Source organism: Anaerolineales bacterium (assembly GCA_003105035.1).
Taxonomy (GTDB): Bacteria; Chloroflexota; Anaerolineae; order Anaerolineales; family UBA4823; genus FEB-25.
The window spans coordinates 1-57,671 of sequence record PQAL01000029.1 but is presented as its reverse complement, the minus strand read 5'-3'; the positions used below and the strand labels follow the sequence as shown (position 1 = coordinate 57,671).

Here is a 57,671-nt window from a genome sequence, read left to right as displayed (position 1 = left end):
AGGTTGGTACATAAAGCGGGCACAATCCAAGAGCTGGTGGAAGACCTGCCCCTGCATGCCATCGATCAAAGTGGCACGACTGGCCTGCTCACCTCTTTATATCTGCCTCCCCTCGAAAAGGGAACTTCATTCGAAGCCTTCCAGGAGATCATCGCCCACTTGCGGGCTCCCGATGGCTGCCCATGGGATCGGGAACAAGATCATCAGACCTTGCGTACCAACCTGCTTGAGGAAACCTACGAAACACTGGCTGCATTGGATGCCAATGACCCCGGCCATATGCGCGAGGAGTTTGGTGACCTGTTACTGCAAATCACCCTGCATGCCCAGATTGCCAACGAGTATGGCGAATTTAATATCGCCCAGGTGATCAAAGGCATCTACGATAAGATCATCCGCCGCCACCCGCATGTCTTCGGAGACTGGCAAGTGCAGGGAGTGGAGCACGTGCTTCAGAAATGGGAGAAGCTAAAAGCTGCTGAGCGGGCTGAAGCTGAATTAGAGAATGGGATTAGCCAGAAAGGACTGTTGGATGGGGTTGAGATCGCTTTGCCAGCCCTGGCACAAGCTGAAGAAATCCAGCGCCGGGCTGCTCGGGTGGGGTTTGACTGGCCAGATGAGCGCGGTGTCGTGGATAAAATAAGCGAAGAGTGCCACGAGCTGCTGGCTGCAGATAACCTGGCATCACGCGCAGATGAGCTGGGAGACCTGCTATTCTCGGTGGTCAACCTGGCACGCCACTACGAGATCGATGCCGAATCTGCCCTGCGCGAAACCAACACACGTTTCCGCACGCGTTTTGCTTACATCGAAAAATCAGCCAAAAAAGAGGGCAAGTCGATCAGTGACCTGACCTTGGACGAAATGGAAGCCTACTGGCAGAAGGCAAAAAGGTTGTAAAATATCCCTATGCCTGGAACCCTGGTTGTTATCCCCACGTATAACGAAGTCGAGAACATCGCCGAGATCAGTAAAGCCCTGTTTGATTTGAAGATCGACGACCTGGAGATACTCGACGTCGATGACGATTCGCCAGATGGTACCGGGCAGTTGGCCGATAGGCTAGTAACAGAATATCCTGAGCGTTTTCATGTGATGCACCGCAAGGGCAAGCTCGGCCTGGGCACGGCGTATATCCAGGGCTTTCAATGGGCGTTGCAGCAAGGTTACCGTTACGTGCTCCATATGGACGCTGATTTTTCACATCCCCCTGAGTTCGTGCCCCAGATGCTAGCATCTATCCCCGATTATGACGTAGTGGTAGGTTCGCGCTACACCAAGGGCGGGCGTTTGGATGTGAGCTGGCCCTGGTATCGTCGCCTGCTGAGCTGGTGGGCAAACTCGGTGTGGGTGCGCCTCATATTACACACAAGGACCAAGGATTCCACAGCCGGCTTCAAGTGCTGGAAAGCAGAGGCCTTGCAGCGTATCGGGCTGGAACGCATCCGATCAACCGGTTATATCTTCCAGGTGGAGATGTGTTACCTGGCTGAGAAGCTGGGTATGCGCATCAAGGAAATCCCCATTTACTTCGAGGAACGCCGGCAGGGGGAGAGCAAAATGGACGCGAATGTTAAAATTGAAGCTGCATTAAGGGTGATCGAACTGCGCTCGCATTACCGCCATCTCAAGCCTGAGAACGGATATGTTCACCAATAAGGTTGCCCTGGTCAGCGGATCGGGGCGGGGGATTGGAGCTGTGATCGCCCTACACTTCGCTTCCCTGGGAGCGGATGTGGTGGTGAATTACTTTCGCAACCGCCAACCAGCTGAAGTAACTGCTGCGAAAATCCGTGAGCTTGGCCGCAAGGCTTTGCTGGTGAAGGCCAACTTGGGTGAGCTGGACCAGATTGATAGACTTTTCGAGGCGGTGGAACAGGAATTTGGTGGATTGGATTATTTTGTCCACAACGCCGCTTCCGGTTATAACCGCCCCGCGCTGCAGCAAAAACCCAGGGGTTGGGATTGGACGATGAACATTAATGCCCGGTCCCTGCTCTTCGCTGCGCAGCATGCCACTCCACTCATGGAAAAACGTGGTGGAGGCGCCATCGTCGCCATCTCCAGCCCCGGTGCCACCCGGGTGCTGCCAGACTACGTGGTGGTTGGGGCGAGCAAGGCCGCCATTGAGGCCATCACCCGTTACCTGGCGGTCGAGTTATCTCCCAAGAACATCGTGGTCAACGCCATCTCCCCGGGGATGGTGCTCACCGACGCTTTACAGCACTTCGAGATGGTACGTAGTGATGTGCACCTGGCTGAGAAAACCAGCGCCATCACCCCGGCAGGTCGCCTGGTCACCCCCCAGGATATCGCCAACCTGGTGGTGTTCCTCTGCTCGCCGGAGGCTGGCATGATCCGCGGACAGGTTATCGCCATTGATGGCGGCGCTTCGATCAACGCCCCAGGCATCGGCCTTCATACCGATATCTAAGCTTATTTCAAAGAGTGACTGTCAAATTGACTAGTGCCGGTTACTTCTGACGATACACGCTCTTGCGATCAAAGCCAGGATGGATTTTGAGACTCGCCCCTGTTACCTACCGTATCGACCCATCAGCTGGCCCTGAGCCAGGATGTGCCCCTTCATGGAATCTTCCAGTTGAGCCTTGCTGGCGCCAGGTTTTAAATCTAAACTAGTATCCAGAGCATACAGCTTAAATAAATACCTGTGGTTTGAGCCCCGCGGTGGGCATGGACCGCCGTAGCCAATCTCTCTAAAATCATTCTGCCCTTCGGTTCCGCCACCGTTCTTCCCCTGGTCCAGCCCGGTCAAACTGGAAGGCAGGTTAAATAGCACCCAGTGTACCCATGTGCCAGAAGGCGCGTCGGGGTCATCCATGATCAGCGCCAGGCTGACGGTGTTGGTGGGCACCCCCGTCCATGCCAGTGGCGGGGATACGTTTTGGTCATCACAGGTATACAAGCCAGGTATCTTTTCACCCTCTGAAAATGCCGTGCTCGTGATGGTGATCGCCATATCATTTCCTCCTTGTGCTTGAGGGGCTGAAGCACTTCCCTTGCAGCTTACCGCAACCAGCAAGAGACCCAGGGTGATTAACAATGCACGAATTCTCTGAACCCTCATCCTTCATACCTTCACACGGAATTACTATATTCCAAATCTCCCTGAAATTCAAGGGCATAAGCATGGCTAATTTGACAGTTTTATGAAGATTACCAATCCAATCAACGATTGCCGGTTTTCAGACTCACAGAGCAAAAACTATTTTTACCCCCAGAAATCCCTTGTTACTTCGTTTACTTTGTGTCTCTTGCGCTTTATTGCTATTTATCCTCAGACACCCACCAGGATACACCGGGCAGGAGCTCCATCCACACCCCCCAGCTTGAGTGGCAGGCAGTGCAGGGTATATCTCCCTTGCGATACTATCGACAGGTCAAGTCCCTCGATCACTACCACCCCGGCATCCAGCAGGATTTTATGCACGGGCGTTCCCATTTTGTATGGCGCTATCGACAGGTAATCGATTCCTACCAGCCTGACGTTGCGATCCACCAGCAGCTCAGCCGCGTCTACGCTGAGACCCACATAATCCGTTTTAAATTCTGAATTCCCGTTCGTCCACAGTTCCGAATTACGGGTTTTGAAGAGCAATCTTCTGGTGCGAGGTGGTATCTCTGCGTCCATCAAAATCGAAGCGGTGATCATATCCACATCAGGCAGGTGCAAGACGTACGCTCTGCCGACCAAAAGTTCAAGCGACAGGTCTTCTACGGTTATTCCGTTGTTCAAAAAGTGGTCCGGTGCGTCCACATGGGTACCGGTATGGCAACTCATGGTTACTTCTGAGACATTGGCATTATCCCCCGAAGCAATGCTGCTGGTACGTTTGATGCTGACCGGGGCATCTCCCGGCCAGACAATCGATTGAGGAGATATCGTGAGGGTAATATCATACGTCCGCATTGCCTGCCTCCTTCATATGTAAAAAAGTATAGAATAGAGTTAAAAATAATGCAACTTTTTTAGCACTCAATTTCCATCAACAAAAAACCCCGCGTTGAGCGGGGCTTTATCCATACAACATTAGGATCGTTAGGGGAGGTTGAGCTTGGCAAGCGTTGCCCGTTGCAATGCAGCCAGGTTGATGCTCACCCCCAAGCCAGGTGCATCTGGCACATCGATGGTGCTGTCAGAGTTTAATTTGTAGCGCTCATAGGTAATATCTTCGTCGTAATACCGGTCGGTAGCGGAGATATCGCCAGGCAAGGTGAAGCCGGGTAAGCTGGCCAGGGCCAGGTTGGATGCCCTGCCGACTCCGGTCTCAAGCATTCCGCCACACCAGACAGGGATGTGCTGGCTGTGGCACAGATTATGAATTTCCACAGCCTGGCTGAGACCCCCCACCCTGCCTGCCTTGATGTTCACCACCCGGCAGGCTTTCATCTCAAGCGCTTGCCTGGCAAGGCGGGGCGAAGTGATGCTCTCATCCAGGCAGATCGGGGTTTTGAACTTCGCCTGCAGCCAATGATGGTCCCATAAATCATCCTCTGACAATGGCTGCTCGATAAGCAGCAAATCGAGCTCATCCAGCGGAAGGAGGGCATCCGCACTCTCCAGCGTATAGGCTGAGTTGGCATCCACCTGCAGGCGTAGGTCAGGGAAGGCGCTGCGTAAGGCCCTGGCATCCCCTACATCCCTCCCCGGTTTGATTTTTATCTTTATCCGCTGGTAGCCCTGCTCAAGATAGCCTTGTGCCACCTGGATCAGCCGCTCGGGAGATTCTTGCAATCCGACCGAGACACCCACTTCCACTTTCTGGCGTACCCCGCCCAGCATCCTGACCAGGGGTATATCCTGGGCTTTACCCATCAGGTCCCACAAGGACATCTCCAGCCCAGCCTTGGCCATCAGGTGCCCACGCACGAAAGCCATCAGCTGCTGCAGGGACTCTGGCTCAGTGATATCTTTATCAAGCACAGCTGGGATGATAAAGTCCTTCAGGATATGCCAGGCTGTGCCAACTGTCTCATAGGAGTAGCCCGGGTCCAGGTCTGCTGCACACTCACCATATCCGATCAAACCGTCAGCAAAAGCTTCTACCAGCACACAGTCACGGGTATGGATGCGTCCAAAAGAAGTCTCGAAGGCACTTTTTAATGGCATTCGCAGGTGGTACAGGTTGATGCGGGTGATTTTCATAAGGTGCTTTCTCCATGGATCAAAACGTAATAACTACGTACCGGAAGGTTGGTGGACTGGACAAAATCTGTCACCAGGTATCCAACTCTGAATAGATCTTCAAACAGGTTACGGGTGTGCAGGCGCCATTTCATAGCCAGGTGAATGTCGGCAGACTTAACTGCCTGGAAATCAGCCGGGATTTCCACCAGTAGAATAGATTGTTCCTTCCCAGGCGGCAGTCCTGTAAAGCTTGAGGGATGGGGTACCCCACGCTCATCCATTTCTGCCGGATTTACCATTTGGGAGCCTCCTGCCAGGTAATGCGTCAGGGTGAGGTCGTTCCGCCTCCGCCGGCTGAGCCTGCGGTTGACGCGGTGTGAGTTCACCCACCAATCCACATCGAAGCGATCTGTGGGCAGTCCCTGATTGAGCGTGTCATGCATCTCGCCATAGAAATCGCGATGGTAGGTGTTGCACACCGCTCCCAGGCGGGTGATGTTCAGCCAGGCGTTCCGGCTGAGCAGTGGGTCGTAAGTCCAGGTAATGCGATCGATGCCCTGATGCCGGACCATCTGCCATTGGGCGCGCTTGAGCGCAAAACCAATTCCCTGGCCCTGCCATTCTCCGCGTACTCCCAGCATGCTCGAGTAATGCTTCAAGCGAGGGCCATCCGGTGTGCTGTAGAAACCCGCAAAACCGAATACGAAACCCACCAGGATCTCCTCTGCATATGCACCCAGCACCAGACCGCCATTGTGAACAGCTGAGTTCAACAAGTGAGCCGGAACGATATCCATATCCGGTTCCTGCCACACCTGGCGTTGGAGCTCCTCAACCCGGTGCATTTCATCCATATATTCAATGACCTTGATCGTCAAAGGTGTTTTCATGGTCCTCTTAGCGTCTACGCTTGCGGAACAGCCTGCTCCATAACGAGACCCGCCAGTTGGTAAATTTCAAATGGTCCAATGTGTGATCGAAGCGTGCCGGAAGGATATTGAACGTGCGGGATAAGCTATCCAGGTTACATGTACGGTTGGTGGCCAGGTAATCCAGCCAGTATACTGACACCGGCAGCCCGGGAAACATCGATTCAAACACTACGGTCATGGCCCGCAAGTAAGGCGGAAACATGCGTACCACCCTGCGTCGAACATCGATCGTCTGCATGATCGTTTGAAGGATATGGTTGAAGGTCAGGTATTCTGGCCCGCCGATGGAATAGGTCTGGTTGATGGTAAGCTCGTTATCCAACGCCCACACCAGGCAAGTCACCAGGTCTTCCACCCAGATCGGTTGCAGCAGTGTGTTCCCTTCTTCAGGGACAAAGAAAAAGTACGGTAAGGCATTCAGCAAGCGCGCCAGGCTGCTGGTAAAGTGATCGTTCAATCCGTATACCAATGCAGAACGCAGGATGGTGTGATTTACACCACTGCGTCGGATGCTTTCCTCAGCAATGGCTTTGGCTTTCAAGACGGGATAGGCTGAAGCGCGGTCAGCACCCAGGTGGCTGATATAGAAGAAACGTTTGACCCCTGATTCAACGGCTACCTGGCTGATGGCTTGTGTGCCCTGGATGTCCACGTTCATCAGGCTGGCATGCGCACCATGCCACTCGACCCCGGCCAGATGGTAAACAATATCCACGTCCATCATGGCCGAGCGGACACTGCGAATATCGGTCAGGTTGCTGACTGCCACTTCCACAGGCACGCCACGGGGCAGGTCAGGAGACTGCTTCGATGGGCGGATGAGCAAGCGCACCGGATAGCCGGCTTCCGTGAGCTGCCGGACAAGCGCCTTGCCGATGAAGCCTGTTCCTCCTGTGACCAAAATCATGCCGTGATTATAGCATGCAGAGTTTGAGGTGGTTTCCCTTCCCAGGTAATGGCGAAACTTTGTGAGCTGGAAGTGTTTATTAATCCAGCAAGTTTTTTATCTTGGTTTCTAACCAGCTACAGAATCCAGTTAGGTGCGAGTTGTCCAGAGATGGGCGATTCAAATCGGTGTAAAATGAGTTGTTCCTGGTACTATTGGGAAGGTTAATGACCAAAAATCTGCCGATATGGCGTAAGTGGATGTATGGGTCAGGAGACCTGGGCTTTAGTCTGACAAGCACCATCGTAGCAGCCTACTTCGCCATATTTCTCACCGATGTGGTCGGAGTACGGGCTGGTGTGGCTGGGATTGCCATCGCCGTGGGTAAGATCTGGGATTGGGTCAATGATCCCTTATTCGGTTACATCTCTGATCACACGCGCACACGCTGGGGGAGGCGGCGACCATTCCTGCTTTTTGGGGCAATCCCCTTCGCACTCGTATTCACATTGATGTGGTGGAAGCCGCCTCTTCAAAGTGATGCTGCCCTGGTGGTCTATTACGCCTTCGTGTATGTGCTGTACGAGGCGACGGCCACCATGATCTATATGCCCTATTTTGCCTTAACCCCTGAGCTTACCTCCGATTATGACGAGCGTACCTCGCTGACTTCCGTAAGGGCATTTTTCTCTATCTTTGGCAGCTTGCTGGCTTTTACGATCCCGCTGGCCATTATCGGTGGTTTCTCCCCTGAAAATGCCCAAAACGTCTTGGTCATGGGCATCACTTTCGCCGTCATATCAACCATTCCACTGTTCGTTGTCTTTTTCGGCACGCGTGAGCGCCCAGAATTCATGCACCAGCAACAACCAGGTTTATTGGAGTCCCTGAAAGCCTCCTTGAAGAATCGACCATTTATCTTCAGCGCAATTATCTTCCTGTTCACCTGGCTTTCGATTGATATCCTGCAGACCATCCTGCTTTATTTCATAAAGCATGGTGTAGATCAAGAAGCCAATAGTGACCTGATCATGGGCACCATTTTCGTCGTCGGCATATTCGCCCTGCCATTATGGACCTGGACATCCCGCAAGCTGAATAAACGCCTGGCATACATCATCGGCATGGTATTTTTTGCGGGCGTTCTGCTGGTGCTAATCAACCTGACGCCACTCACACCCCTGTCCATCATCCTGGGCTTATGTGTGCTGGCGGGCATCGGCGTTTCTGCAGCGCATGTCATTCCATGGTCTATGATCCCCGATGCGATCGAATTTGGGGAGCTGGATACGGGGAAGCGTTATGAAGGCATGTTCTACAGCCTGATTTCACTTTCTCAGAAGGTAGCTTCTTCGGTAGCCATCCCACTGGCCTTGTTGATGTTGGATATCACGGGGTATATACCGAATAGTTCCCAGCAACCGACCAGTGCAGTTAATGGCATCCGCTTCCTGGTCGGCCCCATCCCGGCTGTACTGTTAAGTATCGGTATCCTGTTTGCGGCCTTATATCCACTTGGTCGCGAGCGTTATACGCAAATCGCACTCGAGCTCGAAGAACGCCGTCTCACCCACCCGGCTGAAGAAGCGGAGCCATGATAGAGATCCAGCAAGTCTCAACTGCTGCAGAACGCCGGCGGTTCACCACCTTTCCGTGGCAGATTTACCGGCACGATCCGCTGTGGGTGCCACCTTTATTCAGCGAACGGCTTAAAACGATCGACCCTGCGACCGGCGTCTTCTTCAAAAGGGGGATCGCTGAGTTTTTCATCGCCCTGAAAGATGGTAAGCTTGCAGGCACGATCTGCTGCGCTGACGATCGTGAGACCAATGCGGCTCGTGGACTGGCCGATTGCATGATTGGATTTTTCGAGTGCCTTGAGGATGAAATGGTCGCTAGGGCATTATTCGACCACGCCCGGTGTTGGGCTACCGAGCACGGACTGAATACGCTGTATGGCCCGTTCAACCTCGATTATGAAGATGGCTACGGTGTGCTAATTGAGGGGCGTGATCGCCCTCCAGTCGTCCTGTGCGGTCATACCCCCGCCTACTACCAGGGTTATTTCGAAAATTATGAGTTCGCACCCGCCCGCGGTGACAACCTGGCATATGAGATCACACCTGCATCAGGGGCAGTAGAGCTCACCAGGGTATCCAGGCTAGCAGACCGCCTGCGCAGGCGCGGGTCAATCAACATACGTTCTGCCGACCTTTCCCATTGGGATGAGGAAGTCGATCGGATTCACAGCCTGTTGAATAAAGCCCTGGCTCACCTGCCCGATTTTATTCCCTGGCCGCGCGAAGCGCTACATGCCTCGCTGGCTGGATTCCGCCAGATCGTCGACCCGGAGCTGGTCTTGTTTGCAGAAGTTAATGGTGAAGCTGTTGGTTGGTTCCCCGGGATCCCAAATGTCTATGAAACCTTGATCTATGCCAATGGCCTGCGTTATCCATGGGACTACCTCCGTGTGCTGCCCTACCTGCGCAGACAGCCTAAATGCCTGGCCATCAAAAGCGTGCTGGTATTACCGGAATATTGGGATACGGGTGTGGCTGTATTACTCTTCGATGAAATGGCAAAACGGGCTCTCCCCAAAGGGTACGCCTGGTTCGACCTTTCTTTGACTTCGGATGATAATCCATATACCCCTACGTTGGCTGCCCGGGCAGGCGCCAGGCTATATAAGCGCTATCGCGTCTACCGGCTAAAGGTTTAAATCAGAGGAACTAAAATGACCAGTAAAATCCGCTGGTCATTTGATTATATTCAGGTAATTATTCAACGCTTTCCAGCTTGGCCAGCTTGGTCTGGCGGCCACGCTCGTGCGAATCGAGGATGCGCTTGCGGATACGGTAATTCTGCGGTGTGACCTCCAGTAGCTCATCATCCGCCAGGTATTCGATGGCCTCATCCAGGCTCATCTGGCGGGGTGGTGTGAGGCGGATCTCCATCTCACCCCGTGCAGCCCGTACATTGGTCATGTGCTTCTTCTTGCATATATTAATCGTCAGGTCTCCAGGGCGCTGGTGCTCACCCACCACCATACCTTCATAAACTGGCACACCCGGCCCAAAGAAGAGGATGCCGCGTTCCTCGGCATTCTTTAATCCATAAGTAGTGGTCTCTCCTGGCTCCCAGGCAATGATCGAGCCAGCTTCACGCCCTGCCATGGGGCCAACCATGGTCAGGTAATCATAAAAAATGGTGTGCAGGGTGCCAGCGCCGCGTGTGGCGGTCAGAAATTGATATCTGAAACCCAATAGCCCCCGCGTGGGCACCAGGTATTTCAAGCGCACCGTGTTTTCCAGGGTGTCCTGCATATCCAGCATCTGCCCGCGCCGACCACCCAACATCTCGACCACCACACCCACCGTCTCCTGGCTGGTCTCGATGTAGACCTCCTCGAAAGGCTCCAGGATCTCACCATCTTCGCCTTCACGCAGGATGACCTCCGGACGTGAAACCTGGAATTCATAGCCTTCACGCCGCATGGTTTCGATCAGGATGGCCAGGTGCAGCTCTCCTCGCCCTGAGACCAGGAACGAATCGGCAGTCTCCATCTCGGCCACGCGTAAAGCTACGTTGGAACGTAGCTCATCGAAAAGGCGCTCACGCAGCCGGCGGGAGGTGTTCCAGCGCCCTTCACGGCCCGAAAATGGCGAGGTGTTAACCCCGAAAGTCATCCGCACAGTCGGTTCCTCCACCTTGATGGGGGGTAATGAGACGGGACTCTCCGGATCGGCCAGGGTTTCTCCAATGGCAATGCCTTCTAACCCTGCCAGGGCAACAATCTCACCCGCCAGGGCTTGCTCTACCTCGACACGCTTCAATCCCTGGTGGACATACAGATAGCGCGCTCGCTCGGGCAGCACCTGACCATCCACGGTGATGCGCGCCAAAGGCTGACCCAGGGTTATTTTCCCGGCAAACAGGCGTCCAACCGCAGTCACGCCGCGGTATTCATCGTAGCCCAGGGTTGTCACCAGCATCTGCAGGGGTGCATCCACATCCACCATTGGCGCGGGGATATGGCGCAAGATTGCCTGGAACAGAGGCTGTAGATCGGGGCCAAGCGTAGGTGTCAACCCTGCTTGGGCGGTAATGGCATTGGCATAGATGATCGGGAATTCTGCCTGTTCATCGGAGGCACCCAGCTCAATGAACAGGTCGAATGTCTGGTTGAGCACACGTTCCGGTTCCGCATCCTTGCGGTCAACTTTATTGATCACCACAATCGCCCGGTGACCCATCTCAAGGGCCTTCTTGAGCACGAAGCGTGTTTGGGGCATGGGTCCTTCGGCGGCATCCACCAAAAGCAGCACACCGTCAACCATGTTCATCACGCGTTCGACCTCGCCGCCAAAATCAGCATGTCCGGGTGTATCAACGATGTTAATCTTCACCTGCCCGTTGATTTCCGCATCCCAGATCTCGATGGCGGTGTTCTTGGCCAGGATGGTGATGCCGCGCTCGCGCTCGAGGTCATTCGAGTCCATTACACGTTCAGCAACCAGCTGGTTCTCGCGAAAAACACGCGCCTGCTTGAGCAGGCCATCCACAAGTGTTGTCTTCCCATGGTCTACATGGGCGATAATAGCAATATTACGCAGCTCTTTTCTTTCAGTTTTCACAATCTTTTCCCTACATGAGCATATAAAAACCCCGACCAGGTTGGTCAGGGCTGGCATTGTCGGATGGCAATCTTATCAGATGGAAGCTTATTTGAACAGAGGTGGCTTAGCCCGTCACGCTCATTGCCAGGTTGTGGATCCATTTACGCGAGAAAAACCGGTACAGCCCCAGGCACCACTTGGTGAGCTCCTCAGTCATGACCAGCAGATATACCCAATACACCGGCAGGTGGAACACAAATGCTCCAAGGAAGGCTAACGGAACCCCAACCACCCAGATGATCAGCCCATCCAGGATCAGGGCAAAGCGAGGGTCTCCCCCACTGCGCAGGATGCCTATAAACAGGATCACATTGGAAGATTTAAGCCAGAGCAACGAGCCCACGATGATGAGTACACGGCTGGCATATTCGATCACTTGAGGGGGTACCTTGTAGAGATATAGGATCAGGTTTGAGCTGAGCAAGATGAGCGAGCCAATTGCCACCCCTCCCAGCACACCCAGCGCTTCAGAACGGGCGCCGTAGCGGAAGGCCTGTTCATCTTCGCCCGCCCCGATACGGTTGCCAACCAGGACAGCACAAGCATGCCCAATGCCATTGAATACCACAAAAGCCAGCTGTTCGAACGAGCCAACGATATTCATGGCTGCGATCGAATCTGTGCTGATGCGAGCATAAACGACACTATAGGCAGTGATCCCCAACGACCATAGCATCTCGTTAACCACCACAGGCAGGACTGGCTTTAATACCTTTTTCGCAAAACTCGCATCGAAACTGAATAATTCCTTGATTTTTGCGGCTGCCGCGCTCTGTTTGCGGTAGGTAATGAATAGCATGAGCGATAACTCCACCATGCGTGACACCAGCACAGCAACCCCCGCCCCATGCACGCCAAGCATGGGAAAACCAAGCTTTCCAAAGATGAGCAGAAAACTCAGCACGGTATTCAACGACAATGAAGCAATCGTCACGATCAGGGGGGTCTGCACATCACCGGTGCTGCGCAACACCGCCGCGTAGCAGAATGAAATCGCATAGGGGATGAAAGTAAGACCAATGATACGTAAATATTCACTTCCAAGCGCCACCACCGCGGGGTCTCTTGAGTAGATACTCAAGGCCGCAACAGGGAAGGCTTCAGCAATGACCAGGAACAGCGCACCCGCGGCCAGACCCAGGCTGAGAGCCAGCCCGAGGACTTTGCGGATGTTGGGAATATCACGCATACCCCACAGCTGGGCAGTGAACATGGCAGAGCCGCTGTATATGCCGAACAACATCAAGTTTAACAGGAAGAATATCTGGTTGGCCAGGCCAACCGCCGCAACCGGTACAGCTCCCAGCTGGCCGATCATTAATACACCGACCATGTTCAGTGAAGACATGATGAATTGCGTCAGCGCGATCGGGAGCGCAATCTTGAACAGGCGCTGATAGAAATCCCGATCGCTGAAGAAACCGGCAAACGCCTGGCTTCGACGCAGTGATATCCCTGATGACAAAGCTTCTCTCCTGTGAATACTGGAAAGTATTATTTAACCCTGCAATTCTAACAGGCTTGACCAGATTTAGTATTCATACGTTAATCCAACGATGAGGTCATTCATGCCAGACCTTGTAGTACTTAATAGCATGTTCCAGTCCCCTGTTGATCAAGAGTTTCCTGTTTATATGATGGCGGTTTATCCCTCAGCTGAGTTGATCACCATCGTTGAACCTGAATTCTTTGACCTGATGGGCAACCGAAAAGCAGATATCCAACGATTAACCAATCTACTCATTAAGTGTCTTCGCTACATCTACAAGAGAATGAAGGAAAATTCTGATGATATACTAATATGATGACTACGCCATCCTCGTTGCCCACACCGGAAGTTGGAGTCATTAAGGAAGTCCTGTTTAATCAGCTTACAAAGGTAATGGGGTTTAAGCAGTCGAACATCCTTACCCGTACATTAGCTCTCATTCTCAATAAACCCATCACGCGCATGTCACAGATCCTGGTCGATCTAGATCTTAACATCTCCAGGAATGGCTGGCATTCAGCCGCAAGAGTATTCCTGGAAAACTTCGTCCTGGATAGTAAATTGAGTGGAGAAGGTCATATCCCACTGAGTGGACCGTTAATGGTCGTGTGTAACCATCCAGCCGCCTACGATGTTGCCATCCTGGCAGCTGCCTTACAAAGGGATGACCTTAAGATATTAGCCTCTGATATCCCTCTCATTCAGCTATTCCCAAATATTGCTGCCCATGTCATTCCAGTACCTTACAATATCCCTTCCCGGCTTCAAACGGTTAAAACGACGATCCGGCAGTTGAATGATGGAGGCGCGGTCCTGCTCTTCCCACGTGGTGATGTGGAACCAGATCCAGCTGTCTCGCCTGGAGCGGAACAGAGCTTGCCGGGTTGGTCACCCAGCATTGAGCTGTTTTTACGCCGCGTGCCTCAGACCAATTCGGTGGTGGCTATGGCCAGTGGGGTACTTTCAGCGAGATGGTATAAAAATCCACTGATTAACCTTTGGAAAAAATACGAACAACGCCAAAAAGTAGCCGAGATATTCCAGATCTCATCTCAGCTGTGGTCCGGGAAGGTGCCTGATGTGACCCCCATGGTCACATTTTCAACCCCACTTACGGTAGCTGAACTGGGCGGAGTTGACTCGCCCGAAGGGACGCTATTTAACGGCCTGATTGATCAGGCTCGCCAATTATTGGCAAAACATCCCCACGTCTAGTTAAGGGTTCATCTCATATTCATCACGCAAGGCAAACACCTGGTCTAGCCACACTTTCTTGAAACGATCAGGGTTTACCTGTGGTCGGCGGATGAGTTGCTGGCAGAATTCCATCTGTGCTGTGCTCGTGGTGGGTTGGCAATAAAGCTTTAGCGCAAAGCCTGATAGATCGCGCACCATGCAATCGAAGATCTGGTCCAGCAAGTCGTCATCTACGTGATAAAAGTCAGCATTTTCCAGGATCAACTGCGCGTAAACGATCTGGGTAAATGCCTCACCCAGGGTGAGCAGGAAATCGGTGTCCTTGGCCTGCTCCGGCGTGGGTGTAGCCTGGGCAAGCATCGATTTGAATATTTCAAGCTGCTCCTTGAAGATGATGACATTCGGCAGGGCATGCTTTTCAAATGCAGTGGCGTAATCATGGAATTGGATTTTGCTCAATCCTTTAGCCGGTCCTTGGTGAAAGAGAAAGTCATCATTGCGTGGCTCCGACTGGCGCTCGATGGGCGGATACTCTTTATGGAAAAAGAAATAGTTTGCCATGAACTTGACGATCAGGGCAATGTTGACATGCACGGTACCTTCCAGCTTGGGCAAGGCGCGGATATCCCTGACTGCCATTTCAAAGTACATGTCCTTCTCAAAACCCTTGGCTGCGATCACATCCCACAACAGGTTGATCACCTGCTCGCCCTGGGTAGTGACTTTCATCTTCTCCACAGGATTGTAAAGCAAGTAGCGCCGGTCGTCCTGATTGGCTATACGCATATAATCCGCTGCCCTTAATGAGAATAATTTCATCGCTACCAGTCGGGCATACGCCTCGGTGAACATCATCTGCACGTGTGGAAAATCCGTCACCGCCATCCCATAGAGATGCCGGTTGGCGGCATGGTGAATCGCTTCATAAAAGGCGTGCGTGCAGATACCGATCGAGCCCCATCCCAGGTTGAACTTGCCGATGTTTACCGTATTCAAGGCTGCATCCCAGGCCGCCTGGCCCCTGGATAAGATGTCCGACTCGGTGATTGGATAATCCTGCAGGGCAAAGTTTGCTACATAAGATTGGCTGTTGGTCACATTTTTGATAAGCTCATACCCTTTTTGGCGATAATCCGCTACAAAAAATACATATTCCCTCGCCGGATTGATCTTTCCAAAGTTCGATACCATCGGAGCGATATTGCCGTTTCCGATGTAATATTTCTCCCCATTCGCCCGGTAAGTTCCATCCGGCTCAGGGGTCAGGCTCATCTCTGTTGAATAGATATCCGCTCCATGCTGGCGCTCTGAGAGACCGAAGGCGAATACTTCCCCATCTTCAAGCAAACGGGCTGCTTTGCGTTTCAGCGCTTCGTTTTCACTCTGCCAGATGGGTCCCAAACCCAGGATGGAAACCTGCCAGGTGTACCAGTACCCCAATCCGTAGAAAGCCAGGATTTCGTTGAACTCGCAGTTCCGCCAGGTATCCCAGCGGCAATCTGGTTCCCCATAACCGGCAGGGGTCAGCAGGCTAGCGAATAATCTCTCCTGTTTCTGAAATTCCAGGAAATCAGCGTACCAAACGCACTCCCGGTCGTCTTTCTTAAGCTGGCGCTTACCCTTGTTCTCAAAAAAGCCAATCGTTTTCTGCATGATTTCCCTGGAACGTTCGTCAGGATAATAACGGCTATGCTTTTTAGGATTGAGCAGTAAGTTATTCACGGATATCCTCCTCAGGCAATCAATTGGGCATATAAATATAGTATATCAAGCTATCCAGGAGTCAATAGATAGCAGCCTTGATTTTAAACTACATAAATTGTATGAATCAATTATTCAGAATTGTGCAATAATAAACAGTGCGTGCACCCGATTCCCAAAGGAGGATGCGTATGAAAGATTATCGCGATAAATCATTCTGGCTGGCGGATTACGGTGAGTATCACCCCAATCCACCCCTGGTGGGAGAGCTCAAGGTCGATATCGCCATCATTGGGGCAGGGTTCACCGGGCTATCAACTGCGTTTAACCTACGAAAACAGGACCAGGGCCTGGAAGTGGCTGTTCTGGAGAGTGAAGTGGTAGGCTTTGGTGCCAGTGGCCGAAACGGAGGCTTTTCGATGACCCTGTTTGGGCTCGAGCCGGCAGTAACGAAAGCGTTGTTCGGCCATCAGAAGACCGTTGAAGCCCATCGGTATATGGAACGCGCCGTTGACTATGTGGATGAGCTTGTCAATACGTATGCCATTCAATCAGATTATTGGTATCCTGGCTTCCTGCGCGCTGCCACCGCGCCGGGCTATGTCAAACGTATTCAACATGACCTGGAAATCCTGACCTCCTTGGGGATCAGCGGGATTGAGTGGATCGAGGCTGAGGGTATCAAAAACGAGGTCAATTCACCCCGTTTCCTTGGAGGCTGGTGGGAGCCACGTTCTGCTTTGTTGAACCCTGCCAAGCAGGTCAGGGAATTAAAAAGAGTGGCACAGCAATTTGGCGCGCAGGTCTATGAAGAAACCCCGGTGTTGGAGATCCAGCGCGGGACTGACTTCACCCTGATCACCCTTTCTGGAAAGGTGGTCGCCAAGAAAGTTATCTTTGCCACCAATGCATATTCGCACCTGATCCCCGAGCTGAAGCGTAAACAAGTGCCCGCCTTTACCCACATGGTGGTTACAGAGCCACTTACCCCGGCCCAAATAGAGCCCATGGGCTGGAAAAACCGCCAGGGGATTGAAGACGCCCGCAACCTGGTACATTACTTCCGCCTGACAAGTGACAACCGCATCGCCATGGGAGGCAGCAACGTCAGTTTGGCATATGGTGAAAACATGGAGCATGACCTGAATCCCCAAACCTTTGCCACCCTTGAGCATGATATCACCTGGTTATTCCCTCACCTGAAGGGGATTGGTATCACCCACCGTTGGGGTGGGCCTGTGTCGGTCCCCATGCAGATGGCGCCTGCGATTGGCTTCCTGGGTGATAAACGGGTGATATACAGCCTGGGCTGTGTGGGGCATGGGGTATCGATGACCCATCTCAATGGATGCACACTGGCTGACCTGGCCCTTGAACGCAAGAGCGACCTGACGGATGTGTGGTTCGTCAACCGGGCGATGATCCCCTGGCCTCCCGAGCCGTTTCGCATGGCTGCGAGCCAGGTGATCCTGGGCTACCTGCACCTGGAAGACCATCTATACGAGCGTCAGCTCGACCAGAAAATCTGAGCAAGCACAAAACACATTCTTAGGCGACGGTTAGGTTTTGCAGCCCGATCGGAGCTGTTGCTTCTACCAGGGCATTATCATCCCAGTCCTTATGAAGCAGCTTGCCTCCTATTTATTTAACTGACACCCTGCTAGCTCTGGAAAATATTTACGTGGCTAGATAGAGAATTTCAGCTATCTGCATGGATGCTATGCTGTTGATTTTTTTACTACTGCATGGCTTTGACTAGTCCGGATATGCTTACGGCGTGGTCACCTTCAGATTATCAAATAACACTTCCACACCACCTTCATCATACGCACACACATATAGACCGATGTCGCCTGACCGAAAATCTGGGTCAGAGGCGTACGCCAGGTGTGTACCATTTACTTCCTCGAGCATCTCACTATAATCACAGGTGAATTTGAGGTGGTTGACTCCATCGACGGTGTCGATCACCTGGTCATTAAAATCCCACTCATGCTTACCCAGATCAGCCCACTCTCCGTCCAGCATCTTGCCGAATCCATAATAACCATCACTGGTGATTCCCGCATAGTAAAAATTATCGTTATCCTTTAGCCGGCAGATTACTCCGTATTCATTGGTCTCAGGACCACGCACTTTTTGAACATCCACCTCAATGGCGATATCACTGAAAGAACGGCCTAAGGTATCCCAAATACAATAATCTAATTGCTCAACGTAAATGCTGTAGCTGCCGTTGGAATAGCTGTTCGAGCCATAATCGTCCGAGTATTCACCCCAGCCACTATCCGGGTTTGAAAAATCATCTTCGAATATTATCTCCGGCACACGGGTTGGCTTGATGGGCAAGATAGGGCCCGATTGAGACTTGTTGCGCATGTTCGCTCCAGGGGTTAGCGCGTTCCATACAGCCGTCGCCTGTACCGTTTGAATGGCACTCAAGCCTGGACCTATCTGCGTGCGGGTAGCATCCAGAACACTTTGAACCACACTGCAGGCGGAGAGCCAGAGCAGGGATAGCAACATTATTGGGAAGACCAAATATCTTATCTTCATAGTACCTTTTTCATGAGGAACAGCCTATCTTTGAAAAATCAATAAATAGCTGCCTGCGTATGTACTTTTATTGGGGACCAAGTACTCACAAAGCTGCGAATATGTCTCACAAAAAAATGGATAGGAGATCAAAACTTCCTTTTCAGTATACAGCGATACGATGCGAAAAGCAATTCTCTCCAAGGAAGAATTGACAGGAATTTTTTTAAAAATGCTAGATCATCATAGCTTAGCCAACAAATCGGATAGTTCGCTTTTTTATCTTCGTGATGATAAACTATGACCATGCAACAAGGCTCAGCCTCTACGAATCCAGTCACGGCCGTCGCTCATCCCAATATTGCCCTGATCAAATATTGGGGCGATGCAGACCAAGACCTGCACATCCCCGCCAATGGCTCGATCTCGATAACGTTGGCGGAGCTTCACACGCAGACCTCTGTGAAGTTTGACTCACAGCTGATTGCTGACGAATTTATCCTAAATGGAAAAGTACAGGTGGGCACGGCCCTGGGACGAGTCATACAATTATTGGACCGGGTGCGTCACATGGCAGGCATAGCGACCTTTGCCAGAGTGAGCAGCGAGAATAACTTCCCAAGCAGTGCCGGGATTGCCTCCTCGGCTTCGGGTTTCGCTGCCCTGAGCCTGGCTGCGTCGCAAGCAGCCGGCTTGAGCCTGGATGAGCGAGAGCTCACCCGCCTGGCGCGTACCGGTTCCGGGTCAGCCTGCCGATCGATCCCAGGGGGATTTGTAGAGTGGAAGGCAGGCTCCAACGACCTGGATTCGTATGCTATTTCCATCGCCCCTCCAGAGCATTGGGACCTAGTGGACTGCATCGCAATTGTAAGCAAGGCTGAAAAATCACACAGCTCTCTGGTAGGACATGCGCTGGCTGCCACCAGCCCGCTGCAGGCAGCCCGCCTGGCGGATGCCCCACGCAGGTTGGAGCACTGCCGGCATGCTATCTTCAACCGCGATTTCGGAGCATTAGCAGAAGTCGTCGAGTTAGACAGTAACCTGATGCACTCCGTAATGTGCACCTCCCAGCCTCCTCTGCTGTACTGGCTACCCGCCACATTAGCGGTCGTTCAAGCAGTACAAGCGTGGCGAAAGGCTGGCTTGCCAACCAGTTACACCATCGATGCTGGTCCAAATGTGCATGTAATTTGTGCTGAGCCTCACTCAGATCACATCAGCCGAAAGTTGCGCGAGCTTCCCGGAGTCAGTGAGGTAATCACTGCCCGTGTTGGTGGGCCAGCGAGAATGATATCCCTGAAGTAAACGTCCAATTGAATAATTTTGCGCCGATCTCAGCCTTAGAATTCTGTTAGAAAGTTTCAATATCGCAAGCCTCTGATAGTTTATCTTTCCAGGAGAGGTATAATTCGTTGATTAATTTGAACTACTAAGGTCGGACAGTACATAATACTACGTAAGGGAAAAAATGACGATCCAATTAATAATCGAATTTGCCATTGGTCTGGTGGTGTTAATCTTCGTCCATGAATTCGGACATTTTATCGTTTGTAAAGCGATCGGTATCCAGGTCGAAGAGTTTGGTTTCGGGTACCCACCCAGGGCCCTGACCTTATTCGAGCATGGGGGTACCAAGTACACGATTAACTGGCTGCCATTTGGTGGTTTCGTCAGACCGAAGGGTGAATCTGACCCCAACGTTGAGGGTGGCATGATGGCCGCTCACCCATTCAAGCGCATCTTAATGCTGTTGGCAGGTCCGATAATGAATTTGCTGACCGCCTTTATCCTGTTCTACCTGGTATTCGCCATCATCGGATCGATGCCCGATCGCAGCCGCGTTGAGCTTGTTGAAGTCGTAGCAGGCCTACCCGCCGCTCAAGCAGGGCTGCAAGCCGGTGATGTGATCGTGAGCATCGATGGGGTGGTAGTTCATTCGCAAGAGGAAGCCCAGACGCAGATTTACAGCCACCTGGGAGAACCCTTGAATGTAGTTTTTATCCATGATGGCATCACGAAAGGGGTGACCGTCACGCCACTGGCTCACCCTGGCAGCTCGGGTGCGATCGGAGTCTTATTGAGCAACCCGATGAAACCCTTCGAAGCTCTGGGAGCGATCCCTGAAAGTGCCACATCCCTGTATGATTATGGCACCCTGCTATTCAGTACTATCGGGCAAGCGATCAGCGGGCAAACCAACGCCTCCGAAGTCCGTCCTGTGGGACTGAAGGGGATGTATGACATGTATTCATACATCGTCAGGAGCCCTACCACACCAGGTATCCCCAAGATAGCCAATGTATTCCAATTTTTTGCGATCATCAGCTTTTCATTGGGTATTATGAACCTGCTCCCCATCCCTCCCCTGGATGGAGGCAAAATTCTTTTCGCTCTTCCAGAGCTCATCTTCCATAAACGAATCCCCATCAAATATGAAGTATGGGTCTCTTCTGTAGCCTTTATCCTCCTGATCATTTTGATGCTGTATATTAATGCTCAGGATTTCATTAATCCAATCCTGACCCCCACACCTTAATGATATGCCCACCAATCAACCGATTCCCTTTAATCTATTGATCGAAGCGTTGCTCGATGAGAGCAAGCCTTTTCCACCACGCTACCTGAACAGATTTTCCGATCTCGACCCTGCTGATGCCTCCACACTGGTTGCTACCTGGTCAAAGATCTCACCCAGGCGGCGCTTCGCATTACTTGAGGATCTTGAAGAGCTTCATCTGGCTGATGACCTCCTGTGCTTCGAAGAAGTAGGACGCATAGCATTAAAGGATAGCGAACCGGATGTGCGTAGGCGTGCTGTGCAGATCCTGCGCGAATATGAACTGGTAGACTTGATGCCGACCTTCATCCACATGTCAGAACACGACCAGGATGCGGAAGTGCGTGCTGCATCTGCAGCTGCGCTGGCAACTTATATATACCTCGGCGAAGTGGAAGACATCTCGCCGAAAAAACTGTTGCAGGTCGAGGAATGCCTGTTAAAACTGACCTCCGGCTCGGATACTACGCTGGTACGCCGCAGAGCGTTGGAAGCACTCGGTTTCTCATCCCGCAAGGAAGTGCCTGAATTAATAAACAAAGCATATGCCTCCCCAGACCTGGATTGGCTGGTTACAGCCCTGTTTGCCATGGGACGATCGGCGAATTCACGCTGGAACCAAAAAGTATTGAAAATGCTAGACCACCAGCACCCACCTGTGCGGGCAGAAGCTGCCAGTGCAGCCGGGGAGCTAGAAATTAACGCCGCAATACCCAGGTTGTTGGAATTGCTCGAAGATAGTGATATAGACGTACGCATGGCTTCAATCTGGGCCTTATCCCAGCTGGGTGGAGAAGGCGTACGCAGGCGGCTGGAGGAAATGCTGGAAAGTACCGATGACGATGAAGAAGCCAACCAGATCGATAATGCCCTGGAAAACCTGGAATTCACCGAAGAGATGAAAGATCTGGCGTTATTGGAAATTCCAGAAGACGCAGAAGAACCGGAGCTTGCCTCAGAGGATGACCTGGACGTTGACACAGATGATTTCCTATCTGAGGAAGAAGATTGAGTAATCTCTTCAGCCTGTTCTTTAATAACCTGTTCCCTATTCTGCTGGCAGCCTGTATCGGTTTTGCCCTGGCAAAATGGCTAAAGATACCTCCACGACCTCTCTCGCAGGTCGTTTTTTATGTGTTCAGCCCCATATTGGTGTTTAACCTGATCATGAATAGCCAGCTGAGCAATAAGGATATCCTTTGGATTCTAGCCTTTGCTCTCACCCTGCTCGTCATCGTCGGGTTGCTCACCTGGCTGGTGGGCGGTGTACTGCGTTTCAACCGCAGCACCCTGGCTGCAGTGATGATCACCACCATGTTCATGAACGCTGGCAATTATGGCTTGCCTCTCACCAGCTTTGCCTTCGGCGAAGAAGCATTGGCTTTCGCCAGTGTTTTTTTTGTGATCAATGCTTTGTTTACCAACACGGTTGGTATCGTGATCGCCTCGTCAGGTTCGATGAGCGTTTGGTCTGCCATCAAGGGGCTGGTAAAATTCCCAGCCACATATGCCCTGATTTTCGGGATTATCTTCCTACAGTTTGGCTGGCAGCTACCTACCGGGCTAGATCGCACCGTGGATTTGCTCAGTAATGCTGCCATTCCCTGCATGCTGGTGCTGTTGGGGATGCAGCTGGTCAACATCCGCCTGGATGGGCATATCAAACCGCTGGTTGTCACCAGCAGTATCCGCCTGCTGATCGCTCCGTTGATTGCCTTTGGCCTCACCCGCCTGTTCGGGATGACCCTTGTTGCCCAGCAAGCTGTGGTGCTGGAAGCCGCCATGCCAGTAGCCGTACTCACCACTATCCTGGCTACCGAGTTTGAGACAGAGCCAACCTTTGTAACCACCGCAGTGCTGGTCACCACACTGCTCAGCCCACTTACTTTAACCCCCCTCCTGGCCCTACTTGGGGCTTAAGGACAATTGTTAACGCAGAAGGATGGAAAAATGACTGAAGAGACCAGCTCACGTTTACATGCCACCATCGCAGGGCGCGTACAGGGAGTAAGCTTCCGGTACTTCGTGATGGAACAGGCTGATAAGCTCAATTTACGGGGCTGGGTGCGTAATCGATGGAACGGCACGGTAGAAGTGACCGCAGAAGGGGCACACCAGGATCTTGAGCTGTTGCTGGCCGCCCTTCGTGAAGGGCCACCCATGGCTGTGATTGACAATGTTTGCTATGACTGGCTCGCTGCAACGGGAGAATTTATTAGTTTTGATGTAGTAAGCACGATCTAAGCCACGCCTACCCTAAGAAAATCCCAGCCCTCTTTCCTTTAAAGACACAAACTTACCACTACCAACGATGATGTGGTCGAGCAGCTTAATATCCAACAGCTCGCCAGCTTGCAGTATGGCGCGCGTGATGGCTACATCATCCGGGCTGGGTGTAGGGTCACCTGAGGGGTGATTATGGATAACGATCACGTTGCTGGCGTTACGCCGGATGGCGGCTTTGAAGATCTCTGCAATACGCACCTGAGAAGAGTTCACGCTACCGCGATAAACCGTCTCGATGTGCTGCACACGGTTGCGGGTATCGAGCAGCATCACCCGAAGCTCCTCTTGCTCCAAAGCGCTCATCTCATATTGCACCATTTCGGCTGCATCTGCAGGGGTATGCACTCCCGGGCGCTCATCGGGTGCTTCGAGCACCAACCGCCTGCCGAGCTCGATGGCAGCTTTAATTTGGGCTGCCTTGGCCAATTTGACTCCTTTTTGTCCGCTCAGCTCTGCGAAGGATGCCCGGTGGATGCCAGAAATACCGCCAAAAGTCTGCAGCAATCGCTGACCCACCTGGACGGCTGTCTCCCCAGCCATGCCGACCCGGAGCAGGATTGCCAGCAGCTCTGCGGTGGTAAGTGATTGAGGACCCAGCTTTGCCAGGCGCTCACGCGGGCGCTCCTCTTCACTCATATCTTTGATCGTATATGCATTAGCTTCCTGACGGCTCATATTCCATCACTCCTCTGGCTGAATCCAGCCATTTGAAAGAGACCGATGATTCCATAACGAGATGCTATAATCAACCCTGGGAGAATCCGATGATCGTTGATCCACAGACCATCAACAATCTTATCACGGCTGGAACGGCCTGGGGGTTGGCATTCCTGGTGGCATTATGGCTTAGCCTGATCTTTTGGACCTACCGGGATATCCGTGCCAGGTCACGCGACCAGCTGTTGCGCATCCTGGCTATTGTTGTGGTCGCCCTGTTATTCCTGCCAGGGATCGTTATTTATCTCATCCTGCGCCCTTCCCACACGCTGGAGGAAGAATACCAACAAACCCTGGAGGAGGAAGCGCTCCTGCAATCCATCGAAGATGTTGCAGTCTGCCCTGGGTGTGGCCGAAAGATTCAGGATGCCTGGATGGTCTGTCCAAGCTGCAACATGCGTTTACGGAAGACTTGCCATCATTGTCGCAAGTTGATGGAGCTGTCGTGGAACCTGTGCCCTTATTGCGGCACACCTGCCCCAGGAAAACGGCGTGAAAACAAGACCATGGATGACGTCACTCGACCAGCCCCACTGGAAGAACAATCCCAACCAGGTGGGGCGTTTACGGTGGTGGAACCCTTCTTGGAAGAAGCTGATAATGAAAACGGCGCATCGTGAGATGCGCCGTTGCTTTTTCCTACCGCCTTAGGGCTTCCCAGCCGGCGTATTTAGCGGTCTCCCCTAATTCTTCCTCAATCCGCAGCAGCTGGTTGTACTTGGCTACCCGGTCGGAACGGGCAGGTGCACCAGTCTTGATCTGGCCCATGTTGAGGGCCACTGCCAGGTCAGCGATGGTGGTATCTTCCGTCTCACCCGAGCGATGGGAGGTGACAGCTCGCCAGCCAGCTCGGTGGCAGGTCTCAACCGCTTCGATCGTTTCTGTTAGGGTGCCGATCTGGTTCAGCTTGACCAGCAGGGCATTGGCAGCTTTCTCCTTGATCGCCCGACGGACCCGTTCTGGATTGGTCACCAGCAGGTCGTCACCTACGACCTGAATCCGGCTACCCAGCTCTTTTGTCATCAGTACCCAGCTTTCCCAATCATCCTGGGCCAGTCCATCTTCAATCGAAACGATGGGATATTGGTCTACCCAGGATTTCCAGAAGGCTACCATTTGCTCACCGGTGAGCTTCTTTCCTTCTTTCCGCAAGTTGTACGTGCGGGTTTCCTCATCAAATAGCTCAGAAGCGGCGGGGTCAAGGGCAATTCCGATCTGTTCACCGGGTTTATATCCAGCCTTCTCGATAGCGGTCAGGATAATTTCCACTGCTTCATTATTTGCTTTCAATGCTGGGGCATATCCACCTTCATCACCCACCAGGGCCGTGTAACCGTGTTCTTTCAGCACGGATTTTAAATTGTGATAAATTTCCGCACTCCAGCGCAGTCCTTCAGCAAAGGTTGGGGCTCCCAGGGGCATGACCATGAACTCCTGTGCATCGGTAGATTGCCAGCCGGTGTGCGCGCCACCATTGAGTATGTTCATCATCGGGACGGGAAGCACATGGGCATACACCCCGCCAATGTAGCGGTAAAGGGGCATCCCCAGGGATGCTGCAGCCGCCTTGGCAACTGCCAGGCTGGTCCCCAGCATGGCATTAGCCCCCAGCTTTGATTTATTCGGCGTACCATCCAGGTCGAGCAGGATGGTATCGACCATCTTCTGGTCGGCAGCGTCCCAACCACTCAGCTCTTCGGAGATTGCCCCGTTGACATTCTCCACAGCCTTGGTCACGCCTTTGCCCATGTAGCGCCCCTTATCACCATCACGCAGCTCCAGGGCTTCATGCACCCCAGTGGATGCACCCGAAGGGACGGCTGCCCGGCCCATCGAACCATCCAATAGCACCACTTCTACTTCCACGGTTGGGTTACCTCGTGAATCAAGGATCTCACGGCCCAACACAGATTCAATTAATGTTTCCATTTGTTGCCTCTATTCTTTTCGGAAATTTACATCACAATAATGTGATGATCTTTGCTTTGTGAAAACAGCCACTATTTTACCGCATTTAGACAGGTTTTCCAGCCGTTTTTTCCCGAGAGTAAAGATTCAAGAAAGAAACAGAATTCAAAGGCTGGTGATTAATTGATACCTGCCCTATCTTTGGCGGCTTTGATGAATGCCACGAAGAGTGGATGGGGTCGGTTCGGGCGAGATAGAAACTCAGGGTGGAACTGCGTGCCCACCATGAAAGGATGATCATCCAGTTCAGCGATTTCCACCAGCCTGCCATCGGGTGAAATCCCCGAAAAGCGCATCCCGTTCTCTACCAAAATATCGCGATAGGTATTATTGAGCTCGAAGCGGTGCCGATGGCGTTCCTGCACCAGAGTTTGCTGGTAGGCATCACCGGCGATCGAGCCCTGTTGAAGCTGGCAGGGATACAAGCCCAGCCGCATCGTCCCACCCATATCGATCACCCCACGTTGGTCGGGCATCAGGTCGATCACCGGGTAGGGGGTAGACCGGTCGAACTCGGTGGAGTTTGGTGTCTCGTTTTTAAAGATCATTCGCGCAAAATCGACCACCATCAGCTGCATCCCCAGGCACAGGCCAAGATAGGGTACCTTTTTCTCCCGAGCGTAACGGGCGGCCTGTAATTTTCCTTCGATGCCGCGTGAACCAAAGCCTCCGGGCACCAGGATGGCATGCGCTTGCTCGATCTCTTCCCAACCACGCCCTTTTTCGAGGTCCGAAGAGTGCACCCACAGGATTTCCACTTCAACGTCTAGAGCAAGCCCGGCATGGTGCAGCGCTTCCCTAACGCTCATATAGGCATCATGTAATTCGACGTATTTCCCAACCAGGGCAACCTTCACCTTCGGCTTGGGGAGGGCTACCTTTTTTACCAGGGCTTCCCAGCCGGTCCAATCAGGCTGGAGGCGGGCTGCCAATCCAGCCCGTTTAAGCAAATATTCAGCTACCCCGGCCTTTTCAAGTTTCAAAGGTACTTCATATAGAATTGGCGTCGTCACCATCGGGACGACTGCCTTCTTCTCTACATCGCAGAATAAAGCTATCTTATCGCACAGGTCTTCGCCCACCGGGTAATCGGAGCGCGCCACGATCATATCGGGTGCGATGCCGATCGAGCGCAGCTCGGCCACCGAGTGCTGGGTGGGTTTAGTCTTCAGCTCATCTGTCGCGCCAATATGGGGCAGCCATGTCACATGAATATAAATGGTGTCCTCCCGGCCGATATCCGAGCGCATCTGACGCAGCGCTTCCAGGAAAGGTAGCGACTCAATATCACCCACCGTGCCGCCGATTTCAACCAAAACGATCTCTGCCCCGGTGGTCTTGGAAACCAGCATGATGCGGCGCTTGATTTCATTGGTAATGTGGGGGATGACCTGGATTGTCCCGCCCAGGTAATCACCGCGCCTTTCCTTGGTGATCACCTCAGCATATACCTGACCGCTTGTGAAGTTGCATACCTTGTTCAGGCTGGTATCGATGAACCGCTCGTAATGGCCCAGGTCCAGGTCGGTTTCGGCCCCATCATCCAAGACGTACACTTCACCGTGCTGATAGGGACTCATCGTGCCGGGATCAACATTAATGTATGGGTCTAATTTTTGGGCTGTGACGTTGAAGCCGCGTTCTTTCAGCAACCTGCCGATCGCTGCCGCAGTGACACCCTTGCCCACTGAGCTGACCACACCACCTGTGAAAAAGATGTACTTAGTCGACATGCTTTCCTCCGTACAGTTCAACGCTTAATCAAAATAATCCGCATGATGATAACTTCCAAATAAAAAAGGCAGTGGGGAGGGCCGTTGGACGGCAGCCTCCCCACCGTAATCTGCAGGATGTTCCGGTTTGGCCGGGTAAATCATGCCATCACCTTCTCAATGTCATCGGCTGCCCTTCGCATTTCAAGGAAGACCAGGCCAAGCTTTGCCTGAGGACCTGCCAGGGCAGTCAGGACAGCATCTGCACCAATCGATGTAAGGATGACGAAACCATTTAAACCCCTGATATATACTTGTTCCAGACTGCCACGGCCCAGCTCAGTGGAAATTCGCTCACCCAGGCTGAGCATGGCAGCAGACATGGCAGAAACACGGTCTTCCTCCACCTCATTGGGTAGTGCAGAGGCGATGATTAGCCCATCCACAGACACGACCGCGGAGGCTTCAATATCTGGCGAAACAGACTGCATCTGGCGTAATCTTGTCACCATTTGTTCCGTGCGAGTTAGTGTCATGGGTTGCCTTACCTCACAGATGAAGATAAAACCACAATCAAAAAGTTTACCATAGTTTTATCAAAGCATCGAGTAAGTTATTACTGCAGACCTTGGATCCTTACTGTTATCTGCCGGGGAATTTGATGAGCGCCGGGTTTTATGTTATAGTAAGCGGTTGCCGAGTGGTATCGGTTAATCTTATGGTATGGGATATTGTTGGTAAATAAATTGCATATCTTGAAACAAAATGGGAGCATGAGCACTTTATGATCCAGCCAACCAGTCTCGAAGTTGCCAGCAGGTGGCGAACATCGTCAATTTATGCAATCCTGGAGGCGTATGACTGAATCAGATGATAGCCTTCAAATCCAACCCACCCAACGCCAAGGGCCTTTTTTAATCGCGGGGCTGGGTAACCCGGGCAGGCAATACGAGAACAACCGCCATAACGTAGGTTTCATGCTGGTAAGCCGCCTGGCAGCAAAGCTTGACACAAGCTTTGGGCAGGTACAGTCACGTGCCCTGGTGGCGAAAACTTCCTATTTCGGTGAGAGGGTAATCCTGATTAAACCTCAAACTTTTATGAATGAATCCGGCAAAGCAGTCAGCTCCCTGGTACATTTCTACAAGGTTCCCATAGAAAACCTGCTGGTGGCCTATGATGACGTTGATTTGCCTTTGGGGACGCTTCGCATCCGCCCGTTCGGTGGCTCGGCTGGCCAAAAGGGGATGCAGTCAATTATCGAGCGTCTGGGGACCGACGAATTCCCTCGCTTGCGAATCGGCACGGGCAGGCCGCCGGGTAGGATGGAAGCCGCAGATTACGTGCTGCAAGACTTCCCATCCAGTGACGCCGAGCTCTTGAAACAAACCCTAGATAGGGCGGTTGAGGCTGTACTGACCTACACTCGGTTCGGTCTGGAGCGGTCAATGAACTTGTTCAATGGTTGAGCCGGCATTTGTGAATTTACTCTAAAATAATATGGAACTTGATGGAATAATCGATTCGATTGTATCGGCATCTGGCGAGTTGTTCAAGCTGATTGAGCTGGGGCAGGCTATCCCTCCCCTTGGAATCAGGCGGTCTGCCCGCTTACCATGGCTGGCAGCCTTACGCCAGGCTGCTGAACGACCGATCCTGCTCATTACCGATCGCAATGACCATGCCCTCACGCTTGCGGATGAGCTGGCGTTATGGGCACCCAAGCTACCCCTTCTTTTCTTCCCAGAACCAACCCCCCTGTTTTATGAAAATGCGACCTGGGGTTTGACCACCCGGCGCGATCGCCTTATGGTGCTTTCAAGCCTGGCCGGATACCATATTCCAGGTGGGGTAAAACCCCCGCCACCGATCATCATCACCCCGGTGAGAGCTTTGATGGTGCGCACACTTCCCAGGCGGGAATTTCTCAAGATTTTGCGCACCATCAAGGTCGGGCAGGTCGTCCAGCCAGACGAGCTGTTACGCGCCTGGGTTGCCATGGGATATGAACATACCAATATCGTGGTGAGCCCCGGTCAGTTCTCCCGCCGGGGTGGCATCCTCGATATCTGGACACCTTCAGCGGAGCAGCCGGTGAGGATTGAGCTGTTTGGGGATGAGATCGACACGCTACGCTGCTTTGATCCGGCTACCCAGCGCACGATTAACACCATCGAGCGCCTACCGATCTCACCGGCACGTGAATTCATTACCCCAGACACGGAAACCCTGCAGAAATTAGCTATTGAGCCAGGCAGCCTGTCAGAATTTTATATCCCCGTGCTTCACCCCGAGCCTGCCAGCTTGCTGGATTACCTCCCTTCGCAAAGCCTGGTCTTGGTCGATGATGAGCAGGCTGTGCGGGATAGCGTCCAGGAGGTCGAAGAGCAGGCAGTAGGATTGCGTCGCGATTACATCAAGGATAGCGAGCTGCCGGAAGATTTCCCCATCCCGTATCTCACCTGGAGTGAGCTCGAAGACACCCTGGCAGGTAAACAAGCCATCGATCTTGGCTTGCCTGTGAATAATGAAGCCCTGCCAGGTAGACCGACCAATATCGCGGATAGCTTCCTGCCCGGAGTACGCTTCGCAGGCCAGCTCAAGCCGTTGATGGAGCACCTGGACCAATGTTGTGCCCAGAGTGAGCCCATCATCATCGTCTCACGCCAATCCGCCCGCTTGCAGGAGCTGTGGAAGGAACATAACCCGTTCACACCTTCCAGCGAATGCCTGTCCTTCTATGATGCCAGCCTGTCGGAAGGCCTGACCTTTGCCGCTCCTGGAGAAAAGCCCATCCACCTGTTCACTGATGGTGAGATCTTCGGCTGGCGCCGGCCTGAGTTACGACAACGACCGCGCCCGATGGCTGAAGCCCCTGAAGCTGCTTATGCCGACTTTGAACCTGGTGACTGGGTGGTGCATGTCGATTACGGCATCGGCCGGTTTATCGGCCTGGTTGAACGTAGTGTGGATGGAATCGAGCGCGAGTACCTGGCGGTTGAATATGCCGAAGGCGACCAGCTGTTTGTGCCAGTCTACCAGGCTGACCGCCTGACCCGTTATATTGGGCATGATTCCCACGCCCCAACACCTACGCGCCTAGGTAGCCCTGAGTGGCGTACCACCAAATCACATGTAAAGGAAGCGGTTGAGGAGGTAGCCCAGGATCTCCTTGATCTATACGCTCACCGGAACGTCGTTGAAGGTCATGCCTTTGGCAAGGATGCTCCCTGGCAGAAGGAGCTGGAAGCGAGCTTTCCATATATCGAGACAACCGATCAGCTCAGGGTTATCTCGGAAGTCAAGCAAGACATGGAAGCGGTAAAACCCATGGATCGCCTGATCTGCGGGGATGTTGGTTATGGCAAGACCGAGGTTGCTTTACGGGCTGCCTTCAAGGCGGTCATGGATGGGAGGCAAGTAGCCATTTTGGTCCCGACCACCGTGCTGGCCCAACAGCATTATCACACCTTCACCCAGCGCCTGGCACCTTTCCCAGTGGAAGTGGAAATGCTTTCACGCTTCCGCACCCCACAACAACAAAAAGACATCCTCGAGAAGTTGTCTATTGGAAAGGTGGATATCATCATCGGTACCCACCGCCTGCTGCAGGGTGATGTCGTATTCAAAGATATGGGCTTGTTAATAATCGATGAAGAACAACGCTTCGGAGTTACCCACAAGGAAACCCTGAAAAAGATGCGCACGGAAGTAGATGTGCTGACCCTGACAGCCACGCCTATCCCGCGCACACTATACATGACATTGACCGGAGTACGCGATATTTCCACTATTAACACGCCTCCCGAAGAGCGCTTGCCAATCATCACACATGTGGGTCCTTACTCGCCCACCCTCGTCCGCCAGGCGATCCTGCGTGAGCTAGAGCGAGGTGGCCAGGTTTTCTTCGTACATAATCGGGTACAAACGATCGGTGCCATGCGTTTTCACCTCGAAAAGCTGGTGCCGGAGGCTCGCGTGGTGGTGGCTCATGGCCAGATGGCAGAAGACCAGCTCTCGCAGCGTATGGAGCAGTTCTCCAATGGTAATGTGGATATCTTGCTCAGCACCTCGATTATCGAGTCGGGGTTGGATATCCCCAATGCCAACACCCTGATCGTGGACCGGGCGGATACCTTCGGCCTGGCCCAGCTCTATCAGCTGCGAGGGCGTGTGGGACGCGGTGCCCAGCGCGCTTATGCCTACTTCTTCCGTCACAAGCACCTGGCTCCCACCATCGAAGGCCGGCAACGCCTGGAGACAATCGCAGAAAACACCCAGCTTGGCGCCGGCTATTCCATCGCCATGCGCGACCTAGAAATCCGCGGTGCAGGAGACATTCTTGGCACACGCCAGCACGGATATATCGCCTCGGTGGGCTTTCACCTGTACACCCGATTACTCGCCGATGCCGTGCAACGCTTACGCGTTGGTAAACCTGTTCCAGTGTTAGCCCAGGCTTTACAGGCTGATCAAGCGGCACCGGGGCTACCCATTTCAGTCGACCTGCCTCTCGCAGTGAGCCTACCTGCCAGTTATATTCCCGACCGGCAAACACGCACTCGATTGTATAGGCGGCTGGCCGACCTGCGTACTCAGGATGAGATCGACGCCCTTGAAGGTGAATTCATCGATCGTTTTGGCCCCCTGCCAGCTGAAACTCGCAACCTGTTTTACCAGCTTAAGGTGAAGATGCTGGCAGACAAGGTCGGTCTTGCCTCCATCAGCGCCGAAGGTGGGCAGATTATCCTCCGCTATCCCCCCCTGCCTGAAGGTGAAACTTCCCGCCCGATTCCCGAGCTGGGCGGTGATATCCGCACCGGCAAGAATGCCATTTGGATACCCATCGCAGCGCTGGAAAGTTGGCAGGATCAGCTAATTGTGGTTTTGCACCAACTTGAAACAGATTGACGCCACCAGGGTGCTATTTTCCCGCTGTTGAGATAAAATATACATGGGACCACACCAATTCTCATCGCTTTGCCATAATCACAATCCTTCGTAAGGAGGATCAGTAAGCCTGAGAAGCTGAGGAGGCAGGTATGAACTACAAGGATTTCCAAAATCGTGTCGATTATGGCACCCAGATGTTTGATGCTGGGAACCTGCAGGCTGCCTTGGAAGCGTTCACTTCTCTGGTAAACAGCGATATTTCTGATCTCGATAAATCGTCAATGTGCCTCAACATCGCTGTGATTTACGATAAGCTGGGTAATCTCTCCCTATGCCTGGAATGGTATTACAAAGCGGTCCAGCTGGAAAAGCCCCATTGCCGATTCGAGGCCCAGGAATATCTGGCGACCTATCTCAAGCAGATCAATAAACCGCGTGAGAGCTTGAAACTACTGGAAAGCGTGCTTGCTTCCACTCACCTCACCGAAGCTGAAAAAGTCCGCGTGCGCGAGAATATCGAAAGCTTGAAGGTTGAGATTAATAAACCAGTGTACCGTCGGCCTGGGGGACCAGAAGAAGGCTCTGGTTGAGTTCCCAAACCCACAAGCTGCCAGGTGAGCTCCAGCTCCCCGCGCTGAGTTGACCATCCCCCATGCCATCTGTCCTGGAATCGCTCAATACAGCCTTGCATCGTGCGTTCTCTGAGAACGAGCAGGTATATTGTTTAGGTGAAGATGTTCTGGACCCGTATGGAGGTGCCTTCAAAGTCACCAAAGGACTGTCCAGCGCCTTCCCCAGCCGGGTGCTCACCACGCCCATTTCTGAAGCAGGCTTCGTCGGCTTGGCAGCCGGGATGGCCCTGCGAGGCTTACGCCCAGTGGTGGAAATCATGTTCGGCGATTTTGTCACCCTGATGGCAGACCAGCTGGTCAACCACATCAGCAAATTCCGTTGGATGTATAACGAGCAGGTGAGTGTGCCCCTTGTGATTCGCACCCCCATGGGTGGCAGGAGGGGTTACGGCCCCACACATAGCCAGAGCCTCGAAAAGCTATACCTGGGAATCCCAGGTCTGCAGGTGATCGCACCGGTGAGCTTTTGCCAGCCGGATGGTACTGGTAGCCCGGGCGACTTACTCTATCGTTGCGTTCTACAGGCAACGGACCCTACACTATTCCTGGAAAACAAGCTGGGGTATTTACTCCCCGTCCAGGCGCAAAGCGACCTGGCAGAATTCAACCTAACTGTGCAGTTTTGTGGTCGCGAAGCAAGATTCCCCTTCTACATGCTCGCCCTGCGGGCTGCCCCCGCTCCTACGCTGACCATTGCAGCCTATGGTTATATGGCAGAGCTTGCCAGGCAGGCAATCCAGCGCCTGGCTTATGAACATGAGCTGTTTGCTGAGCTCGTCGTACCGACTCAGCTCGCCCCCTTTGATGTTGGGCCGATTGCCCAGTCAGCCAGCCGTACCGGTGCTCTTCTGGTGCTTGAAGAGGGCACCCACAGCCTGGGCTGGGGCGCAGAGATTGTCGCCCGGGTGGCTGAAGCTCAGGCAGGAAAGATGCTGACCGTGAGACGGCTTGCAGCCCAGGAATTCCCCATCCCGGTTTCGCCCGCACTTGAGCAGGCTATCCTGCCAGGAGTCGACGATATCCTCCGGTCTGCCGTTGAGATGAGGTGTTGACCCGTGTGTTATGAACCTAATTTCCCCTTTCACAGCCAATATTCCACCCGTTAATGTTAAAATTCATCAAGAATCCATATGAACATGCCTGAGCCAACTCGCATCCTCATCCCATTGATAAATCCCAACGAGCCCGGGGCTTTGCTGGCTGAGCTGCTCGTTGTCGAAGGTCAGTACCTGGTGCGGGGTACCAAATTGTGCACCCTGGAGACTACCAAGTCCACCCTGGAGCTGAGTGCTGAAGCTGACGGCTACCTGGTAGGCTTGACGCATCAGGTTGGACAGACTGTCCAGGCGGGTGAGATTTTCGGCTACCTGGCAGGTTCACCAGATTGGAGGCCTCCGGCGATCCCCACCGCCGAGGAAACCGGTGGTACAGTACCGGCTAACCTGCGCATCAGCCAACCGGCACTTCAGCTGGCCCACAAGCACAACCTTGACCTATCCCAATTCCCAACCGATCTGTTCGTCACCGAGAAGATGGTGCTGGAGAAGATTAACCTGGCGGCTGCTTCAACAGTTGATTTCCAGGGGAAGCATTTCCAGCCAAACGCAATCATTGTGTACGGCGGGGGTGGTCACGGTAAAGCCCTGATCGACTTGATCAGGTATCTGGACCGCTATACCGTCATCGGCATCGTCGACGATGGCATCCCTGTCGGTACTGAAATCATGGAGGTCAGCGTGCTTGGCGGGGCAGGTATCTTGAAAGAGTTGGAAAAAGCGGGGGTACACCTGGCAGCCAACGCAGTGGGCGGCATTGGGAATATCGCCCCTCGCCTGGGCGTATTCGAGAATCTTACAAATGCCGGCTTCAGCTGCCCAACGCTGGTTCACCCGATTGCATTTGTTGAGCCCAGTGCCGTGCTATCCGATGGCGTGCAGGTGATGCCGCATGCTTATGTGGGCAGTGAGGTGCATGTTGGTTTCGGAGCCATCATCAACACCGGAGCCATCGTCTCACATGACTGCATTTTGGGAGATTTCTCCAATCTTTCACCAGGTGCGATCCTGGCCGGTGAGGTGACCATTGGGGAAGCTACCCTGGTTGGGATGGGTGTCACGATCAATCTACGCGTGAAGGTGGGTGACCGGGTCCGCATCGGCAATGGAGCCACCATAAAACGCGATGTACCCACTGGCAGCATTGTCCGGGCAGGCACTATCTGGCCGGATTAAAACCCATATTGTCATTAATACCTGGATTGCCTTAATTCTATGACTCCATTTGATAACCTTCCTGCAACACCACCCATCAGTATGTCTTCCCCCGATCTGACCGAAGAGGAACGCCAGGCAGTCGCCCGGGTGATGGCCACACCTAGCCTATCGATGGGAGACCAGATCAACCTTTTCGAGGAAAGCGTCCGGAGCTACACGGGCAGCAAGCATGCCGTGGGGGTCTCTTCCGGTACGGCAGGTTTGCATTTATGCGTCAGGGCGGCCGGGATTAGCCCTGGCGACCTGGTGATCACCACACCTTTTTCCTTTGTTGCTTCATCTAACGTTCTACTATATGAAGGAGCTGTGCCCGTATTTGTGGATGTTGAGCCTCGATCAGGCAATATCGATCCATACCTGGTCTTCGCAGCCACCCAAGACATCATGCAAGGCGGTCGGAGTGCCCAGGCCTGGCTGCCTCCGAAAGGCGCCAATGCTGATGCTAAATTGAAAGCTATCCTACCCGTGGATGTCTTCGGCCAGCCGGTTGACTTTGAGCTGATCTTGAACACAGCCTGGAAGTACAAGCTGAAGGTGATTGAAGATTCCTGTGAAGCACTGGGGGCATCATATAAAGGACACACTGCCGGTACCCTGGGTGATTATGGTGTGTTCGGCTTCTATCCCAATAAGCAAATCACCACCGGCGAAGGTGGGATGATCATTACCGATGACGAAGACGCAGCTTTATTCATGCGCGCCTTGCGTAACCAGGGCCGAGCCCCAGGCGATACCTGGCTGCAACATACCCACCTGGGGTATAACTACCGCCTGGATGAGATGAGTGCCGCCCTTGGGCTGGCGCAGATGAAGCGCCTGGATGAGCTGATTGCGAAGCGAGAGAAAGTTGCTGGCTGGTATAACGAGCGCTTGTCCGAGATCCCCGGGGTTGAACCACCACAAATCGCCAGGTATACCACCCGGGTGAGCTGGTTCGTGTACGTCGTACGCTTCGCGCCTGGCATCGAGCGAGACGAGATCGCCAGGAAGCTGGGAGAAAAGGGCATTCCCGCCCGGCCCTATTTCCTGCCCATTCACCTGCAGCCCTTCATGGTGGACCGCTTCGGCTACCAGGAAGGCGCCTTCCCCGTTACAGAAGACCTTGGACGGCGAGGCCTGGCTTTACCGTTCTCCGGCGTAATGGAGGAGGCCCAGATTGAAAGAGTCTGCCAGGTGCTGAGAGAAGTTATCGTTTAGTGTGGTTCTTCAAGTCGAATGACCATCAAAAGAAGCTCATCGAAAATCACCATCTTAACCGGTTCGGGGATCAGCGCGGAGAGCGGACTTCCTACCTACCGCGATATGAACGGCCTGTGGAGAAATTATGCCTGGGAGGAAGTAGCCAGCCCGGAAGGCTGGCTTAAGAATCCTGCCCTGGTACTCGAGTTTTACAATGAAAGGCGCGCAGCAGCCTGGAAAGCCAAACCCAACGCTGCGCATTTGGCGATCGGCAAGTTGGAGAATTATTATGATGTGGTGGTGATCACCCAAAATGTGGACGAGCTGCATGAACGGGGTGGATCGAAGTATGTCATCCATGTGCATGGCAACCTGGCATATGCCAGAAGCACCAGGTATCCTGATCTACGCTACCGTATCGATGGAAATCCGATCACCCTCGGACAGCTCGGCGAAGATAATTGCCAGCTCCGCCCTGATGTTGTATGGTTCGGTGAAGAAGTATTGAGCTTAGACGAGAGCCGATTGCATGTTGCTACAGCAGACATCGTGTTGGTCGTGGGGACCTCACTGGCAGTGTTTCCTTTTGCCTCGCTGGTCTTCCTGGCACGCAAAGATGCCGAAAAATGCCTGGTTTCCCTGGAAATGCAGGCGATTCCGTCTGGATTTAATTACTATCAGGGCAGTGCAGTAACGATCGTTCCTGCGCTTGTGGACCAATGGATCTCCGCCGTGGAATCAGCCTGAAATTTCACGCCCTTCTGAGCCGATGATATGAGGCAGTCGGGCGATCCTCATAGATTCATACCTTGCACCTATCAATATTTAAAGGGTATACTTGGTCGTCATTTGTAAATTAGGAGTGGTTTATGAATATATCAATGTGGCGTAGAGCTTTGCAGGTCATCCCGCATGTGTCCAATGAGGAATGGAACAAGCTGGATGTGATTTCAAAATGGTTGATCTCCACCCGGGCTGCAGTGTTGATCATGACTTTTTTGAGTGGGGCTTTTGCTGGTATCTTCGCCTTTCGCGATGGAAAGTTTGATTTATTAAAGTGGGTCCTTCTGACCCTTGGGTTGATCTTCTCGCATGCCACAAATAACCTGTTAAACGACTATACCGACTTCAACCGGGGCGTGGACAAGGATAACTACTACCGGGCACAGTATGGTCCACAGCCATTGGTGCATGGCCTGATGTCCAAACGCCAGCACCTGACCTACGCGGGTGTCACCGGTGCGATTGCCCTGGTCATGGGCATCCTGCTCGTGATCCTCACCCACAGCTGGTGGACGGTCTTGCTCCTGGGTTTGGGCGTTTTCTTCGTGTTATTTTATACCTGGCCATTGAAATATATCGCCCTGGGTGAGCTCTCCGTTTTATTGGTATGGGGTCCGCTGATGATCGGTGGAGGCTACTACGTTATCACAGGTGCGTGGAGCTGGATCGTGGTATTGGCCAGCCTGCCATACGCTTTAGGCGTGACCGGGGTGATCTTCGGCAAGCACATCGACAAGTACCAGATGGATAAGGATCGCAAGATTCACACCCTCCCGGTGGTGATCGGTGAGAAACCAGCCCGCGTCACTTTGGTGGGCATGCTCATCTTGCAATATATTCTCGTCTTCGTCCTGGTATTGAACGGGTATTACACCCTGGTGATGGCAGCAGTGCTCTTGGCGATCCCCACGATGCGGAAGATCTGGCCGATGTTCAAAGCCCCCAAGCCCGATGAAAAACCTGCCGATTACCCGGATGTATGGCCAAATTACTTTGTGGCAGCCGCCTTCATCCACAACCGCAGTTTCGGAGTATGGTTCATGCTGGCGTTGATCGTCGACTCGCTGCTGACGGTTTACTTCCCGACCATCTTGAGGATTTCCCTATTCTAAGCCTCAACCAGCCGGAAATTCCAGCTCCTCTTTACCAGCCAATCGATCCTGGATACGCTGCACGACGACGTCCAGGTGCTGTGGCTTGTGCACAAAATCCAGGTCATCCGAGCTGATGGTGATAACCGGGCAAACGTCATAGATCTTCATCCAATCATCGTAAAATGATTCCAGCAGAGACAGGTATTCGCTGGTGATGCCAGTCTCAATGCTGCGCGCCCGGTTGTGGATGCGCTTCATCAGCACGTCAACCGGCGCTTTAAGGTAAATTAGAAGATCAGGGGGTGGTAGTTGGGATGTCACCAACTCAAACACACGCTGATAAGATTGGTAATCGCGTTCGTCGACGTTCCCCATCGTATGCAGCGCCCGGGCAAAGATGTAAAAGTCTTCAAAAATCGTGCGGTCGAAGATCACCGATTGGGGAATTTTCGACAGCTCGAGATACTGCGTAGCGCGGTGGCCAAGGAAAAAGATCTGCAGGTGGAACGACCACTCGTGCATATCACGGTAAAAATCAGCCAGGTAGGGGTTGTCCGCCACTGATTCAAAGGCACATTGCCAGCCCATGCGTACACTTAACCGCTCAGCGAGTGATGTTTTTCCGACTCCAATGTTACCGGCTACGATGATGATGCGTTTTGTCATGGACTGTCCTCCGAGGAATAATCTACGAACATGCTGGCGATGGAAGGCAAACCTCTGGAACAACTGACGTATAATTTACGTCATAGAGACTGCTGTGATTGATTTATTAAATCAAACATAATTATATGTTTGAACGCCTTGGAGGGAAAGAGCATGAAACGCCCACTTTTTACCATATCCACCCTGATCCTGATTGCCCTGTTTGCTGCGGCATGCAATATGCCCAGCACGGGTGAAGTTCCCCCTACTTCACCACCTCTCCCCACGCAAACAGGGCTACCATTGGTCACAATCACCCAACCGGTCACAGTCCCAACGACGATACCTACCCAGGTGGTGCCTTCAGCAACTGTCAGTGTACCCACGGCCACATCCACTCCTTTACCAACCGTTACACCCACCGCTGCACCGACGAATGTACCGGGAGCTTGTCTCGATAAGGTTAAGTTCATTGACGATATCACTATCCCGGATAACACTGAAATGTTGCCTGGTCAGGACTTTGTCAAGACATGGCGCTTGCAGAATGCCGGGACGTGCACCTGGAACAACCAATACTCACTCGTGTTTATCAGTGGTGACCAGATGAACGGCGTCAGCCCCTTGCCGCTGACTGGCACCACAGCACCCAATGCTACACTGGATGTATCGGCATCCATGAAATCCCCAGGCACTGTCGGCACTTATCAGGGCAATTGGGAGCTGCAAAATCCCTCCGGGGTGAAATTTGGCACAGGAAATAATGCCTCCGAACCCTTTTATGTACTCATTAAGGTGGTGGAAGGTGAATCTGCGCTCAACCTTGGCAACCCCACCTGGACGGACAACATGGATAACGTTACTTCGAGCTGGTATCTGCTGAGTACTGCCAATTCGAAGTTTACTCAGGGTGACGGAAAGCTGGTCATGACCCAGACTAATCCAGGCCAAGGTGATGAATGGGGATTATCCAACAAGGCCTCCATGAAAGATTATTACCTGCAGGCCACGTTCATTAACGGCGGTACATGCTCTGGTCTTGATAAATATGGCCTGCTGGCACGCGCCCCCGACCCGAGCCAGGGTTACGTGCTTGAATTTTCATGCGATGGCCGTTACCGCCTGTATACTTGGGAAGATAATACCTATGTCGCCCTTCAGGAATGGAAAGCTGCTTCCCCGATCAAGGCAGGTGCCAACCAGACCAATATCATGGGTATCTGGATGAAAGGGAATACCTTACGCATCTATGCAAATAGCTATAAGCTGGCTGAGTTCACTGACAGCACGTTTAGCCAGGGTCAGTTCGGTCTGGTGATCGGTGCAGCCGACACGCAAAACTTGACAATAAATGTTGATCAGGTCTCTTATTGGGACCTAACCAATCAATAATGAGTCGATTGATTAAGAAAGGAACCCTGCGTTAGCATTCATGCAGGGTTCTTTTTTTTAATCCAGCTCGAACAATCCTGAAATGATTCCTTAACGATATCTAAATAAGCTCCCGATATACTGGTCAAAAGGATATTAATCGGGTTCGAACATGTCACGAAACACCATCATGCTTGTCAGCGCGGATGATTCATTGGCGAAATCCATCCTGACCAGCCTGGTCCAATCAGGATACAAAGCCATTCACTCAACCAGGGGGGTGGGGGCAGTCGACCTGATCCAAAACGAGAGTCCTGCACTTGTCGTGCTCGATATAAGTGTGCCGGACTTTAACAGCCTGGCGATCATCCGTTCTCTACGCCAGAACGATGTCTCAAGTCACATCCCGGTTATTTTGGTAGGAACAAATATGCGGGAAGAGGATGTTTTAATCGGTCTGGAAGTTGGTGCTGACCTGTGTTTGAGGGAGACTTTCCACCCACAGGTGTTCATCGCTCGAGTACACTCGCTTCTTCGTAGGTACGAGCTGATGACCGCTCAATAAGAAAATATAGCTAAATATCAATTAAAGATTTTAGCGTGATGGTGAATTCTGCACCTTGCCCAGGTGAGCTTATTACGCTGATATTTCCACCATGCGCCTCAACGATAGACTTCACGATCGCTAATCCCAACCCCGACTCACCGTTATGCGGGCGAGATTTATCTCCCCGGTAGAAGCGGTCGAATATATGCGATAAGTCTTCAGCTGCAATCCCCCTGCCAGTATCCTTCACGCGCAGGAAAACAGAGTCTCCTGTGCATGATGCTCCCAGAATCACGCACCCGCCTTCAGGAGTATAGCGAAATGCGTTTAAGATCAGGTTGTCAAGCACTTGTGACATGCGCTCAACATCCACCTTGATCAAAGGAAGATTATCTTCGGCCTCGATTTTCAGTTCGACTTTATATTGTTCGCTCGCCACGGCGTGGCGAGCTGCCACTCTCTCAAGCAAGGCCTGAGGGTAGATGGTTTGCTCGGTCAGGGGTAGCTCACCTGTATCAGCCAGGCTGAGCAAGCGCAAGTCATCCACCAGGCGATCCAGGTGCTTCGTCTCCTGTAACAGGATGTCATAAACTTCGGGAGTGCCAGGCAGTTTATTATCGCTGAGTGCTTCGGCATATCCGGTAATGACGCTCAGCGGGGATCGCAAGTCGTGGGCAATATCCGCAGTCATTTGCCGCCGAGCCTGGGTAGCCTGATCCAGGTCCAGGCTCATCTGATTGAAAGATTCAGCTAATTTCCCAATTTCGTCCTTCGAGCGCACCGTGACCTGTTTTCCGAACCTGCCTTTGGCGATTTCAATAGTAGCCTCAGTGAGCTCACGCAATGAACGCGTCATAGTAAACGCCAGCAATCCTCCCAAACAAACAGCCAGTAGTACAGCTACCGATGCACTTAGGAGTGTCGCCGTATTGACGTTGCGTAGAAAATTTCCTTCAGGGGTGTTAGGCGTAAAACTACGCTGGATGGGCGTCAGAATCAGCCATCCAATGGTTTGATTATCCCACTGCAGGTTGATGGCGTGACTCACCGTACTCTTACTCAACGTCTGACCGATTTCATCCGGTTGATTACTGAAGATGACCACCCTGTCCGGCCCGACCAGGGTGAAGGGACTGCCACCACGCGGGTCACCGTGTCCTCCCGTTGGCTGCAATGGCAGCGGCATTTGCGCATATAAAATATCGTTACTCACCCCTGCCCATGACCCATTCGCCTGGTAGTAGGCCTCCAGGTTGTCTGCAAGTGTCTGCTGCTCCTGGTTCACAATGAAATTGTTGAATGCCGTCCGTGTCTGCGTCTGGATGATGACCGTCACCAGGATTGAGCCCGTCAGGCCGACCAGTAGAAAGGCCAGGGTTAGTTTTACCGCCAATGAGCGCATCACAGGCTTTTATCCTATATTTGGGTTGGCGAAGCGGTATCCCGCTCCGTACACGGTCTCTATGTAGGTGGGATTGGCTGAGTCAAGCTCGATCTTTGCCCTCAGGTTACGGATGTGCACATCAATCGTACGTTCATAGCCCTCATAGGCACTCCCCTGCAGTCGATCCAACAGCTCAAGGCGTGAGAAGACCCTGCCGGGAGTAGCCATCAATGTAGCCAACAGCGAGAATTCAGAAGGTGTCAGCTCCACGATTTGGCCATCCACGGTGGTTGTCCTTCCTGCCCAATCCAGCTCGATAGTTCCAATCCTCAAAATCTCTGCTGAGCTGGTCTGTTTCTCTGCCCGGCGCAGCACCGCTCTCACCCGGGCGGTCAGCTCGCGCGGACTGAAGGGCTTGGTCACATAGTCGTCTGCCCCCAGCTCAAGCCCAAGCACCTTGTCATTCTCGTCGATCTTGGCGGTCAGAATCACCACCGGGGTATCGGCTTCCCGGTTGTAACAGCGCATGAACTCGTACCCGCCCATTTCAGGCATCATCAGGTCCAGGATGATCAAATTGGGTTTTTCGTGCCGGGCAACGAATAACGCTTCTTGACCATCACTGGCTGTAACCACATCGAAGCCTTCCTGGGTAAGATAGGATTTTAGCAATGTTCGTAATTCGAGTTTATCGTCGACTACCAGGATTTTTTTGGTCATAAGCTGATTTTATCATCTCTATTAGGAAATCTAGTTACCGAGCATCCCCGTTATCCATTAAGGGAGTATCCGGGGGGCTCATTCCCGGATACTTTACCCTTATGAGGAGGAGAAGAAATGAAACGTCGGGGTGTTATGGAGTTGTTGAAGGTGGAGTGCCAGAGTCAGGCATGAAGCCTCCTTCGCCACAGCGGCCGTGTGGACCACCATGACCGCCCCAGCCACCCATCCCACCAGTGAACATATTGCTGCTTTTACTGAGGATTTGATCAGCCTGGGCCTGAGTAATGACACCCGCTGAGACCGCTGCAGTGACTGCTGAGGTGTAAGCTGCCTGCATACTCGACTGGAAGGTGCTGTCGTTGTGTAAGGCATATTCACCTTTCATCAGATCCGCCTGCTCCTGGCTCAGCGTACCGTCCGTCACCAACTGGTCAAGATTGGCATTGTAAGCTGTAGTCTGTGCGGTTTTTAAGGCCTCCACACTGATCCCCAGGGCATCAGCCAGGTAAGTATTGAAGTCGATACCATTTTGTCCTAACCAGCCATCCCAGCGGTTGCCGAATGGGAATGCATTTCCATTGGAAGTCAGCTGGTCAGCTTGCGCCTGGGTGATCAATCCCTGCGATACAGCGTCTTTCAACGCATTGGTATATGCAGTCTGGTTGGCGGTATTCAGCTCGTCCAGGGTGATCCCGAGTGCATCTGCCAGGTTCTGGCTGTTATAGCCTTCATTCATGCCTTTACCAGGCCCACCAGGGCCAGGCTGTGTGGTTGTGCTGGTTATACCGGTAGATGTAGTTCCTGTTGAGGTTGTGGGTGTAGCCGCTTCGACCGATTGGTAGGCGATAACGCCGAAAGCTGTGGCGATGGCCAGCGCACCTAAAACAAGGATGGATATGATTCGTTTGTTTTGCATTCTTAGATTTTTATCTCCTTTACTTTTTTTTAGTATTTGATCCACTGTGGATCTGCCTGAAGGATAACAATCTGATATTTAGGAATTATTAAGAAGTTATTTTGTTAGGATTAAAGTTCCTGGTAAGCAGGTTCAGAGGGGCAAAAGTGTTTCTGCCATCGCCGAGCTATACATCAGGTGAAATTCATAACAATTTCTAAATAATCTCCTAACCTTGTCTTTATAGCTTTTTCCTACAATTTACAGGGATAAATCTGATTGTTCTCTAAGGAGGCATATGTTCAAGAAACCTGTATTTTGGATTTTAGTCGTTGTCATCCTGGCTGCTGCAGCGGGAGGGTACTATTACTATCAACACACCGCTACCACGGTCGAAGCTTCCAGCGCTACTCCACTTCAGACGGCTACAGTTAAAAGAGGCAATCTGGTGCTTTCCGCCAGTGGTACGGGTGCAGTGATCAGCGAGAGTGAAACCCAGCTCGGTTTCGAAAACGGTGGTTTGCTTGCTCATCTGAACGTCGCTGTGGGTGATGAGGTCAAGAATGGGGATGTGCTTGCAGTCTCCTCACCCAGTGACTCAGCTGCAACCATTCAGTCCAAGCTTACATCAGCCAGGCTGGCCGTCTTACAAGCCCAACAAAATCTGGATGATCTGACTTCAGCTACCAACACCGCCGTAAGCCTGGATCAATTGCAATCTGACCTGGCAACCAGGCAGGTGAGTGTCTACGACAACCAATCCAACCTTACCGACCTGGTCAATGAGCGGGCATCTATGAACGGCAAGCGCTGTGATTCTGATACGATTGAAAGCAAACTGGAAGCCTACCAGATTGCCCTGGATCGCTGGAACCGCTCAGACCACCTAACGAACAGCACAGAATATCAGCAGATGGTTGCTGCGCTATATAACTATAACTGGTGCAACGCCAATTATTCGCAGGAAGAGCTGGAAGCGAAAGACGCCGAGATTGCCTCCATGAAAGCTACCATCAAGCTGCTGGTATCACAGATTGCAGAAGACCAGTCACAGATTGAAGCCCTGAGCTCAGGCACATCCAATACATTGGACCAACAGATTGCCCAAGCTAAGCTAGATGATGCCCAAGCCAGCTTGGCTGTGGTTGAATCTGAATCGGTCAGCAACACCATCACCGCTCCATTCGATGGCACGATCATCGCGATCTCAAACAAGGTGGGGGATGATGTGGGAACTCAGAAATTCATCACCATCGCCGACCTCAGCCAACCCTACCTGGAAGTGTTGTTGGATGAATCAGACCTGAATAATGTAGGCATCGGCTATGAAGTTTCGGTTACCTTTGACGCCTTACCCAACCAGACCTTCACTGGCAAGATCGTCGCGATCAACCCTAGCCTGTCCAATGCCTTCAACGTCACGGCCATCCAGACCACCGCAAAATTGGACACCTCCTCCTTCTCCAAACCTCAAAACCTCCCGATCGGATTAAGTGCTACGGTCGAAGTGATCAGCGAGCAGGCAAATAACACCCTGCTCGTACCTGTCGAAGCCCTGCACGAGATTTCCACGGACAGTTATGGTGTCTTCGTAATGGAAAATGGCACCCCAACCTTTAAGACCGTGGAAGTCGGGTTGCAAGACTACACCTATGCGGAGATCAAATCAGGCTTGAACGAAGGCGATGTGGTTACCACCGGAATTGTGGAGACGTCTAAATGACCGGATCATCCATTATTGAGCTTAACCAGATAATAAAGATTTACCAGATGGGTGATGTCAAGGTCACCGCACTGGATGGTGTTAGCTTGAATGTTCAGGAAGGTGAATTCCTAGCCATCATGGGGCCATCGGGCTCAGGTAAATCCACCCTGATGAACATCCTGGGTTGTCTCGATCGGCCGACCAGTGGAACGTACCTTTTGGCAGGTCAGGATGTCAGCCGCATGAGTCGCGAGCAGCTGGCCCACATCCGCAATCAGAAGATTGGTTTTATTTTCCAATCTTACAACCTCTTAGCCCAGGCAACCGCAGTTCAGAATGTGCTTATGCCCATCGTATATCGTCACAACGGGCATATCCCAAACAAGGATAGAGTAGAAATGGCCCACAATGCCCTGGTTTCTGTGGGACTGGTGGACCGGGATCATCATAAACCCACTGAGATGTCAGGCGGACAACAGCAACGAGTAGCCATTGCCCGGGCGTTAATCAACTCTCCTGCGCTTATCTTAGCCGATGAACCCACAGGTAACCTGGATTCTCACTCTGGCAAGGAGATCATGGAGATCCTGCAAAATTTACACTCCGAAGGCAGAACGATTGTGATGATCACCCATGATGCCAAGAACGCTGCGTATGCAGAGCGGACCATCCAACTGAAGGATGGTCGGCTCAATGGCAACAACAATCCTGTCGATATGCCGGTTCAGGCAGTCGCGGGAGGCCTGGCATGAAAATCTCAGAAGTCCTAAGGATCGCTGCCGAAGGTATCTCCCGGAATAAGCTGCGCGCTCTACTTACCATGCTGGGTGTGATCATCGGTGTGGCAGCGGTCATCATCATGATCGCCATCAGCGCCGGTACCGAAGCTACCATCGCTGAAAATATCCAGAGCCTGGGCACCAATTTACTTTTTGTTACTCAAAGCATGGGCGGGCAGATGTCCATGGGACCCTCTCGCACCTCTGGGTCGAATTCGAACTTCCTGATTTATGATGATGCGAAGGCCATCGAAAGCTCCATCTCGGGCATCTCTGGTGTTGTGGTCGAACGCGATATTTCAGAAACGATTAAATACGGGAGCAATTCTGTGGATAGTGCATCGGTGGTAGGGTCCACTTCATCCTACCCGGAAGTCAGGGACCTCACTGTCGCCTCCGGACGCTTCCTGACCGATAATGACATTGAAAAAGCTGCCAAGGTAGCAGTGCTGGGGTACAGTACTGCACAGACCCTTTTTGGAGATGCCGATCCAGTGGGTGAAAAGATTACTGTCGGTGACATCAAACTGACCGTGGTGGGTGTCATGGATAAAAAGGGTGTGGTTGGCAACACCAACTATGACGAGCGGGTGTACATCCCGCTCACCCTGGTATTCGAAAAATTCACCTTCTCTCCTTTTGCCCGTGTGCAGGGCCAACAGGTAGGCACCGTCCTCGTACAGGTGGCTGATCTGAAAACCATGGACAATGTCATCACCCAGATCCAGATCCTGCTTGCCAAGCGCCACGACACCACGGTTGCAGACCTGCCGTTCACAGTCCGGACGCAGGAGGATATCATCACCACCCAGGAATCGACCACGGCGGCTTTTCGCCAGTTACTCGCCTGGGTGGCAGCCGTCTCACTGGTGGTGGGTGGGATCGGCATTATGAACATCATGCTGGTCAGCGTCACTGAGCGGACGCGTGAGATCGGCATCCGCCAGGCGACTGGTGCTACACCAGGGGACGTGCGCGGGCAGTTCCTGACTGAAGCACTCCTGCTAAGCCTGACAGGTGGCCTGATTGGCATTATCGCTGGCGTGGGTGGCGCATATATCTTCGAGCAGATCGGTGGTATGCGTACCGTTGTGGTACCTTCCTCCATCCTGCTGGCTTTTGCCTCGGCAGCCATCGTGGGTATATTCTTCGGGTTTTACCCGGCCAACAAGGCTGCGCAGCTTGATCCGATTGAGGCTTTACGCCATGAATAATGTTGATCGAATTTGATAAGGAGAAAACATGAAACGAAATGGACTCTTATTGTTACTATTATCCATAATCCTCGCATGGGGATTATCCGGTTGCCAGGCGTCGTCCAGCTCATCCATTGCAGCAGCCAATAGCACAGGCACGAACGACTCTCAAAATGCCACCAGTATGTCTGAAGTGAACCAATTACTGGTGGGCACGCTAAAGCTGGATGGTACAGCCAATGCGTTGACGTCTGAACAGGCTGCACAGCTGCTACCCCTCTGGCAGGCATATCTCTCGCTGAGTAACAGTGATACAGCAGCAGAAGCTGAAGTGGGCGGTTTACTAAAACAAATCCAAGCCAGCATGACGGCACAACAGATAGATGCCATTACTGACATGAATCTGACCAGCACCGATATGATGGAGCTGATGCAATCTATGGGTGGACCGATGGGACCGCGTGGGACTCCTGACCCAAATAGCACCCCGAGCTTTGATTTTCCCAGCGGCGGAAATTTCCAAGCCGGAGGCGAGCCTCCTGAAGGCTTCAGCGGTTCTCCTCCCAGCGGATTTGGATCAGGTGGGTCCACGGGTGGTCAACGGCCAAATATGCCCTCCGGTGGATTGGTTATCCAGGGAGGGCCGATGGGTGATGTTGGCAGTGCTGCTGGTTTGGGTGGAGGACCCATGGGGCAAGGCACTCAGGATCCATCCATTCAGGCCACCGCTCAGGCCCGCTTCAGCACCCAGGCTAACCGGGTGAATACTATGCTTCTGCAGGCGTTAATCATGAAATTACAATCCTTAACAGGAGCAACTCAGCCCACCCCCACACCCACACCTTGATATTTTTCCCCTATAGGGGCGCTGGGGAGGAATCCTGCGCACAGCACTGAACATCCTCCCCAGCGCTCCAACCGAGATTTAAATTTTCTTATCCCACAATCATTAGATAAAAAAACAGGGCACCCGATCGGTGCCCTGGAATTTTATTTTCAAGCCTATCTAGCATTCCGAATAGCCACATGCGTAGCATTTGCGGCAGCCTTCTTCATTAACCACTGCTGCCTGGCCACACTCCGGGCACAGGTCTCCGATCCGAAACGCCGGCTGCACCGTGGACATTTGTTTTTCCACGATATCTGATGGCCTGATGGGCCTTTTATCATACCCACCATTACCACTGTAGGCAGCGGCTTCCTGGTATTCTTCCGAATCATCCAGGTATTCCGCCAGCGTCTGGGCTACCCCATCGGGAAGTGACCGTACACGGTTTGGCCCGAACCCCAGGCTACGTCCACCTCCGATGCCTGAAAGCTGCTTGACGATCTCTTTCAGGCGTTCACGTGGCAGGACAGGTGATGCCAGGCGCAGCAGGTAGGATATCAGGCGTCCAATCGCCTCCGATACTGCGGCAGTCTCGGAGCCAGCCTTAGCTGTACTCACAAACACTTCAAATGGATGGTCACCACCATTTTCATTAACAGTCACAAATGCCTTGCCTACCGGGGTGCTGATACTATAGGTGTATCCACGCAAGCGGCGCGGGCGAGGCTTCTTGGTAGCTGACCACTTGTGCTCTGTGTCACCATAATCACTGGAATGCCCGGCTTCATATATTTTTTCTTCACGGGCAGGTTGTTCTTTCTCGCGCGATGTGGCTTTCGTTTCGAGTACTACCTTCTGGCGTGAACCGGTTACGTACACGGTGATGCCTTTGCATCCCAGTTTCCAGGCCAGCATGTAGACCATAGCCACATCCTCTTCGGTGGCGTTGGCCGGGAAATTGACCGTCTTACTCAGGCTGTTGTCAACAAATGCCTGCATGGCGGCCTGGGTACGCACATGCTCTTCTGCGGTGATATCCAATGAAACGACGAACACCTGCTGGATTGACTCAGGCACGGCCTGGATCCCCTGGCAGGTGCCACTCTCCATCACCTCATCAACGATCGCCTGGCGTGTGACTTCATCTATTCCAGCTTCGATGAGGGCATCTTCAAACTGTGGGCTGGTATATACCAGAGGCAGGTCTTGCCCCTGATCATTGACATGGCGGATGTAAGCCAGGGCGAAGACTGGCTCACAGCCATAGCCTTCGCAGCCCGCCACCGTAGCGATCGTCCCGGTAGGTGCGATGGTGGTTTGAGCGGCATTGCGGATGCCGTGTTCCTTGATCCCATTTACGACAACCTGCCAATCAATGTTGGGGCGCTCGAAATTGCGCGCAAACGGTGTGATCGGTCGGGGCGGCTTCCATGACACACCTTCGGGATCGTAAATCGATCCCTTGATGGCAGGAAATGATCCGCGTTGCTCTGCCAGCTTGATGCTGGTAAGCATGGCATGGTAGCGGATGAATTCCATCACCTGGGCAGCGAATTCTTGCCCTTCCTCCGAACCATAGCGAATACCCGCATGATACATCAAGTCGCCCAGGCCCATTAATCCAAGCCCAATCCGGCGCGCCTGCTCAGCAGCTCGTTTGAGCTGGGGAACTGCCGGGACGTATGCATTCGCCTGGATAACATCATCCAGGAAAATGGTCGATAGTTCAACCGCCTGGCGTAGTTTTTCCCAATCCACCTGGTGGTCAGCACCGAACATCTCTGCCAGGTTGATCGAACCCAGACAACAATTTTCATACGGCCCAAGCCACTGCTCACCACAGGGGTTGGTCGCTTCCAGCTGGTATAGGTGGGGTACCGGATTGTGACGGTTAGCTGTATCCAGGAACAACATGCCTGGCTCACCGTTATGGTGGGCTTGCTTGACGATTTTATTAAACAAATCGCGAGCCCGCACCTGGTGGTGGGTTTGAACAGGAATCCCCTTCTTCTCTGCAGCTTCAAGCGTCCCGTGGAATTCATGATATTCGGGGCTGGCAACATCGGGGAAACACAGGTCCCACTGGGCATCTTCTTCGACAGCCTTCATGAAGGCATCGGTGATCCCCACAGAAATGTTAAAGTTGGTAATGGCGTTTTCGTCAGTTTTACAGGTGATAAAGTCTTCGATATCCGGGTGATCGACGCGCAGGACAGCCATATTGGCTCCGCGGCGCGTACCGCCCTGGGCAATCTCACCGAATGCCTGGTCATAAACCCGCAGAAAACCCACCGGGCCTGTGGCCTGCCCGGCAGAGGACTTTACCAGGGTGTTTTTTGGTCTTAATCTCGAAAAAGAAAAACCATTGCCTCCCCCGGTCTGTTGAATCAGGGCAGCATCACGCAATGTCTGGAAAATACCGGCTTCATTCCTGCCCATGTCATCTGCGATGGGCAACACGAAACAAGCAGCCAGCTGGCCGAGGGGAGTACCAGCACCGGTAAATGTCGGCGAGTTGGGGAAGAACTGCTTTCTGGTAAGTAGTTGATAAAACTCAACGGCTCGGTCCATCTCTGGGACATTCCAGGTCGTTTCTACCCTGGCAACGTGGTATGCCACCCGCCAAAACATCTCATCCACACTCTCGGCGGGCTGCCCTTCACGGTTACGCCGCACATACCGCCGGATCAACACCTGGCGCGCATTATCGGTTAGCTCTATGGCAGGCAAGCCTGGAGGCATCTCTGGTGTGGGTAATAGACCGTACCGGTCAATTTTCTTTTCTGAAGTCTGTGCCATATTTATAACTCCGCTTATCCCCTAATTTGCTCAGCCTTCCAAAAGGCGGTCGATCTCTGTGCGGATCGACCGCAGGTCATCTAATCCCAGGTAAACGATGGCATACCGAATATAGGCAATCTGGTCCATCTCCTTCAGTCCAGCAATGACCATATCGCCTACTACCCGCGAGGACACTTCTGCGCGCCCCATGGCCTGCAAGGTGGCTTCTATCTCGCCTACCAGGCGGTCAACATCCGCGGCTGGCACCGGGCGCTTGGCACACGCGATGCGTATGCCCCGGCTTAATTTTTCGTGGTCAAATTCCTCGCGTGTCCCATCCTGCTTAACGATCAACGGTGTAGCCAGGATCGGCCGTTCATAGGTGCTGAATCTCTGTCCACAACTTTCACATTCCCGGCGGCGTCGCACGCCTCCGCGAGTGTCGTGAGAAGTATCAATGACCCGTGATTCATCATGTCGGCAATAAGGACAGCGCATATCGTTTACCTAGTTCTTAGAACATTTGTAATCGCTATAGGCGGGGGCTCCACAACCTTTAACCCGCATAGGTGGGAGTGGAGATGCTCAAATTTTAGCACAGGGTTACCCCTCCTGCAAGAGAAATATGAGCGATTATTCTTAAAATATTGAAGTTGATTTAATTCTTTAAGATTGCGATAAAGTTGATGTCTATATAATGAAGAAGATACTTCTTCGAAGGTGTGTTTTCCCCCATGTTTACCCATTCTTGCGGTAAAAACGCCATCTCCAATGGCTGCGAAAACTTTATTACTCCACCACCCACCCTGCCTGGAATGATCACTTCGCAGGCGGGCGGGCCGGCGGGGATTGCCGGGAGGAGGAGGCCGGCAATCCCCTACCAAGCTTACTACCTCACCCAAACGATCACGCTCAACCCATAATCCGGAAAATAGCAGGGTGAAGGTAAACCAACAATTTTCCCGCTTTTTTACGAGATGGAGAGCGCTCTCCATCCGTATCGAGCAGGGATAGTGCCATAGATATCCATCAGGATTCCTGATAGACACCTGAAACTTGCTCAATGATCCCTGGCGCAGACCCCCCCAGACTTTGTCGCCAGGTACTGCGCGTGCCATGCTGATCCTTATCCTAGATCAGTCTATATCCATGCTTAGCTGCGATTGCGGTTCCGCAGGAAGGTTGGGATATCCAGGTCTTCCGTTTTTATAGTGCGCGGCGCAAAGTCGGTCTTGGCCACCTCGATAGGCTGCGCTTCACGCGCCACCTCTTCCTGGTGCATAATGGGCATTTCAGTCCGTAAAGGGTTCTTCTGAGTTTCAGCAGCCCTCCGGACTGCGATACCTGAACGCTCAAAACCGGTTGCAATGACCGTTACGCGCACATCATCACCCATATTCTGGTCGATCACAGCCCCGAAGATCAGGTTGACATCAGGATGGGCAGTTTCTTTAATGATGGCTGCAGCTTGGTTGACCTCAAACAAGGTCAAGTCAGGTCCACCGGTTACGTTAAACAGGATGCCGCGCGCCCCATCAATGGTGATGTCCAGTAGCTGGCTGGAGATGGCTTGTTCTGCAGCCATACGGGCTCGTTCATCTCCCTTGCCGTTGCCGACAGCCATTAAGGCAGCCCCACCTTCTGACATGATGGTACGGACGTCAGCAAAGTCCAGGTTGATCAAGCCGGGTACGGTGATCAACTCTGAGATGCCCTGGACACCCTGGCGCAGGACGTCATCCGCGATGCGGAAGGCATCCTGTAAATTGGCATGCTTATCGACGATCTGCAACAGGCGGTCATTGGGGATGACGATCAATGTATCAGCCTGCTCTTTTAATTTCTCGATGCCTTGTTCAGCCACCTGAATTCGCTTTGAGCCTTCAAACGCGAAGGGACGGGTTACGACACCGATCGTCAGTGCACCCAGCTCACGCCCGATCTGGGCAATGATTGAGGCTGCCCCTGTCCCAGTCCCACCGCCCATACCGGCGGTAACAAAGACCATATCGGCCCCGCGCAGCACGTTGTACAGGGCCTCCTGTGATTCCTCGGCTGCCTTGCTTCCCTGCTCAGGGTTTCCACCTGAACCGAGACCGCGGGTTAGCTTCTCGCCGATCCTCACCCTGGTGGCTGCACTGGAGAGCATGAGTGCCTGGGCATCGGTGTTGATGGCGATGAATTCAACACCCTGCAGGCCTTCCTTTATCATCCGTTCGACGGCATTACATCCGCCGCCGCCGACACCCACCACCTTGATGTGGGCAAATGATTCCAACTGGCTAGTAAAACTACTGATTTGATTCATATGTACGATCCTCCTCCAAATAAAATGTAATGATTTTGTTCCTTCGTCCGTGTTATAACCGGACTTCTATTATTGCTCAGGCGATTACTCTTTTTCATAATTGGCTTATGGTAGCAACCTCCTAAGAAAATCTTTTACCGAACCCCATTCGAATCCAGCTGCCACCGGACCAATCCGCATTCCAGTGCGAGCTGACTGCACATAAATGTCTGTCATCAATAAAGCCCACTTCAACAACCCTACACTCGTCGAGTACGCTGGTGATTGCAGTTTGTCCGACATGCCGATCAGGTTTTCCGGCATGGCAACGCGCACCGGCAGGTTAAGTGTCTGGCTCGCAAGGGCACGAATACCTGGCAAGTTGCTGGTTCCACCCGTGAGCACCAACCCGGCGGGCAGCAAGCCATCATACCCCGAGCGCTTGATCTCTTGCAAGACCAAGCTGAACATCTCCTCCACCCGGGCTTCGATGATATGAGCCAGCTCCCGCCGATTTATCTCCACTGACACCTCTTCACCAAATGGCTTCACCCCAAAAGATTCACCTGGGGGAACCTCATCTCGGATGGCATGCCCGTGTTTGATCTTGACTTCCTCAGCCTGGCTGATGGGAAGCCGTAATCCATGGGCAATGTCGGAGGTGATGTGATCGCCGCCAACAGCCAGGACATTGGTATGCCACACATCTCCACCAATATAGATCGCCATATCGGTGGTGCCACCGCCCATGTCACAGATCACGACGCCCATCTCGCGTTCAGTTTCGGTCAGCACTACTTCAGCGGAAGCCAGCGGGTTGAGCACAAATTGTGAAACCTCCACGCCTGCTGCTCCAACGCACTGTCGCAGGTTTTCCACCGAGGCTGCTGACGCGGTGATGATGTGGGTTTCCACCTCAAGTCTGTAGCCATGCATGCCCAGTGGCTTGCGGATGCCCTCCTGACCGTCAATACTGAAACCGCGCTGGATGATGTGGATGATTTCACGATTATGGGGGATGTTCACCGCCTTGGCAGCATCGATCGCCCGGGCAATATCACCTTCATCGATCATCCTCCCGGCAATCCCCACCACTCCCCGGCTGTTCACCGAAGAAACCTGCGAGCCTGCCAGGCTGACAATGGCTGAGTCAATTTCCATGCCACAGGTGCGCTCGGCTTTTTCGACGGAGCGTACCACAGCCTGTGAGGCCGCCACCATGTCCACCACTACACCCTTGCGTACCCCCTGTGAAGGCTCGATGCCCACTCCCAGGATGCGTAGAGTCCCAGGAACTTCTTCACGCCCAACCAGGGTACAGATCTTGGTGGTTCCGATATCAATTGCGACAATAACAGGTTCGTCCATAATCACTTCTTTGCGGTAGGTTTACCGCTCCATCCGATAATATGGTGCGTGGACATACTCCACGCTGATCAACGCCGGTTGTATTCCCTGGCTCGCCAGGCGCTCCACCAGAGATTGATACACTGCTAATTTCATGTCCATGTCTTCGTCTTCTGCGCCAAAAAACACATCCCAGCCATTAGGATCGTTCCATCCTAACCCGTGCTCGCTGTCATAGACCAATAAAGTGTCAGGAGGCATCTTGGACCCCAGGGAGAGGATGGCAGCTACCAGGTCAGGGGATAACCGCATTACTGGTATGGTGGTTGTCGTGATGGGCACCTGGCTGGCAATCTCAATATCTTCCATGCTGGCAGGTTCACCCATGACTATCGTGGGAGGAGAGCCATGTCCTTCTACCTTCACCAAAGTGGTCGAAATCGTCCCACGCACCGGGAAGGAGTATCCATCCGCGTCTACCCACATCTCGTTTCCGTCCTGGACCCAGTCAACAACTGGCACGCGCTCGGTCACGACTACTTTTACGCTGGCAGGTAGATTCACTTTCACTGCGATTTTCGAAAGCTCGGGGAAAGCCTGGTGCAGTGCTTCGTCCACATGGCTTGGGTTGACGGTGAAAATCGATTTTCCTGCCGTTCGTGCGACAGCATTCAGATCGCTCATGGTCAACCGTTCCAAACCTACAACCTGCAAGGAATTCACCTGGAATACAGGAGCCTTCCACATCAGGACCAGGCAAGCGGCCATCATCAACACCATCAGCAATGACACTGCCCTCCACCCAATATGCACAAGTGGAAGGGATGGCAAGCGAACTTCAGCACCAGTCACATGCAGGGGTACATCGATGCGACGTTTCGGAGGTTTTTGCTTATTCGCTCTCGATGAGGCGGTCCTTCCAAATGCCATCCCGCCCATCCCACCTCGGACCATAACCGGTGGAGTGGATTCGGAACGCGATTCATACACACGTCGGTTTTTGTGGGGTAAAAATCCATCCTCTGATCCGGTTTTTCGCTGGGTTTCCACATGCGCAGCGGCTTCATACGTGTTCTCTGTTCGCCGGGCTTTTCTTGGAGGCCGGCTTTCGTTTGTTGGAGCGTTACCCTGAGGATTGAGCAGAGCTGCGGTGGCCTTTCTGCCTGTCTTTTTCACGCTGGACGTGAGCCTGGCACCAATCTTTCCAGGGACATCAACCAGGTCAATGCCAGAGAGCCTTACATTACTATTAACCACCTGTTCACGCAGCGATGGACCTTTTGCCGGGCTTGTCTTCCGCCTGGCAGACTGGTGCCCGGATGAGGAACTAGGCGCTGAGGGTGTATACGATATCCCCTCGCGCCTCATTTTCCGCTTGCGGGCTCTACCCAGATCCTTGGAGGATCCGATCCTGTTTTTTCCCTGCTCCAGATTACTCATAATTCATCCCAAATACCGGTGTATATTTTTTTGGCAGTCTTCTTTACGCTCAAGCGCCAGCTCAATCAAACGGTCAACAAGCTGTGGATAAGGAAGTCCGCAGGCTTCCCATAATTTCGGATACATGCTGATCGAAGTAAAACCAGGGATGGTGTTCAACTCATTCAGATAGACTTCTCCTGTGACACGATCGAGCAGGAAATCGACGCGTGCCATACCCTGGCAATCGATCGCCTTGAACGCTTTAACAGCCAGCTTCCTGATCCGCGCACTGGTTTTCTCCGGGATGGGTGCAGGGATGAGCAGTTGTGAAGCGTTGTCAATATACTTGGCTTCATAGGAATAAAACTCACGGCTTGGAACCACCTCACCCGGGACGGAGACTTCCGGATCATCATTACCCAGCACACTCACTTCGATCTCGCGGGCGTTGATTCCTTGCTGAATCAGGATACGCCGATCATAACGGGCGGCTTCCATGATCCCTTCCATCAGGTCCGAGCGGTTGTTACATTTGCTCACACCCACCGACGACCCAAGGTTGGCTGGCTTGACGAACAACGGGTATGGAGCGAGTTTTTCCGCCTGCGTGATCACACTATTCATCTGCCCGGGGAGGATGCTGCGCAGGACAACCATTCCATCCGCGATGGGGATACGGTTGGCGCGCATCACATCCTGGAACAGACCTTTATCCATGCCCACCGATGATCCCAGCACTCCTGCACCAACGTACGCGATATCGGCTAACTCCAACAATCCCTGCAAGGTACCGTCTTCGCCATAGGTTCCGTGCAACACCGGGAAGACCACATCTAGCTTGCCAAGCAGCTTGATCACCAGACCGAACTCTGTTTTCTGGACGATATGGATGCCCGCCCAGGAAGGATCAGGCAGGAGCGCCGCAGTTTGGAGATCATCCAGCTTCTCCTTCTGCATGGCCTCCAGCACGTTCATTCCGGTCAGCCAGGTTCCATCCCGGGTGATGCCGATCTGGATGACATCGTAACGGAATGGATCAAGCACATCCAGGACTGAGCGCGCTGATTGGAGTGAGATCTCGTATTCACCCGAGCGCCCACC

General features: G+C 52.8%; 52 protein-coding genes (1 of these 52 running past the window's edge). 29 read left to right on the top strand and 23 right to left on the bottom strand.

What is annotated here, in order from left to right:
• The 3 genes in view from C3F13_12455 to C3F13_12445 are tightly spaced (at most 9 nt apart) and all read left to right on the top strand, a layout consistent with a single transcriptional unit that may run on beyond the window.
• Nucleotides 1-900 carry the 3' portion of a nucleoside triphosphate pyrophosphohydrolase gene (locus tag C3F13_12455; GenBank protein PWB52081.1) on the top strand. 582 nt of this gene lie to the left of the window's left edge, so only the last 900 of its 1,482 coding nucleotides appear in the window; the start codon falls outside the window, past its left edge; the stop codon is at nucleotides 898-900.
• 9 nt (nucleotides 901-909) lie between these two features.
• Nucleotides 910-1,659, top strand: a complete 750-nt coding sequence (locus tag C3F13_12450) for a polyprenol monophosphomannose synthase (GenBank protein PWB52080.1) — start codon at nucleotides 910-912, stop codon at nucleotides 1,657-1,659.
• Entirely contained in the window at nucleotides 1,646-2,434 is a 789-nt protein-coding gene (locus tag C3F13_12445; GenBank protein PWB52079.1) for an enoyl-[acyl-carrier-protein] reductase FabL, read from the top strand. Before C3F13_12450 ends, C3F13_12445 begins: the two co-directional genes overlap by 14 nt.
• A gap of 102 nt (nucleotides 2,435-2,536) precedes the next feature.
• Here the strand turns inward: C3F13_12445 and C3F13_12440 are convergent, their stop codons facing one another.
• The 5 genes from C3F13_12440 to C3F13_12420 all read right to left on the bottom strand — a co-directional run bounded on the left by C3F13_12440 (nucleotide 2,537) and on the right by C3F13_12420 (nucleotide 6,988).
• Nucleotides 2,537-2,980: a YbhB/YbcL family Raf kinase inhibitor-like protein gene (locus tag C3F13_12440; protein ID PWB52078.1), complete on the bottom strand. Its 444-nt coding sequence runs from the start codon at nucleotides 2,978-2,980 to the stop codon at nucleotides 2,537-2,539.
• Nucleotides 2,981-3,298: 318 nt separating this feature from the next.
• A complete protein-coding gene (locus C3F13_12435; GenBank protein ID PWB52077.1) occupies nucleotides 3,299-3,931 on the bottom strand; it encodes a cyclase in 633 nt (210 codons plus the stop codon).
• A 129-nt stretch (nucleotides 3,932-4,060) separates the two neighbouring features.
• Nucleotides 4,061-5,167: an o-succinylbenzoate synthase gene (menC, locus tag C3F13_12430; GenBank protein ID PWB52076.1), complete on the bottom strand. Its 1,107-nt coding sequence runs from the start codon at nucleotides 5,165-5,167 to the stop codon at nucleotides 4,061-4,063.
• On the bottom strand, nucleotides 5,164-6,039 hold the full coding sequence (locus C3F13_12425; protein ID PWB52075.1) for a GNAT family N-acetyltransferase: 876 nt from the start codon (nucleotides 6,037-6,039) through the stop codon (nucleotides 5,164-5,166). The genes menC and C3F13_12425 overlap by 4 nt, the downstream gene beginning before the upstream one ends.
• 7 nt (nucleotides 6,040-6,046) lie before the next feature.
• Entirely contained in the window at nucleotides 6,047-6,988 is a 942-nt protein-coding gene (locus tag C3F13_12420; protein ID PWB52074.1) for a hypothetical protein, read from the bottom strand.
• 206 nt (nucleotides 6,989-7,194) lie between these two features.
• Between C3F13_12420 and C3F13_12415 the strand changes: the two genes are divergently transcribed.
• Both C3F13_12415 and C3F13_12410 read left to right on the top strand, forming a co-directional pair.
• Nucleotides 7,195-8,565: an MFS transporter gene (locus C3F13_12415; GenBank protein ID PWB52073.1), complete on the top strand. Its 1,371-nt coding sequence runs from the start codon at nucleotides 7,195-7,197 to the stop codon at nucleotides 8,563-8,565.
• Nucleotides 8,562-9,686: a hypothetical protein gene (locus C3F13_12410; protein PWB52072.1), complete on the top strand. Its 1,125-nt coding sequence runs from the start codon at nucleotides 8,562-8,564 to the stop codon at nucleotides 9,684-9,686. The genes C3F13_12415 and C3F13_12410 overlap by 4 nt, the downstream gene beginning before the upstream one ends.
• A gap of 58 nt (nucleotides 9,687-9,744) precedes the next feature.
• Here the strand turns inward: C3F13_12410 and typA are convergent, their stop codons facing one another.
• Both typA and C3F13_12400 read right to left on the bottom strand, forming a co-directional pair.
• The gene (gene typA, locus C3F13_12405) at nucleotides 9,745-11,658 is read right to left on the bottom strand and encodes a translational GTPase TypA (GenBank protein ID PWB52071.1); all 1,914 of its coding nucleotides are present in this window, start codon (nucleotides 11,656-11,658) and stop codon (nucleotides 9,745-9,747) included.
• A gap of 49 nt (nucleotides 11,659-11,707) precedes the next feature.
• A complete protein-coding gene (locus tag C3F13_12400) occupies nucleotides 11,708-13,108 on the bottom strand; it encodes an MATE family efflux transporter (protein PWB52070.1) in 1,401 nt (466 codons plus the stop codon).
• A 103-nt stretch (nucleotides 13,109-13,211) separates the two neighbouring features.
• On the opposite strand from C3F13_12400, the gene C3F13_12395 reads away from it, so the two are divergent.
• Both C3F13_12395 and C3F13_12390 read left to right on the top strand, forming a co-directional pair.
• Nucleotides 13,212-13,448 (top strand): hypothetical protein, encoded by a 237-nt coding sequence (locus C3F13_12395; GenBank protein PWB52069.1) that lies wholly within the window; start codon nucleotides 13,212-13,214, stop codon nucleotides 13,446-13,448.
• Nucleotides 13,448-14,347 (top strand): hypothetical protein, encoded by a 900-nt coding sequence (locus tag C3F13_12390; protein PWB52068.1) that lies wholly within the window; start codon nucleotides 13,448-13,450, stop codon nucleotides 14,345-14,347. Before C3F13_12395 ends, C3F13_12390 begins: the two co-directional genes overlap by 1 nt.
• Here C3F13_12390 and C3F13_12385 read toward each other — a convergent pair whose 3' ends face one another.
• On the bottom strand, nucleotides 14,348-15,982 hold the full coding sequence (locus C3F13_12385; protein ID PWB52117.1) for an acyl-CoA dehydrogenase: 1,635 nt from the start codon (nucleotides 15,980-15,982) through the stop codon (nucleotides 14,348-14,350).
• Nucleotides 15,983-16,215: 233 nt separating this feature from the next.
• On the opposite strand from C3F13_12385, the gene C3F13_12380 reads away from it, so the two are divergent.
• Complete coding sequence (locus C3F13_12380; protein PWB52067.1) at nucleotides 16,216-17,559, top strand: oxidoreductase; 1,344 nt, start codon at nucleotides 16,216-16,218, stop codon at nucleotides 17,557-17,559.
• A gap of 241 nt (nucleotides 17,560-17,800) precedes the next feature.
• Here C3F13_12380 and C3F13_12375 read toward each other — a convergent pair whose 3' ends face one another.
• Nucleotides 17,801-18,409 (bottom strand): hypothetical protein, encoded by a 609-nt coding sequence (locus C3F13_12375; protein ID PWB52066.1) that lies wholly within the window; start codon nucleotides 18,407-18,409, stop codon nucleotides 17,801-17,803.
• A 456-nt stretch (nucleotides 18,410-18,865) separates the two neighbouring features.
• On the opposite strand from C3F13_12375, the gene mvaD reads away from it, so the two are divergent.
• From mvaD to C3F13_12350, 5 genes are all read left to right on the top strand, one after another.
• The gene (mvaD, locus tag C3F13_12370) at nucleotides 18,866-19,870 is read left to right on the top strand and encodes a diphosphomevalonate decarboxylase (protein PWB52065.1); all 1,005 of its coding nucleotides are present in this window, start codon (nucleotides 18,866-18,868) and stop codon (nucleotides 19,868-19,870) included.
• Between the two features lie 163 nt (nucleotides 19,871-20,033).
• Complete coding sequence (locus C3F13_12365) at nucleotides 20,034-21,101, top strand: hypothetical protein (GenBank protein PWB52064.1); 1,068 nt, start codon at nucleotides 20,034-20,036, stop codon at nucleotides 21,099-21,101.
• A gap of 4 nt (nucleotides 21,102-21,105) precedes the next feature.
• Nucleotides 21,106-22,134, top strand: coding sequence for a hypothetical protein (locus C3F13_12360; protein ID PWB52063.1), 1,029 nt, complete (start codon nucleotides 21,106-21,108; stop codon nucleotides 22,132-22,134).
• Nucleotides 22,131-23,042 (top strand): hypothetical protein, encoded by a 912-nt coding sequence (locus C3F13_12355; GenBank protein ID PWB52062.1) that lies wholly within the window; start codon nucleotides 22,131-22,133, stop codon nucleotides 23,040-23,042. The genes C3F13_12360 and C3F13_12355 overlap by 4 nt, the downstream gene beginning before the upstream one ends.
• A 30-nt stretch (nucleotides 23,043-23,072) precedes the next feature.
• A complete protein-coding gene (locus tag C3F13_12350; protein PWB52061.1) occupies nucleotides 23,073-23,366 on the top strand; it encodes an acylphosphatase in 294 nt (97 codons plus the stop codon).
• 12 nt (nucleotides 23,367-23,378) lie between these two features.
• Here the strand turns inward: C3F13_12350 and C3F13_12345 are convergent, their stop codons facing one another.
• Nucleotides 23,379-24,083, bottom strand: coding sequence for a hypothetical protein (locus C3F13_12345; GenBank protein ID PWB52060.1), 705 nt, complete (start codon nucleotides 24,081-24,083; stop codon nucleotides 23,379-23,381).
• 89 nt (nucleotides 24,084-24,172) lie between these two features.
• On the opposite strand from C3F13_12345, the gene C3F13_12340 reads away from it, so the two are divergent.
• Complete coding sequence (locus tag C3F13_12340) at nucleotides 24,173-24,745, top strand: zinc ribbon domain-containing protein (protein ID PWB52059.1); 573 nt, start codon at nucleotides 24,173-24,175, stop codon at nucleotides 24,743-24,745.
• Nucleotides 24,746-24,764: 19 nt separating this feature from the next.
• Here C3F13_12340 and C3F13_12335 read toward each other — a convergent pair whose 3' ends face one another.
• The 3 genes from C3F13_12335 to C3F13_12325 all read right to left on the bottom strand — a co-directional run bounded on the left by C3F13_12335 (nucleotide 24,765) and on the right by C3F13_12325 (nucleotide 28,341).
• On the bottom strand, nucleotides 24,765-26,054 hold the full coding sequence (locus tag C3F13_12335) for a phosphopyruvate hydratase (protein PWB52058.1): 1,290 nt from the start codon (nucleotides 26,052-26,054) through the stop codon (nucleotides 24,765-24,767).
• A 158-nt stretch (nucleotides 26,055-26,212) separates the two neighbouring features.
• Nucleotides 26,213-27,826: a CTP synthase gene (locus C3F13_12330; protein ID PWB52057.1), complete on the bottom strand. Its 1,614-nt coding sequence runs from the start codon at nucleotides 27,824-27,826 to the stop codon at nucleotides 26,213-26,215.
• Between the two features lie 140 nt (nucleotides 27,827-27,966).
• Entirely contained in the window at nucleotides 27,967-28,341 is a 375-nt protein-coding gene (locus tag C3F13_12325) for a hypothetical protein (GenBank protein ID PWB52056.1), read from the bottom strand.
• A gap of 321 nt (nucleotides 28,342-28,662) precedes the next feature.
• On the opposite strand from C3F13_12325, the gene C3F13_12320 reads away from it, so the two are divergent.
• The 8 genes from C3F13_12320 (at nucleotide 28,663) to C3F13_12285 (ending at nucleotide 38,677) form a co-directional block, all read left to right on the top strand.
• Nucleotides 28,663-29,274 carry an aminoacyl-tRNA hydrolase gene (locus C3F13_12320; GenBank protein ID PWB52055.1) on the top strand — a complete coding sequence of 204 codons (612 nt, stop codon included), beginning with the start codon at nucleotides 28,663-28,665 and terminating at the stop codon, nucleotides 29,272-29,274.
• A gap of 31 nt (nucleotides 29,275-29,305) precedes the next feature.
• A complete protein-coding gene (gene mfd, locus C3F13_12315; GenBank protein ID PWB52054.1) occupies nucleotides 29,306-32,716 on the top strand; it encodes a transcription-repair coupling factor in 3,411 nt (1,136 codons plus the stop codon).
• 131 nt (nucleotides 32,717-32,847) lie between these two features.
• On the top strand, nucleotides 32,848-33,288 hold the full coding sequence (locus tag C3F13_12310) for a hypothetical protein (GenBank protein PWB52053.1): 441 nt from the start codon (nucleotides 32,848-32,850) through the stop codon (nucleotides 33,286-33,288).
• 62 nt (nucleotides 33,289-33,350) lie between these two features.
• Nucleotides 33,351-34,382: an alpha-ketoacid dehydrogenase subunit beta gene (locus C3F13_12305; protein ID PWB52052.1), complete on the top strand. Its 1,032-nt coding sequence runs from the start codon at nucleotides 33,351-33,353 to the stop codon at nucleotides 34,380-34,382.
• Between the two features lie 78 nt (nucleotides 34,383-34,460).
• Entirely contained in the window at nucleotides 34,461-35,561 is a 1,101-nt protein-coding gene (locus tag C3F13_12300; GenBank protein ID PWB52051.1) for a hypothetical protein, read from the top strand.
• A 39-nt stretch (nucleotides 35,562-35,600) separates the two neighbouring features.
• Nucleotides 35,601-36,800 (top strand): polysaccharide biosynthesis protein, encoded by a 1,200-nt coding sequence (locus C3F13_12295; GenBank protein ID PWB52050.1) that lies wholly within the window; start codon nucleotides 35,601-35,603, stop codon nucleotides 36,798-36,800.
• A 24-nt stretch (nucleotides 36,801-36,824) separates the two neighbouring features.
• Complete coding sequence (locus tag C3F13_12290) at nucleotides 36,825-37,529, top strand: NAD-dependent deacylase (protein ID PWB52116.1); 705 nt, start codon at nucleotides 36,825-36,827, stop codon at nucleotides 37,527-37,529.
• A gap of 122 nt (nucleotides 37,530-37,651) precedes the next feature.
• Nucleotides 37,652-38,677 carry a prenyltransferase gene (locus C3F13_12285; protein PWB52049.1) on the top strand — a complete coding sequence of 342 codons (1,026 nt, stop codon included), beginning with the start codon at nucleotides 37,652-37,654 and terminating at the stop codon, nucleotides 38,675-38,677.
• Between the two features lie 3 nt (nucleotides 38,678-38,680).
• On the opposite strand, the gene C3F13_12280 is transcribed toward C3F13_12285, so the two are convergent.
• Nucleotides 38,681-39,325 carry a deoxynucleoside kinase gene (locus C3F13_12280; GenBank protein ID PWB52048.1) on the bottom strand — a complete coding sequence of 215 codons (645 nt, stop codon included), beginning with the start codon at nucleotides 39,323-39,325 and terminating at the stop codon, nucleotides 38,681-38,683.
• 153 nt (nucleotides 39,326-39,478) lie between these two features.
• On the opposite strand from C3F13_12280, the gene C3F13_12275 reads away from it, so the two are divergent.
• Together C3F13_12275 and C3F13_12270 are read left to right on the top strand one after the other, a co-directional pair.
• The gene (locus C3F13_12275) at nucleotides 39,479-40,696 is read left to right on the top strand and encodes a hypothetical protein (GenBank protein PWB52047.1); all 1,218 of its coding nucleotides are present in this window, start codon (nucleotides 39,479-39,481) and stop codon (nucleotides 40,694-40,696) included.
• A gap of 151 nt (nucleotides 40,697-40,847) precedes the next feature.
• Nucleotides 40,848-41,240: a hypothetical protein gene (locus tag C3F13_12270; GenBank protein PWB52046.1), complete on the top strand. Its 393-nt coding sequence runs from the start codon at nucleotides 40,848-40,850 to the stop codon at nucleotides 41,238-41,240.
• A gap of 10 nt (nucleotides 41,241-41,250) precedes the next feature.
• Here the strand turns inward: C3F13_12270 and C3F13_12265 are convergent, their stop codons facing one another.
• From C3F13_12265 to C3F13_12255, 3 genes are all read right to left on the bottom strand, one after another.
• The gene (locus C3F13_12265; protein PWB52045.1) at nucleotides 41,251-42,624 is read right to left on the bottom strand and encodes a two-component sensor histidine kinase; all 1,374 of its coding nucleotides are present in this window, start codon (nucleotides 42,622-42,624) and stop codon (nucleotides 41,251-41,253) included.
• A 9-nt stretch (nucleotides 42,625-42,633) separates the two neighbouring features.
• A complete protein-coding gene (locus tag C3F13_12260; protein PWB52044.1) occupies nucleotides 42,634-43,326 on the bottom strand; it encodes a DNA-binding response regulator in 693 nt (230 codons plus the stop codon).
• Between the two features lie 133 nt (nucleotides 43,327-43,459).
• Entirely contained in the window at nucleotides 43,460-44,245 is a 786-nt protein-coding gene (locus C3F13_12255; GenBank protein PWB52043.1) for a hypothetical protein, read from the bottom strand.
• Between the two features lie 277 nt (nucleotides 44,246-44,522).
• Here C3F13_12255 and C3F13_12250 point away from each other — a divergent pair, with 277 nt between their 5' ends.
• From C3F13_12250 to C3F13_12235, 4 genes are read left to right on the top strand one after another with little or no spacing between them, the layout of a single operon-like run.
• The gene (locus C3F13_12250; protein ID PWB52042.1) at nucleotides 44,523-45,947 is read left to right on the top strand and encodes a hypothetical protein; all 1,425 of its coding nucleotides are present in this window, start codon (nucleotides 44,523-44,525) and stop codon (nucleotides 45,945-45,947) included.
• A gap of 11 nt (nucleotides 45,948-45,958) precedes the next feature.
• A complete protein-coding gene (locus C3F13_12245) occupies nucleotides 45,959-46,681 on the top strand; it encodes a macrolide ABC transporter ATP-binding protein (protein PWB52115.1) in 723 nt (240 codons plus the stop codon).
• Nucleotides 46,678-47,922 (top strand): multidrug ABC transporter substrate-binding protein, encoded by a 1,245-nt coding sequence (locus tag C3F13_12240; GenBank protein ID PWB52041.1) that lies wholly within the window; start codon nucleotides 46,678-46,680, stop codon nucleotides 47,920-47,922. Before C3F13_12245 ends, C3F13_12240 begins: the two co-directional genes overlap by 4 nt.
• A gap of 28 nt (nucleotides 47,923-47,950) precedes the next feature.
• The gene (locus tag C3F13_12235) at nucleotides 47,951-48,751 is read left to right on the top strand and encodes a hypothetical protein (GenBank protein ID PWB52040.1); all 801 of its coding nucleotides are present in this window, start codon (nucleotides 47,951-47,953) and stop codon (nucleotides 48,749-48,751) included.
• A 159-nt stretch (nucleotides 48,752-48,910) separates the two neighbouring features.
• On the opposite strand, the gene C3F13_12230 is transcribed toward C3F13_12235, so the two are convergent.
• Both C3F13_12230 and C3F13_12225 read right to left on the bottom strand, forming a co-directional pair.
• A complete protein-coding gene (locus C3F13_12230; protein PWB52039.1) occupies nucleotides 48,911-51,532 on the bottom strand; it encodes a ribonucleoside-diphosphate reductase, adenosylcobalamin-dependent in 2,622 nt (873 codons plus the stop codon).
• Nucleotides 51,533-51,562: 30 nt separating this feature from the next.
• Nucleotides 51,563-52,012 (bottom strand): transcriptional repressor NrdR, encoded by a 450-nt coding sequence (locus C3F13_12225; GenBank protein ID PWB52038.1) that lies wholly within the window; start codon nucleotides 52,010-52,012, stop codon nucleotides 51,563-51,565.
• Nucleotides 52,013-52,248: 236 nt separating this feature from the next.
• On the opposite strand from C3F13_12225, the gene C3F13_12220 reads away from it, so the two are divergent.
• On the top strand, nucleotides 52,249-52,437 hold the full coding sequence (locus tag C3F13_12220) for a hypothetical protein (GenBank protein PWB52037.1): 189 nt from the start codon (nucleotides 52,249-52,251) through the stop codon (nucleotides 52,435-52,437).
• A 230-nt stretch (nucleotides 52,438-52,667) separates the two neighbouring features.
• Here the strand turns inward: C3F13_12220 and C3F13_12215 are convergent, their stop codons facing one another.
• The 4 genes from C3F13_12215 to C3F13_12200 all read right to left on the bottom strand — a co-directional run.
• Nucleotides 52,668-53,822, bottom strand: coding sequence for a cell division protein FtsZ (locus tag C3F13_12215; protein ID PWB52036.1), 1,155 nt, complete (start codon nucleotides 53,820-53,822; stop codon nucleotides 52,668-52,670).
• A 105-nt stretch (nucleotides 53,823-53,927) separates the two neighbouring features.
• Nucleotides 53,928-55,169, bottom strand: a complete 1,242-nt coding sequence (ftsA, locus tag C3F13_12210; GenBank protein PWB52035.1) for a cell division protein FtsA — start codon at nucleotides 55,167-55,169, stop codon at nucleotides 53,928-53,930.
• Nucleotides 55,170-55,190: 21 nt separating this feature from the next.
• The gene (locus C3F13_12205) at nucleotides 55,191-56,588 is read right to left on the bottom strand and encodes a hypothetical protein (GenBank protein ID PWB52034.1); all 1,398 of its coding nucleotides are present in this window, start codon (nucleotides 56,586-56,588) and stop codon (nucleotides 55,191-55,193) included.
• A gap of 3 nt (nucleotides 56,589-56,591) precedes the next feature.
• Nucleotides 56,592-57,671 (bottom strand): D-alanine--D-alanine ligase A (locus C3F13_12200; GenBank protein ID PWB52033.1); only part of this gene is annotated, 1,080 nt, incomplete at its 5' end.

What these genes read in the sequence shown, in the direction of transcription:
- C3F13_12450 (PWB52080.1), top strand. Translation starts at nt 910, where the DNA reads ATGCCTGGAACCCTGGTTGTTATCCCCACGTATAACGAAGTCGAGAAC.
- C3F13_12335 (PWB52058.1), bottom strand. Translation starts at nt 26,054, where the DNA reads ATGGAAACATTAATTGAATCTGTGTTGGGCCGTGAGATCCTTGATTCA.
- C3F13_12410 (PWB52072.1), top strand. Translation starts at nt 8,562, where the DNA reads ATGATAGAGATCCAGCAAGTCTCAACTGCTGCAGAACGCCGGCGGTTC.
- C3F13_12300 (PWB52051.1), top strand. Translation starts at nt 34,461, where the DNA reads ATGAACATGCCTGAGCCAACTCGCATCCTCATCCCATTGATAAATCCC.
- C3F13_12425 (PWB52075.1), bottom strand. Translation starts at nt 6,039, where the DNA reads ATGAAAACACCTTTGACGATCAAGGTCATTGAATATATGGATGAAATG.
- C3F13_12220 (PWB52037.1), top strand. Translation starts at nt 52,249, where the DNA reads ATGTTTACCCATTCTTGCGGTAAAAACGCCATCTCCAATGGCTGCGAA.
- C3F13_12395 (PWB52069.1), top strand. Translation starts at nt 13,212, where the DNA reads ATGCCAGACCTTGTAGTACTTAATAGCATGTTCCAGTCCCCTGTTGAT.
- menC (PWB52076.1), bottom strand. Translation starts at nt 5,167, where the DNA reads ATGAAAATCACCCGCATCAACCTGTACCACCTGCGAATGCCATTAAAA.
- C3F13_12275 (PWB52047.1), top strand. Translation starts at nt 39,479, where the DNA reads ATGAAACGCCCACTTTTTACCATATCCACCCTGATCCTGATTGCCCTG.
- typA (PWB52071.1), bottom strand. Translation starts at nt 11,658, where the DNA reads ATGCCAGCCCTGACCAACCTGGTCGGGGTTTTTATATGCTCATGTAGG.
- C3F13_12325 (PWB52056.1), bottom strand. Translation starts at nt 28,341, where the DNA reads ATGACACTAACTCGCACGGAACAAATGGTGACAAGATTACGCCAGATG.
- C3F13_12295 (PWB52050.1), top strand. Translation starts at nt 35,601, where the DNA reads ATGACTCCATTTGATAACCTTCCTGCAACACCACCCATCAGTATGTCT.
- C3F13_12255 (PWB52043.1), bottom strand. Translation starts at nt 44,245, where the DNA reads ATGCAAAACAAACGAATCATATCCATCCTTGTTTTAGGTGCGCTGGCC.
- C3F13_12235 (PWB52040.1), top strand. Translation starts at nt 47,951, where the DNA reads ATGAAACGAAATGGACTCTTATTGTTACTATTATCCATAATCCTCGCA.
- C3F13_12415 (PWB52073.1), top strand. Translation starts at nt 7,195, where the DNA reads ATGACCAAAAATCTGCCGATATGGCGTAAGTGGATGTATGGGTCAGGA.
- mfd (PWB52054.1), top strand. Translation starts at nt 29,306, where the DNA reads ATGGAACTTGATGGAATAATCGATTCGATTGTATCGGCATCTGGCGAG.
- C3F13_12445 (PWB52079.1), top strand. Translation starts at nt 1,646, where the DNA reads ATGTTCACCAATAAGGTTGCCCTGGTCAGCGGATCGGGGCGGGGGATT.
- mvaD (PWB52065.1), top strand. Translation starts at nt 18,866, where the DNA reads ATGACCATGCAACAAGGCTCAGCCTCTACGAATCCAGTCACGGCCGTC.
- C3F13_12305 (PWB52052.1), top strand. Translation starts at nt 33,351, where the DNA reads ATGCCATCTGTCCTGGAATCGCTCAATACAGCCTTGCATCGTGCGTTC.
- C3F13_12225 (PWB52038.1), bottom strand. Translation starts at nt 52,012, where the DNA reads ATGCGCTGTCCTTATTGCCGACATGATGAATCACGGGTCATTGATACT.
- C3F13_12420 (PWB52074.1), bottom strand. Translation starts at nt 6,988, where the DNA reads ATGATTTTGGTCACAGGAGGAACAGGCTTCATCGGCAAGGCGCTTGTC.
- C3F13_12285 (PWB52049.1), top strand. Translation starts at nt 37,652, where the DNA reads ATGAATATATCAATGTGGCGTAGAGCTTTGCAGGTCATCCCGCATGTG.
- C3F13_12260 (PWB52044.1), bottom strand. Translation starts at nt 43,326, where the DNA reads ATGACCAAAAAAATCCTGGTAGTCGACGATAAACTCGAATTACGAACA.
- C3F13_12380 (PWB52067.1), top strand. Translation starts at nt 16,216, where the DNA reads ATGCGTATGAAAGATTATCGCGATAAATCATTCTGGCTGGCGGATTAC.
- C3F13_12215 (PWB52036.1), bottom strand. Translation starts at nt 53,822, where the DNA reads ATGAATCAAATCAGTAGTTTTACTAGCCAGTTGGAATCATTTGCCCAC.
- C3F13_12440 (PWB52078.1), bottom strand. Translation starts at nt 2,980, where the DNA reads ATGGCGATCACCATCACGAGCACGGCATTTTCAGAGGGTGAAAAGATA.
- C3F13_12310 (PWB52053.1), top strand. Translation starts at nt 32,848, where the DNA reads ATGAACTACAAGGATTTCCAAAATCGTGTCGATTATGGCACCCAGATG.
- C3F13_12375 (PWB52066.1), bottom strand. Translation starts at nt 18,409, where the DNA reads ATGCGCAACAAGTCTCAATCGGGCCCTATCTTGCCCATCAAGCCAACC.
- C3F13_12270 (PWB52046.1), top strand. Translation starts at nt 40,848, where the DNA reads ATGTCACGAAACACCATCATGCTTGTCAGCGCGGATGATTCATTGGCG.
- C3F13_12330 (PWB52057.1), bottom strand. Translation starts at nt 27,826, where the DNA reads ATGTCGACTAAGTACATCTTTTTCACAGGTGGTGTGGTCAGCTCAGTG.
- C3F13_12280 (PWB52048.1), bottom strand. Translation starts at nt 39,325, where the DNA reads ATGACAAAACGCATCATCATCGTAGCCGGTAACATTGGAGTCGGAAAA.
- C3F13_12230 (PWB52039.1), bottom strand. Translation starts at nt 51,532, where the DNA reads ATGGCACAGACTTCAGAAAAGAAAATTGACCGGTACGGTCTATTACCC.
- ftsA (PWB52035.1), bottom strand. Translation starts at nt 55,169, where the DNA reads ATGGACGAACCTGTTATTGTCGCAATTGATATCGGAACCACCAAGATC.
- C3F13_12365 (PWB52064.1), top strand. Translation starts at nt 20,034, where the DNA reads ATGACGATCCAATTAATAATCGAATTTGCCATTGGTCTGGTGGTGTTA.
- C3F13_12240 (PWB52041.1), top strand. Translation starts at nt 46,678, where the DNA reads ATGAAAATCTCAGAAGTCCTAAGGATCGCTGCCGAAGGTATCTCCCGG.
- C3F13_12265 (PWB52045.1), bottom strand. Translation starts at nt 42,624, where the DNA reads ATGCGCTCATTGGCGGTAAAACTAACCCTGGCCTTTCTACTGGTCGGC.
- C3F13_12345 (PWB52060.1), bottom strand. Translation starts at nt 24,083, where the DNA reads ATGAGCCGTCAGGAAGCTAATGCATATACGATCAAAGATATGAGTGAA.
- C3F13_12250 (PWB52042.1), top strand. Translation starts at nt 44,523, where the DNA reads ATGTTCAAGAAACCTGTATTTTGGATTTTAGTCGTTGTCATCCTGGCT.
- C3F13_12205 (PWB52034.1), bottom strand. Translation starts at nt 56,588, where the DNA reads ATGAGTAATCTGGAGCAGGGAAAAAACAGGATCGGATCCTCCAAGGAT.
- C3F13_12385 (PWB52117.1), bottom strand. Translation starts at nt 15,982, where the DNA reads ATGCAGAAAACGATTGGCTTTTTTGAGAACAAGGGTAAGCGCCAGCTT.
- C3F13_12360 (PWB52063.1), top strand. Translation starts at nt 21,106, where the DNA reads ATGCCCACCAATCAACCGATTCCCTTTAATCTATTGATCGAAGCGTTG.
- C3F13_12390 (PWB52068.1), top strand. Translation starts at nt 13,448, where the DNA reads ATGACTACGCCATCCTCGTTGCCCACACCGGAAGTTGGAGTCATTAAG.
- C3F13_12350 (PWB52061.1), top strand. Translation starts at nt 23,073, where the DNA reads ATGACTGAAGAGACCAGCTCACGTTTACATGCCACCATCGCAGGGCGC.
- C3F13_12435 (PWB52077.1), bottom strand. Translation starts at nt 3,931, where the DNA reads ATGCGGACGTATGATATTACCCTCACGATATCTCCTCAATCGATTGTC.
- C3F13_12320 (PWB52055.1), top strand. Translation starts at nt 28,663, where the DNA reads ATGACTGAATCAGATGATAGCCTTCAAATCCAACCCACCCAACGCCAA.
- C3F13_12340 (PWB52059.1), top strand. Translation starts at nt 24,173, where the DNA reads ATGATCGTTGATCCACAGACCATCAACAATCTTATCACGGCTGGAACG.